Annotated in this window: 55 protein-coding genes (2 of these 55 running past the window's edge); 30 read left to right on the plus strand and 25 right to left on the minus strand. The window is 72.5% G+C overall.

The genetic code is table 11. The annotated features are described in order from the left end of the window. From QDS12_RS01700 to QDS12_RS01720, 5 genes are all read right to left on the minus strand, one after another. Positions 1–272: the 5' portion of a hypothetical protein gene (locus QDS12_RS01700; RefSeq protein ID WP_279876472.1), read on the minus strand. 88 nt of this gene lie to the left of the window's left edge; the window shows 272 of its 360 coding nt (coding positions 1–272); it begins with the start codon at positions 270–272; the stop codon falls past the left edge of the window. A 117-nt stretch (positions 273–389) separates the two neighbouring features. Then, the gene (locus QDS12_RS01705; protein WP_279876473.1) at positions 390–512 is read right to left on the minus strand and encodes a hypothetical protein; all 123 of its coding nucleotides are present in this window, start codon (positions 510–512) and stop codon (positions 390–392) included. Next, on the minus strand, positions 509–1,861 hold the full coding sequence (locus QDS12_RS01710) for an MFS transporter (protein WP_279876474.1): 1,353 nt from the start codon (positions 1,859–1,861) through the stop codon (positions 509–511). Before QDS12_RS01710 ends, QDS12_RS01705 begins: the two co-directional genes overlap by 4 nt. A 380-nt stretch (positions 1,862–2,241) precedes the next feature. Next, positions 2,242–2,844 carry a TetR/AcrR family transcriptional regulator gene (locus tag QDS12_RS01715; protein ID WP_279876475.1) on the minus strand — a complete coding sequence of 201 codons (603 nt, stop codon included), beginning with the start codon at positions 2,842–2,844 and terminating at the stop codon, positions 2,242–2,244. 89 nt (positions 2,845–2,933) lie between these two features. Further along, positions 2,934–3,809 carry a S41 family peptidase gene (locus tag QDS12_RS01720; RefSeq protein WP_279876476.1) on the minus strand — a complete coding sequence of 292 codons (876 nt, stop codon included), beginning with the start codon at positions 3,807–3,809 and terminating at the stop codon, positions 2,934–2,936. Positions 3,810–3,829: 20 nt separating this feature from the next. Between QDS12_RS01720 and QDS12_RS01725 the strand changes: the two genes are divergently transcribed. After that, the gene (locus QDS12_RS01725; protein ID WP_279876477.1) at positions 3,830–4,306 is read left to right on the plus strand and encodes a helix-turn-helix domain-containing protein; all 477 of its coding nucleotides are present in this window, start codon (positions 3,830–3,832) and stop codon (positions 4,304–4,306) included. Between the two features lie 12 nt (positions 4,307–4,318). Here the strand turns inward: QDS12_RS01725 and QDS12_RS01730 are convergent, their stop codons facing one another. After that, positions 4,319–4,888: a hypothetical protein gene (locus QDS12_RS01730; RefSeq protein WP_279876478.1), complete on the minus strand. Its 570-nt coding sequence runs from the start codon at positions 4,886–4,888 to the stop codon at positions 4,319–4,321. A 238-nt stretch (positions 4,889–5,126) separates the two neighbouring features. On the opposite strand from QDS12_RS01730, the gene QDS12_RS01735 reads away from it, so the two are divergent. Beyond that, positions 5,127–5,522, plus strand: a complete 396-nt coding sequence (locus QDS12_RS01735) for a PLDc N-terminal domain-containing protein (protein WP_279876479.1) — start codon at positions 5,127–5,129, stop codon at positions 5,520–5,522. Between the two features lie 18 nt (positions 5,523–5,540). Here QDS12_RS01735 and QDS12_RS01740 read toward each other — a convergent pair whose 3' ends face one another. Then, complete coding sequence (locus QDS12_RS01740; protein ID WP_279876480.1) at positions 5,541–7,220, minus strand: MFS transporter; 1,680 nt, start codon at positions 7,218–7,220, stop codon at positions 5,541–5,543. A gap of 220 nt (positions 7,221–7,440) precedes the next feature. Between QDS12_RS01740 and QDS12_RS01745 the strand changes: the two genes are divergently transcribed. Continuing rightward, entirely contained in the window at positions 7,441–7,791 is a 351-nt protein-coding gene (locus QDS12_RS01745) for an STAS domain-containing protein (protein WP_279876481.1), read from the plus strand. A 19-nt stretch (positions 7,792–7,810) separates the two neighbouring features. On the opposite strand, the gene QDS12_RS01750 is transcribed toward QDS12_RS01745, so the two are convergent. After that, the gene (locus QDS12_RS01750) at positions 7,811–10,369 is read right to left on the minus strand and encodes a SpoIIE family protein phosphatase (protein ID WP_279876482.1); all 2,559 of its coding nucleotides are present in this window, start codon (positions 10,367–10,369) and stop codon (positions 7,811–7,813) included. A 272-nt stretch (positions 10,370–10,641) separates the two neighbouring features. On the opposite strand from QDS12_RS01750, the gene QDS12_RS01755 reads away from it, so the two are divergent. The 11 genes from QDS12_RS01755 to araA all read left to right on the plus strand — a co-directional run bounded on the left by QDS12_RS01755 (position 10,642) and on the right by araA (position 25,014). Continuing rightward, complete coding sequence (locus QDS12_RS01755; protein WP_279876483.1) at positions 10,642–11,913, plus strand: MFS transporter; 1,272 nt, start codon at positions 10,642–10,644, stop codon at positions 11,911–11,913. Positions 11,914–11,970: 57 nt separating this feature from the next. Next, positions 11,971–13,983 (plus strand): hypothetical protein, encoded by a 2,013-nt coding sequence (locus QDS12_RS01760; RefSeq protein WP_279876484.1) that lies wholly within the window; start codon positions 11,971–11,973, stop codon positions 13,981–13,983. A gap of 69 nt (positions 13,984–14,052) precedes the next feature. Then, entirely contained in the window at positions 14,053–15,081 is a 1,029-nt protein-coding gene (locus QDS12_RS01765; protein WP_279876485.1) for a LacI family DNA-binding transcriptional regulator, read from the plus strand. A 175-nt stretch (positions 15,082–15,256) separates the two neighbouring features. Then, positions 15,257–16,249 carry an ABC transporter substrate-binding protein gene (locus QDS12_RS01770; protein ID WP_279876486.1) on the plus strand — a complete coding sequence of 331 codons (993 nt, stop codon included), beginning with the start codon at positions 15,257–15,259 and terminating at the stop codon, positions 16,247–16,249. 210 nt (positions 16,250–16,459) lie between these two features. After that, a complete protein-coding gene (locus tag QDS12_RS01775; protein ID WP_279876487.1) occupies positions 16,460–18,055 on the plus strand; it encodes a sugar ABC transporter ATP-binding protein in 1,596 nt (531 codons plus the stop codon). Further along, positions 18,048–19,085, plus strand: a complete 1,038-nt coding sequence (locus QDS12_RS01780) for an ABC transporter permease (RefSeq protein WP_279876488.1) — start codon at positions 18,048–18,050, stop codon at positions 19,083–19,085. The genes QDS12_RS01775 and QDS12_RS01780 overlap by 8 nt, the downstream gene beginning before the upstream one ends. Further along, positions 19,082–20,089 (plus strand): galactofuranose ABC transporter, permease protein YjfF, encoded by a 1,008-nt coding sequence (gene yjfF, locus QDS12_RS01785; protein ID WP_279876489.1) that lies wholly within the window; start codon positions 19,082–19,084, stop codon positions 20,087–20,089. The genes QDS12_RS01780 and yjfF overlap by 4 nt, the downstream gene beginning before the upstream one ends. Continuing rightward, positions 20,086–21,129, plus strand: coding sequence for a LacI family DNA-binding transcriptional regulator (locus tag QDS12_RS01790; RefSeq protein ID WP_279876490.1), 1,044 nt, complete (start codon positions 20,086–20,088; stop codon positions 21,127–21,129). The genes yjfF and QDS12_RS01790 overlap by 4 nt, the downstream gene beginning before the upstream one ends. Next, positions 21,126–22,805, plus strand: coding sequence for a ribulokinase (araB, locus tag QDS12_RS01795; protein WP_279876491.1), 1,680 nt, complete (start codon positions 21,126–21,128; stop codon positions 22,803–22,805). The genes QDS12_RS01790 and araB overlap by 4 nt, the downstream gene beginning before the upstream one ends. After that, on the plus strand, positions 22,802–23,479 hold the full coding sequence (locus QDS12_RS01800) for an L-ribulose-5-phosphate 4-epimerase (RefSeq protein ID WP_279876492.1): 678 nt from the start codon (positions 22,802–22,804) through the stop codon (positions 23,477–23,479). The genes araB and QDS12_RS01800 overlap by 4 nt, the downstream gene beginning before the upstream one ends. A 26-nt stretch (positions 23,480–23,505) precedes the next feature. Next, positions 23,506–25,014, plus strand: a complete 1,509-nt coding sequence (araA, locus tag QDS12_RS01805) for an L-arabinose isomerase (protein ID WP_279876493.1) — start codon at positions 23,506–23,508, stop codon at positions 25,012–25,014. 92 nt (positions 25,015–25,106) lie between these two features. Here the strand turns inward: araA and pip are convergent, their stop codons facing one another. Then, entirely contained in the window at positions 25,107–26,060 is a 954-nt protein-coding gene (gene pip, locus QDS12_RS01810) for a prolyl aminopeptidase (protein WP_279876494.1), read from the minus strand. 266 nt (positions 26,061–26,326) lie between these two features. Here pip and helR point away from each other — a divergent pair, with 266 nt between their 5' ends. Beyond that, positions 26,327–28,513: an RNA polymerase recycling motor ATPase HelR gene (helR, locus tag QDS12_RS01815; RefSeq protein ID WP_279876495.1), complete on the plus strand. Its 2,187-nt coding sequence runs from the start codon at positions 26,327–26,329 to the stop codon at positions 28,511–28,513. Beyond that, complete coding sequence (locus QDS12_RS01820; protein WP_279876496.1) at positions 28,500–29,291, plus strand: inositol monophosphatase family protein; 792 nt, start codon at positions 28,500–28,502, stop codon at positions 29,289–29,291. The genes helR and QDS12_RS01820 overlap by 14 nt, the downstream gene beginning before the upstream one ends. Here QDS12_RS01820 and QDS12_RS01825 read toward each other — a convergent pair. Next, the gene (locus tag QDS12_RS01825; protein ID WP_279876497.1) at positions 29,288–30,190 is read right to left on the minus strand and encodes a LysR family transcriptional regulator; all 903 of its coding nucleotides are present in this window, start codon (positions 30,188–30,190) and stop codon (positions 29,288–29,290) included. The two genes, QDS12_RS01820 and QDS12_RS01825, sit on opposite strands and share 4 nt — an antisense overlap. Positions 30,191–30,261: 71 nt before the next feature. Here QDS12_RS01825 and QDS12_RS01830 point away from each other — a divergent pair, with 71 nt between their 5' ends. Then, the gene (locus QDS12_RS01830) at positions 30,262–31,188 is read left to right on the plus strand and encodes an EamA family transporter (protein WP_279876498.1); all 927 of its coding nucleotides are present in this window, start codon (positions 30,262–30,264) and stop codon (positions 31,186–31,188) included. On the opposite strand, the gene QDS12_RS01835 is transcribed toward QDS12_RS01830, so the two are convergent. The 3 genes from QDS12_RS01835 to QDS12_RS01845 all read right to left on the minus strand — a co-directional run bounded on the left by QDS12_RS01835 (position 31,132) and on the right by QDS12_RS01845 (position 32,665). Next, positions 31,132–31,344 (minus strand): hypothetical protein, encoded by a 213-nt coding sequence (locus QDS12_RS01835; protein WP_279876499.1) that lies wholly within the window; start codon positions 31,342–31,344, stop codon positions 31,132–31,134. The genes QDS12_RS01830 and QDS12_RS01835 overlap by 57 nt on opposite strands. A 188-nt stretch (positions 31,345–31,532) precedes the next feature. Then, positions 31,533–31,829: a hypothetical protein gene (locus tag QDS12_RS01840; protein WP_279876500.1), complete on the minus strand. Its 297-nt coding sequence runs from the start codon at positions 31,827–31,829 to the stop codon at positions 31,533–31,535. 29 nt (positions 31,830–31,858) lie between these two features. After that, positions 31,859–32,665, minus strand: coding sequence for a MerR family transcriptional regulator (locus QDS12_RS01845; RefSeq protein ID WP_279876501.1), 807 nt, complete (start codon positions 32,663–32,665; stop codon positions 31,859–31,861). A 91-nt stretch (positions 32,666–32,756) separates the two neighbouring features. Here QDS12_RS01845 and QDS12_RS01850 point away from each other — a divergent pair, with 91 nt between their 5' ends. Then, positions 32,757–34,178, plus strand: coding sequence for an MFS transporter (locus tag QDS12_RS01850; protein WP_279876502.1), 1,422 nt, complete (start codon positions 32,757–32,759; stop codon positions 34,176–34,178). Here QDS12_RS01850 and QDS12_RS01855 read toward each other — a convergent pair. From QDS12_RS01855 to QDS12_RS01870, 4 genes are read right to left on the minus strand one after another with little or no spacing between them, the layout of a single operon-like run. Continuing rightward, positions 34,164–34,778, minus strand: coding sequence for a GNAT family protein (locus QDS12_RS01855; RefSeq protein WP_279876503.1), 615 nt, complete (start codon positions 34,776–34,778; stop codon positions 34,164–34,166). The genes QDS12_RS01850 and QDS12_RS01855 overlap by 15 nt on opposite strands. Before the next feature lie 42 nt (positions 34,779–34,820). Next, complete coding sequence (locus QDS12_RS01860) at positions 34,821–35,444, minus strand: DUF4396 domain-containing protein (protein ID WP_279876504.1); 624 nt, start codon at positions 35,442–35,444, stop codon at positions 34,821–34,823. After that, the gene (locus QDS12_RS01865; RefSeq protein ID WP_279876505.1) at positions 35,441–36,046 is read right to left on the minus strand and encodes an NUDIX domain-containing protein; all 606 of its coding nucleotides are present in this window, start codon (positions 36,044–36,046) and stop codon (positions 35,441–35,443) included. The genes QDS12_RS01860 and QDS12_RS01865 overlap by 4 nt, the downstream gene beginning before the upstream one ends. Then, entirely contained in the window at positions 36,043–36,555 is a 513-nt protein-coding gene (locus tag QDS12_RS01870) for a GNAT family N-acetyltransferase (RefSeq protein ID WP_279876506.1), read from the minus strand. The genes QDS12_RS01865 and QDS12_RS01870 overlap by 4 nt, the downstream gene beginning before the upstream one ends. A gap of 97 nt (positions 36,556–36,652) precedes the next feature. Between QDS12_RS01870 and QDS12_RS01875 the strand changes: the two genes are divergently transcribed. Then, the gene (locus QDS12_RS01875) at positions 36,653–37,297 is read left to right on the plus strand and encodes an ATP-dependent Clp protease proteolytic subunit (RefSeq protein WP_279876507.1); all 645 of its coding nucleotides are present in this window, start codon (positions 36,653–36,655) and stop codon (positions 37,295–37,297) included. After that, entirely contained in the window at positions 37,294–37,896 is a 603-nt protein-coding gene (locus tag QDS12_RS01880) for an ATP-dependent Clp protease proteolytic subunit (protein ID WP_279876508.1), read from the plus strand. Before QDS12_RS01875 ends, QDS12_RS01880 begins: the two co-directional genes overlap by 4 nt. 40 nt (positions 37,897–37,936) lie before the next feature. Here QDS12_RS01880 and QDS12_RS01885 read toward each other — a convergent pair whose 3' ends face one another. Both QDS12_RS01885 and QDS12_RS01890 read right to left on the minus strand, forming a co-directional pair. Continuing rightward, complete coding sequence (locus tag QDS12_RS01885) at positions 37,937–38,266, minus strand: helix-turn-helix transcriptional regulator (RefSeq protein WP_279876509.1); 330 nt, start codon at positions 38,264–38,266, stop codon at positions 37,937–37,939. Positions 38,267–38,334: 68 nt separating this feature from the next. Next, positions 38,335–38,910, minus strand: a complete 576-nt coding sequence (locus QDS12_RS01890) for a helix-turn-helix domain containing protein (RefSeq protein ID WP_279876510.1) — start codon at positions 38,908–38,910, stop codon at positions 38,335–38,337. A 106-nt stretch (positions 38,911–39,016) separates the two neighbouring features. On the opposite strand from QDS12_RS01890, the gene QDS12_RS01895 reads away from it, so the two are divergent. Together QDS12_RS01895 and QDS12_RS01900 are read left to right on the plus strand one after the other, a co-directional pair. Beyond that, entirely contained in the window at positions 39,017–40,255 is a 1,239-nt protein-coding gene (locus QDS12_RS01895; protein WP_279876511.1) for an MFS transporter, read from the plus strand. A gap of 21 nt (positions 40,256–40,276) precedes the next feature. Next, positions 40,277–41,164, plus strand: coding sequence for an LLM class flavin-dependent oxidoreductase (locus QDS12_RS01900; protein ID WP_279876512.1), 888 nt, complete (start codon positions 40,277–40,279; stop codon positions 41,162–41,164). On the opposite strand, the gene QDS12_RS01905 is transcribed toward QDS12_RS01900, so the two are convergent. Continuing rightward, on the minus strand, positions 41,133–42,074 hold the full coding sequence (locus QDS12_RS01905) for a DMT family transporter (RefSeq protein WP_279876513.1): 942 nt from the start codon (positions 42,072–42,074) through the stop codon (positions 41,133–41,135). The genes QDS12_RS01900 and QDS12_RS01905 overlap by 32 nt on opposite strands. A 41-nt stretch (positions 42,075–42,115) precedes the next feature. On the opposite strand from QDS12_RS01905, the gene QDS12_RS01910 reads away from it, so the two are divergent. Continuing rightward, on the plus strand, positions 42,116–42,604 hold the full coding sequence (locus tag QDS12_RS01910) for a MarR family transcriptional regulator (RefSeq protein WP_279876514.1): 489 nt from the start codon (positions 42,116–42,118) through the stop codon (positions 42,602–42,604). Position 42,605: 1 nt separating this feature from the next. On the opposite strand, the gene QDS12_RS01915 is transcribed toward QDS12_RS01910, so the two are convergent. Then, positions 42,606–43,142: a helix-turn-helix domain-containing protein gene (locus tag QDS12_RS01915; protein WP_279876515.1), complete on the minus strand. Its 537-nt coding sequence runs from the start codon at positions 43,140–43,142 to the stop codon at positions 42,606–42,608. A gap of 50 nt (positions 43,143–43,192) precedes the next feature. Between QDS12_RS01915 and QDS12_RS01920 the strand changes: the two genes are divergently transcribed. Further along, positions 43,193–44,344 (plus strand): benzoate/H(+) symporter BenE family transporter, encoded by a 1,152-nt coding sequence (locus QDS12_RS01920; protein ID WP_279876516.1) that lies wholly within the window; start codon positions 43,193–43,195, stop codon positions 44,342–44,344. A 40-nt stretch (positions 44,345–44,384) separates the two neighbouring features. Next, positions 44,385–45,401 (plus strand): adenosine deaminase, encoded by a 1,017-nt coding sequence (locus QDS12_RS01925; RefSeq protein ID WP_279876517.1) that lies wholly within the window; start codon positions 44,385–44,387, stop codon positions 45,399–45,401. A gap of 167 nt (positions 45,402–45,568) precedes the next feature. On the opposite strand, the gene QDS12_RS01930 is transcribed toward QDS12_RS01925, so the two are convergent. Next, entirely contained in the window at positions 45,569–46,909 is a 1,341-nt protein-coding gene (locus tag QDS12_RS01930; protein WP_279876518.1) for an FAD-dependent oxidoreductase, read from the minus strand. Positions 46,910–47,048: 139 nt separating this feature from the next. Here QDS12_RS01930 and QDS12_RS01935 point away from each other — a divergent pair, with 139 nt between their 5' ends. Both QDS12_RS01935 and QDS12_RS01940 read left to right on the plus strand, forming a co-directional pair. Then, positions 47,049–48,107, plus strand: a complete 1,059-nt coding sequence (locus tag QDS12_RS01935; protein ID WP_279876519.1) for a biotin/lipoate A/B protein ligase family protein — start codon at positions 47,049–47,051, stop codon at positions 48,105–48,107. Between the two features lie 42 nt (positions 48,108–48,149). Continuing rightward, a complete protein-coding gene (locus tag QDS12_RS01940; RefSeq protein WP_279876520.1) occupies positions 48,150–50,093 on the plus strand; it encodes an acetoacetate--CoA ligase in 1,944 nt (647 codons plus the stop codon). 291 nt (positions 50,094–50,384) lie between these two features. Here the strand turns inward: QDS12_RS01940 and QDS12_RS01945 are convergent, their stop codons facing one another. After that, on the minus strand, positions 50,385–50,930 hold the full coding sequence (locus tag QDS12_RS01945) for a helix-turn-helix domain containing protein (protein ID WP_279876521.1): 546 nt from the start codon (positions 50,928–50,930) through the stop codon (positions 50,385–50,387). An 88-nt stretch (positions 50,931–51,018) separates the two neighbouring features. Here QDS12_RS01945 and QDS12_RS01950 point away from each other — a divergent pair, with 88 nt between their 5' ends. Next, positions 51,019–52,059: a DUF3533 domain-containing protein gene (locus QDS12_RS01950; RefSeq protein ID WP_279876523.1), complete on the plus strand. Its 1,041-nt coding sequence runs from the start codon at positions 51,019–51,021 to the stop codon at positions 52,057–52,059. On the opposite strand, the gene QDS12_RS01955 is transcribed toward QDS12_RS01950, so the two are convergent. Then, entirely contained in the window at positions 52,030–53,079 is a 1,050-nt protein-coding gene (locus tag QDS12_RS01955; protein ID WP_279876524.1) for a saccharopine dehydrogenase NADP-binding domain-containing protein, read from the minus strand. The two genes, QDS12_RS01950 and QDS12_RS01955, sit on opposite strands and share 30 nt — an antisense overlap. Positions 53,080–53,149: 70 nt before the next feature. Between QDS12_RS01955 and QDS12_RS01960 the strand changes: the two genes are divergently transcribed. Together QDS12_RS01960 and lhgO are read left to right on the plus strand one after the other, a co-directional pair. Then, on the plus strand, positions 53,150–54,103 hold the full coding sequence (locus QDS12_RS01960; RefSeq protein ID WP_279876525.1) for a helix-turn-helix domain-containing protein: 954 nt from the start codon (positions 53,150–53,152) through the stop codon (positions 54,101–54,103). Positions 54,104–54,173: 70 nt separating this feature from the next. Further along, entirely contained in the window at positions 54,174–55,385 is a 1,212-nt protein-coding gene (gene lhgO / locus QDS12_RS01965; protein ID WP_279876526.1) for an L-2-hydroxyglutarate oxidase, read from the plus strand. On the opposite strand, the gene QDS12_RS01970 is transcribed toward lhgO, so the two are convergent. Then, positions 55,372–55,990, minus strand: the 3' portion of a protein-coding gene (locus QDS12_RS01970) for a hypothetical protein (protein WP_279876527.1). 134 nt of this gene lie beyond the right edge of the window; 619 of the gene's 753 nt are visible here — the last part of the coding sequence; its start codon lies off the right edge, out of view — the gene reads right to left on this strand; its stop codon occupies positions 55,372–55,374. The two genes, lhgO and QDS12_RS01970, sit on opposite strands and share 14 nt — an antisense overlap.

The raw sequence follows: 55,990 nt of genomic DNA on the forward strand, positions 1-55,990 counted from the left end.
TGCATGTCCTTGGACAGGCTGGGGGCTCGGTCGGGGCCGACGGCCCACATGAGGAGCGGCACCGTGTAGAGCGTGGCGAGTCCGGCGGCCCAGGGCCGAAGCTTGCGCAGGCCGGGGTCGCGCCAGGTCGTCACGGTCGCGATGGCGACCGGGACGATCGCCATCATGGCGAACTCTCCGGCGATGAGCGTGGGCACGGCGGCGCCGGCGAGGACGGTGCGGCGGAACGGGTGCCGGACGCGGCGCTTGGTGGGGCTGGTCGTGATCTCCATGGTCTTCTCCTTGGTCTGGGTGAGGTAGGCGGCCAGGTCCTCGGCGCCAGCGCAGTGGTGCGCTGGCGCCGAGGCGGGCAGATGGGTGGGTGGGTCGGGGCCGGGTAGGTGCTGGGGTTAGTGGGTGGGTGCGACGGCCTCCACGCGGTCGCTGCGGCGTACGGCGGTGAGGGTGACCGCTGCGGCGAGGAGCGCGATCCCGGCGGTGCCGAGGAAGGCGGTGGTGTAGCCGTCGGTCATGGCGGTGAGGACGCCGTGCCCGGTCGCCAGCGAGGAGCCGGTGCGGTTGTTGGCGAGGGCAGCCAGGGCGGCCAGGCCGATCGCGCCGCCGATCTGCTGGCTGGTGTTGACCAGGCCGCCGGCGACGCCGTTGTCGGTGGCGGGGACGCCGGCGACGGCGAGCGAGGTGACCGGCACGAAAGCCGCCCCAGTCCGATGCCGACGAGCAGGGAGGGGCCGAGGATGTCGATCAGGAAGGTGCCGTCGGGACCGGCCAGGGAGAACCAGCCCAGGCCGGCGGCGAACACGACCAGGGCACCGGCCAGCACCGTGCGGGTTCCGAACCGCTCCATCAGCGGTGCGGCGAGGCCGGCGGCGGCGATGAGGGCGAGGGCGAGCGGGAGCTGGGAGAGACCGGCGGTGACGGCGCCGTAGCCGAGGACGAGCTGCTCGTAGAGGGAGAGGAAGTAGAACAGGCCGAGCATGGCGGCACCGACCAGCATCATGACGGTGTTGCCGGCGCTGACGGTGCGCAGGGCGAAGAGGCGCATCGGGACGAGGGCGTGGGTGCTGCGACGCTCGATGGCGAGGAAGGCGGTGAGGAGGACGGCGCTGGCGGCGAACAGGCCGATGACCGAGGCCGAGGTCCAACCCCAGGAGTCACCCTGGGAGAGCGCCGTCACGAGGGTGGCGAGGCCGCCGGTCACGGTGATGGCGCCGGGCAGGTCGAAGCGGGCCAGGGTGAGGCGGCCCGCAGGGCGGGCGACCTCGTCGACGTAGCGGCGGATCAGCGCGAGGACCGTGATGCCGACCGGGATGTTGATGAGGAACACCGAGCGCCAGCCGAAGCCACCGGTGAGCAGGCCGCCGAGGAGTACGCCGGCGGCGCCACCTCCTGCGGCCACGGCTCCCCAGATCGCGAGTGCCTTGGTCCGCTCGGCGCCCTCGGCGAACAGGCTGGTGACCAAGGAGAGCGCGGCCGGGGCGAGCAGGGCCGCGCCGACGCCCTGCACGGCGCGGGTGCCGATCAGGAGGGCGCCGGTGGGGGCGAGTCCAGCGGCCAGGGAGGCGACGGTGAACAGGCCGACGCCGCTGATGAAGAGCCGGCGGCAGCCGAGCAGGTCCGCCAGCCGCCCGCCGAGCGGCAGGAGGCCGCCGAAGGCGATGACGTAGGCGGTGATGACCCAGGCCAGGCCGCTGGCGGTGAGGGAGAGGTCGCGGCCCATGTCGGGCAGGGCGATGTTCACGATGGAGGCGTCGAGCACGACCATGAACTGGGCGGCGGCGAGCAGGCCGAGGCCGGTCCAGGCGCGCCGGTCGGCACGGGCGGGGGCGGCGATCGCTCCCGGGGCGTTGGCGGTGAGGGACATGTCAGGTTCCTTTGCAGTGTCAGCAGGTCAGTGAGTTCGCGAGTCAGCGGTCGTGAGGGCAGGGAGGGCAGTCGGTGGGCCGGGTGCTCAGTCCCAAAGGGAGGCCATGAGGAAGATGAGGATCGAGAGCGACCAGACGCTGATGCGCCACAAGGTGAGCTCGGTCGTGGCGGACATGGGATTCTCCTGATGTATGTAAACGGTCACTTACTTGACGGGGTCGAAGAGAGGGCCACCATGCGGGTGGCCCGAGTTGTGGCCCGACGGTCGAGGGTGGGCGGCTTCGGTGCTGGGGGGTGCTCGTCAGTTCCAGGCGCTGAAGAGGGTGACGGCCAGGACGAGCAGGGCGGCAACGGCGCCCCAGCGCAGTCGGCGGTGGGTCATGACTTCACCTCCTCCCCGGCCTTGGTGGTCAGCGGCTCGAGGTGGCGGATGCCTTGGGTCAGCGTGCGCGCCCAGGGCCGGTCGATCTGGTCGAGCTCGGCGGTGACGATGAGGTGGCACAGCTGGCCGTAGGCGATGAACCGCTGCACCTGTTCGGGTGCGGCGTGGGAGCGGTCGCTGACCAGTTGGGTGACGCGGGCCATCCCCCGTCGAATGGCGTCACGGACCTCCGCGATGTCGGCGGCGCTCTGCGCGTGCACCTGCAGCATCAGCAGGTCCCGGTCCGCGATGAGCTCGACGTAGGCGTCACTCATCGCATCGAGCACCTCCTGCGGCTCGCCACCTCGCACGTGCTCGGAGCCGGCGTCCAACGCCTCGGCGATCCGCTCGAAGCAGGCGTCCACGACGGCCACGAACAGCTCGAGCTTGGTCCCGAACAGTCGGATGACGTAGCCCTGCGAGATGCCTGCCGCCGTCGCTACGTCACTGACCGGAGTGGCGTGGTAGCCGGTCTTGGCGAAGACCCGCAACGCCTGCGGCAGGACGCCCGTACGGCGCTCGTCGGCGGTGGACCGGAGCCGGGTCGATGAGGTGTTCACGTATGTAAGTGAACAGTCACTTCCTTAGGTTGTCAAGCCCGACTCCTGCGCGGGCCTCCTTCCACCTGGGCCTCACGGTCGGTGCGAGCTCACAGCGCGAGCGCGACCTCGAGCGCCCGCTCGGCGGGACAGGAGTGGTCGGGAACGACGCCGACGCCCTCCCAGTTGGTGCCGGTGACGGCGTGCACCGATCGCGCGACCGGGACGTGGAGCTGCAGCCGGGCGGTCAGGTCGAAGGCCTCGCGGGGGTGGGCGCCGCCCGCGGTCGCCTCCCCGACGACGACGGCGCGGCCCAAGGCCTGCAGGTCGTAGGCGAGCTCCTCGCCGCCGCTGAAGGTGCGGCTGCTGGTGAGGACGACGACGGGCACGTCGGGCAGTCGCGGCGCGACAGCAGGGGTGGTCGACGACCGCTCGACCGAGCCGTCGCGGTGGATGAGATCCACCAGGTGCACCGGCGCGTCGCCGAGGAGGTGGCTGACCAGCAGGGCCACGGACTCGGGTACGCCGCCCACGCAGTCGCGCAGGTCGATGACGAGCCGGCGTACGCCGTCCAGCAGCGTGAACGCGGCAGCAGCGGCCGGGCGAACGAACTCGGGCGGCAGGATGACCGGGCCGATCTTCAGCAGGCCGACGTTGCCGTCGAGGCGGCGTACCTCCGTGATGGCAGGCCCGTCGTGCCGGGCCCGCTCGGCGAAGTGTGCGCGCACGTCGTCCTCGTCCTGCTCCGGGGGTACGCCGTCCGGGTAGTGCCGGACCCGCAGGTGCCGGTCGCCGTTGACCGACTGCAGGGCGGTCGTGAGCTCCTGGGCGAGCTCGGGCTCGTCGAGGCCGGCGACGGCGAGGTCGTCGAGCGACTCGGCGATGGCGACCGCCACGTCGGGGAAGACGTAGTGGGTGCGGACGAGGTCCTGGATCCGGGTGATCAGCATGCGGGTAGTCGACCGTGGCGCTTGACGAAGCGTCAAACCCTCTTGACGCTTGATCCATGGACGAGGCGATCACGCGCACCACTCCCGCCCAGCGGCGGGCGCTGGGCCACCCCACTCGGCACCTCATCTGGCGCGCGACCGACAGCGACGGTGCGACGGTCAGCCAGCTCACCTCCCGCCTGCGCATCAACAAGGGCAACGTGGCGCACCACGTCAAGGTGCTCGTCGACGTCGGGCTGCTGCGGCCGGACCGCACCCGGACCGTCCGCGGCGGGACGGAGCAGTACTACGTGAAGACCGCTCGCCGGCTCAGCGTCGACGGTGACCAGGACGCGACCCGGGCGATGTTCGCCTCGATCGCCGACGAGGTCGTCGGCGCCGTGGACCCGTTGCTCAACCACCGCACGATCCGGCTCACCCGCCGCCAGGCCCAGGCGGTGGCCGAGCATCTCGACCGCGTGGTCAACGAGCTGGTCCCCGCCGGACCGGCCGAGCCGACGTACGGCGTCCTCGTCGGTGTCTATCGGCGCTAGCCGTCGTGCCGGTCAGCCGGTGGGCAGTCCCGCCCGCGTGCGCTCGCCCTCGGCACGACCGAGCGCGCGGGCCCTGGCGAGCAGGGCGACCACCTCGCCCGGCGTACGTCCGGGGCTGTCGTTCCAGCGGACGAGATCCATCACGTGGCCGGCCCGCTCGGTCGACGAGGGGCACCACCGGACTCGTTCCCGGGCGCCGCGGAACGTGGCGTGCCAGGTCAGGTCGATCGACCGCTGGACGAGCTGGCTGCTGGCCTCCGACGGGCCGCCGGCAGCGTGCACGATCGCGCCGACCAGGCACGTCGCCGTGACCTGCTCCGGCGACAGCCGGCGCGCGATCCGCGGCGAGCAGCCGGTGACGAGCACCCGCACACCCCCGTCGTCGACGTAGGTGAACCACCCGTTCTGCAGCCACCCGCGCTCGACCACGTGGGCGGCGTCGGTGAGCAGCGCGTCGATGCGGAACAGCTCGGCCAGCTTGGCGCTGGCCCGGTCGCGCTCGCGGAGCGCACGCCGCTGTCTCCGCCGCTCACGGCGGCTCGGACGACCCGTCAGGACGACAGGACCCTCAACCAGTGACATCGCGGCTCCCCCTACGCCGAGCCAGCCCCAGGGCGGCTGCCGAGCCGTCGCCCGTTCGCCCTGAGACTTGTGAATCTACGCTTCGAGACGGACCCGGTCGAGGGTTGCGGCAGCCTTGCCCGGCGGACGGATCACCCTCGGTGTCCCTCAGTTCACCCGGATCGGGGGAACGAGGCCGACGGCCGCCGCTGGGAACGTGTTGCCCACCGCCCGGTGGCCGTCGAGAGGACCTGCCGACATGGACAACATCACGAACGACTTCTGGGACGTCCTGCTGTGGAGCTTCTGGTTCTTCATCTGGATCACCGCTCTCTTCATCTGGTTCCGCTGCCTGTTCGACCTGTTCGGCGACCGCACGCTCAGCGGGTGGGCGAAGGCCGGCTGGGTGGTCCTGCTGATCCTCATCCCGTGGCTGGGCGCGCTGATCTACCTCATCGCCCGTGGACGGAGCATGACCCAGCGGCAGATCACGGCCGCCGCGGACATGAAGGCCGAGCAGGACAAGTACATCCAGAACGTCGCGCGCACGGCGAAGTCCCCCGCCGAGGAGATCGCGGAGGCCAAGCGGCTGCTCGACAGCGGGATCATCTCGGAGAACGAGTTCGCCTCGCTCAAGGCGAAGGCCGTGGCCTGACGCCCCGTCCTGCGGCGGTCACTCGAGGGCTTCCTCGTCGGCCGTCGCAGGAGGACCGCCGGGTCCCGACTCGCGCGTGATGTCGTCGGCCGACAGCTCGTCCGGCACGTACCGCGGCAGCCTCGACGCCGGGAAGATCGACAGCAGCGAGATCCCCGCGACGATGAGGAACGATGCCTGGACGGCGCGGCGCATGGCGTCCTCGTTGACCGCCACCGCCTCCTCCACCTGCGCCGGCGTCGCACCGGTCGCGGCGAGGACGGTCCTGAAGTCGTGGCCGGTGACGAAGTCGACGTCGCCGAGGCGGGCTTGGGGAGTGAGCTCGCGCGGGAGATCGGTCCGGCTGAAGCCCATGGTGAGGAACACGCCCAGCAGCCCCACGGCCACGACGCTCGAGAACGCCGCGCCCAGCGCGTTCGAGACGTTGTTGGCCACGCCGCGCAGCGCGCCCACGTCGCCGGCGAGCCGCTTGGGGGACGCCGAGACGAGGACGTTGAACAACAGCGTGAGCAGGGTGCCCTCGCCGACCCCGACCAGGAGCAGGCCCAGGATGACGGCGACGGTGCTGTCGCTGCCGACCGTGTAGGCGGCCACGGTCAGGCCGACGGCGATCAGCACGAACGCGGCGATCCCGAGCCTTCGGGGAGAGACCAGGCCGTAGAGGCGCACCGACAGGACGCCGGCCGCGGCGATCGCGACGGCGTACGGGAGGATCGCCACCGCCGACGCCAGCGGCGTACGGCCCTGGACGATCTGGACGTAGAGCGGGATCAGGAAGCCCACCGCGAGGCCGAGGCTGCCGGCGACGAGGAACGCGACGACGGCGCTGCGCTCCTCCTTGCTGTCGAGCACCTCCATCGCGAGCAGCGGCTGCCTCCCGGCGCCCACCCGCCGGTGGGACCACGCGAAGAACGCCTGCCCGAGCACGATGCCCACGAGGATGAACATCGGCGCGGGCGACAGCCGCAGCACCGAGAACGGCGCCCCGCTCCTGGCCACGAGCGGACCCCAGGTCTGGATGTTGTTGAAGCCGACCAGGATGAGCGCGATCGCGCCGGCGGAGAGGACGACGCCGAAGCGATCGATCGTGATGCCGGGCTGACGCGGGACGGGGCTCAGCCGGAAGCTCAGGAGGAGGACGACGACCGCCAGCGCGACGATCAGCCAGAACGAGTAGCGCCAGCTGAACGCAGTGGCGAGGAACCCGGCCAGGACGAACGTGACGGCGCTGGCGACCGCGGGGATGCCGGCCAGCACTCCGAGCGCCGTCGCCTGCTGCCGGCCGTGGTAGTTCGCGGCGATGAGCACCACCAGGGTGGGGACGAGGGCAGCGGCCGTGACCCCGGCGATCGCCTGGGCGATGTTCATCGTGACGGCGCTGGTGCTGGTCGCCATCAGCGCCATCGAGACGCCGTGCGCGACGACGCCCACCTGCAGCACGCGACGCTCGCCGAGGAGCTTGCCGATCTTCGCCCCCGGCATGACGAAGGCGGCGACGAACAGCGAGTAGAGGAGGAGCGCCGTCGCCGTCGCCGTCACAGGTGCGTCCAGGTCCTCTGAGATCGGCCCCAGCGAGACCGGCAGGACGCTGATGTTCATCGCCATCTGGAGCTGGGCGAGGACGATGACGACCAGCGGTAGCCAACCCGCGCGGGTCGTGGGCGTGTCGTCGACGGAGGACGGGGCGCGTGTCGTCATGGAATCCACTCCTGAGGCGTGGAGCGCGTGCTGGGCGGGCTCTCCCGGGTCCTGCTCCAGCCTAGGGGTCGGCACCGGGGTGATGCCTCGCCCGCCCGGCCGGGAGTAAAGGCGATGCCGCGCGGGAACCGAGGGGCGTGACCGGGCCCGAACCGGCGATCGGCGATGCCGCCGATCCGGACGCGATGGAACTTCGTTCTCGAACCTGGGAGTGAACGGCGTGACCTCTGAGCGAGCGCTGTCGGTGGATGTCGAGCAGGACGGAGACCTCACCGTCGTACGGCTCACCGGCGAGCTGGACGTGTCGACGACGGGCGGCGTACGCACCGTGCTGGACGACCTGCTCATCGACGGCGCCCCCCGACTCGTCGTCGACCTGACCGCCCTGGACTTCATGGACTCCGCCGGACTCGGTCTGCTCGTCAGGACCCACCGACAGGCGAGGACCTTCCGCGGGGCGTTCGCCGTCGTCTGCCACGAGGGCATCGTCACCCACCTGCTCAGCATGACGGGCCTGGCCCACGTGATCCGCGTCTTCAGCTCGGTCCAGGACGCCGCTGCCGCGATGTAGGGGTCCGCTCGGCGAGCGGTCAGTCCTCCTCGTGCAGACGAACCGCGACCAGTGCGACGTCGTCGTCGGGCTTGTCGGGCAGCATGCGGCGCAGGAGCTCGTCGCAGAGCTCCTCGAGGGGAAGGCCGGCGGCGATGAGCTCGGTGAGGACTGCGGACAGCCGCTCGATCCCGCGGTCGATGAGCTCGCCCCGACGCTCGACCAGACCGTCCGTGTAGAAGAGCAGGGTGCTCCCGCGCCGCAGCGTCACGACGTTCTCGTCGCGTTCGACGCTCGGTTCCAGGCCGAGCAGCAGGTTCGGCGCGGACCCCCACAGGACCTCGGCCAGCGGTCCGCCACCGTCCGCGGTCGGGCAGACGACCACGGGAGGCGGGTGTCCGGCGTTCGCCCAGCGCAGCCGGGTGAGCCCCTCCTGACGCTCCTCCGGCGTCTGCTCGAGCCGGGCGACCACGACGGTGGCGGTGATCTCGATGAGCAGCTCCGACATCGCCGTGTCGACCTGGCGAAGCAGCTCGGCCGGCGACGAGTGCGTGGCCACCGCGACGCCACGCAGGATGTTGCGGAGCTGGCCCATGGCGGCGGCCGCGGCGGTGTCGTGACCGATGACGTCGCCGATGACCACCACCGTGGCATCGCCCTGGACGAAGGCGTCGTACCAGTCGCCGCCGACCTGGGCGACCTCCGCGGCGGGCTCGTAGCGCACCGCGACGTGGAGGTGGTCGGGCTCGGGCGGAGCGGTCATCATGCTGCGCTGCAGCTGCTCGGCCAGGTCGCGCTGCTCGGCGTAGAGCCGCGCGTTGTCGAGCGCGAGGCCGGCACGGTCGCCCACCTCCCGCGCGACGGCGACGTCCTCGGCGGAGAACGACGGCTGCGAGCGACCGCGGAACACGGAGAGCACGCCGAGGGTCCGTCCGCGCGCCCGCATCGGGATGCAGAGGACGGCGCCGGGGTCGAGCCGCAGAAGCAGGTCGCGCGCCTCGCCGTCCCGGAGGACCGACGCCACGGCGTCGGCGGCGTTCTGGGCCACCACGACGGGGGCCGAGTCGTGGAGCGCCCGCGCGAAGAAGGAGTCGTCGGTGAGCGCGCCCAGGCGCTTCTCGCTGTAGCGCCGCACCAGCGGGCTGGCCGCCGGGTCGGCGTGCCACCAGCCGACATCGCGGAGCCCGCGGCGCCAGTCGACCGGGGAGATCTCCCCGCGGTCGGTCAGGGTCACGATGCACCACTGCCCCAGCTCGGGGACGAGCAGCTGCGCGAGCCGGGCGACGGCCGCATCGGCGTCCCAGGTCTCGGCCAGAGCGGCGGCGACCTCCGCCGACAGCCGGGACCGGCGGCTGGCCCGGGCGAGGGTCTCCTGCGCTTGGTGATGGGCCGTGACGTCGAGGAAGTAGACCGACAGCCCGTCGGGCGTCGGCCAGCCACGCACCTCGTAGTAGGCGTCCAGCGGCGGGGGGTAGTAGGCCTCGAAGGTGACGGGTTCGTTGGTCTCCATCGCGTGCCGGTACTGCCGCTCGAACTCGCTGCCCACCGCGGCCGGGAAGAGCTGCCAGATGTCACCGCCGACGATGTCGGCGCCGATGCCGCCCAGCAGCCGCTTCGCCTCGCCGTTGGCGTAGGTGAAGTGCCACGAACGGTCGAGGCTGAAGAACGCCGACGGCATCGACTCCAGGACGCGGGCGACCCGTGTCTCCTCGGCACGGACGGCCGTCGTGTCGGAGGCCGCCCCCAGGAGCCGGACCGCACGACCATCGGGGCCGGCGACCGCTCGACCGCGGGCCGCGATCCAGCGCAGCTCTCCGTCGGGAAGGAGGACGCGGTACTCGGCGGCGTAGGCGCCGACGTTCTTGACCGCCTCGGTCAGCGCCTCCGTCACCCGGTCCCGGTCCTCCGGGTGGACCGACTCCTTGAACGCCTCGATGGTGCCACCGAACGTCGCGTGATCGAGTCCGAAGAGCTCCAGGAGCCGCTCGTCCCAGCGCAGCTCTCCCGTGACGAGGTCCCAGTCGAAGGCGCCGACCTCACCGGCGTCGACGGCGAGCTGCCACAGGGTGCGCTCGTCCTGCTCCACGGCCGCCAGCTCGAGCTCGATCGCGGCGGAGTGGGCCAGCGACGTCAGGAGCATCACGTCGTCGTCGGTCCAGTGTCGCGGCACCGGCTCGTAGACGCACAGCACGCCGAGGACGACCCCGGCGGTGTCGAGCGGGACTCCGAGGTAGGAACGGACGGCCTGCCGGGCGGCCGGGGGGAGGTGGTCCAGCCGATCGTCGGCGACCGCGTCCTCGATCCGCACCAGCTGCCCTGTGGCCGCGACCAGCGAGCACAGCGACTCGGCCGCCGCCTGCGGACCCTCCAGACCCGCGGAGCCGATGACCGTGGAGACGTCGCCGGCCGGCGACACCCGTGCCGAGGCCACGCCGATGACACGTGTCGCCAGTGCGGCGAGGCCGTCCAGCGCGGGGATCCGGGCGTGACGGCTCAGCCGCGTCGCGCCGCTCGCGGCGGGCCGCTCCGTCCGGCCGTTCGACGTGAACACGCCCGTGCTCCCGTCGTCGCGACCTCGTCCATGCTCCTCCGGCGTCATCGGATACCTCCTTCGACGCCAGCCACTTCTCCAGCCCCGCTGCTGAGGCCAGCTCCGACCGAAGGCGGAAGCCTGCAACGATCCTGTCACACCGATCGACGCGGCGCCCGAAGGTGGTTGCATCGCGCCGACCGCGACGGGCGCGCCCGGCGCGGCGGTCGGCGAATAGGCGGCCGGACGGGCCGCCTTTTACGATAGGAGCAGTAGAGGGTTTCACGCGTCTTGGAGGTGGGTTCGGCGCGTCGCTCAGACGCACCCGAAAGGCCACCCCCGTGTCACCCCTCGCCACCTATCGACGGCTCTTCGCGCTGACCGGGACGACGTACGTCCTGGTCGCATTCCTCGCCCGGCTGCCCCTGGCGATGAGCCAGCTCGGCACCCTGCTCCTCGTCTCCGAGTCGACCGGCAGCTATGGCCTGGGCGGGCTGTCCGCCGGCGCGCTGGCCGTCGCGAACGCCCTCGGTGCACCGATCGCCGGCTCGCTCGCCGACCGGCTCGGTCAGCGCCACGTCGTGCTCGTCCAGTCCCTGGCAGGCGCGGTCGCGATCACGGCGCTCGTCGCGCTCGTCCACGCCGGTGCCGCCAACGCAGCGGTCGTCGGGGTCGCCGCCCTGGCCGGTCTGGCGATGCCGCAGGTCGGCCCGCTCGCGCGGGTGCGCTGGCGCCCGATCACCGCACACACCGGGTCCCAGCAGCGCCGTCTCGTCGACATCGCCTTCTCCTACGAGGGTGCCGCCGACGAGGCCTCCTTCGCGATCGGGCCGGCCCTGATCGGGTTCGGCGTGGTGGTGATCTCGCCCGGCGGGGCCCTGCTGACGGCGGCCGGTCTGCTGGCCGTGTTCGGGACGGCGTTCGCGCTGCACCGCACCGCGCGAACCGAGCGCGATGGCGCCGCCTCCGCACACGTCGGGCGGCTGGTCACGCCGGTGCTCGTCGTGCTGGCGGTCGCGCAGCTGCTCATCGGCTCGCTCTTCGGCGCGACGCAGACCGGCACCACCGTGCTGGCCACCGACGCCGGCCAGCCCGGCATCGCGGGCTTCGTACACGCCACGCTCGGGGTCGGCAGTGCGCTGGCGGGCGTCGCCACCGCGTTCATCCCCGACCGGATCAGCCTGGAGCGCCGCATCCTCGTCGCCGCGACCGCGCTGCTGCTGCTGTCGACGCCGCTGCTGCTCGTCGACGGGCTGACGACGCTGGTCCCGGTGGTCGCCGTCCTCGGCTGCGCGGTCGCTCCGTTCATGATCGGCGTCTTCACGATCGCGGAGCGGGTCGTGGCCCCGGCCCGGGTGGCCACGGCGATGACCGTGCTGGCCAGCGCGACCGGCCTCGGCTACGCCGTCGGATCCTCGGTCGCCGGCCGGCTGGCCGACCACCACGGCTACACCGCGGCGTTCGCCGTGACAGTGACGGCGATGGCCCTGGCGCTCGGGCTGGTCGCGGCCTCGCAGCGACGGCTCCGCGCCGCGCTCGCGGCGTCCACCTCGATCGCTGACGCGGGGGTTGATCCGGTCGCCGAGGTGCCGACCGAGTCGGTCGTCGCCTGACCGTACGTCGCTCCCGATCGGTTGCGCGTCCTGCGCGGCTGACGACACCCTGGGCTCGTGCTCCGGCTCGCGCGGATCGCCGCGCTGTGCATCGGAACCCTTCTGCTGCTCGTCGGAGCCGTGGCCGGGGTCCTCAACCACGAGGTGCTCGACGCTGACCGCTTCGCCGGCCACGTCGACGCCGTCCGGACCGACCCCGACGTCGCCCGCCAGCTCGGTGGGCTGCTCACCGACCGCCTCCTCGACGAGCAGCCCGACCTGGTCGCGCTGCGCCCGCTGCTCGAGACCACGGCGACCGGCGTGGTCTCGAGCCGCAGCCTGAGCCCCCTCGTCCGCCGCAGCCTCTCCCCGTTGTACGACGCCCTCGTGCTCGGCGAGGACGACCCGGTCGTCCTCCGGCTGGCCGATGTCGGCGCGGTCGTCGTCGCCGCGGTGACGACGCTCGCTCCGCAGGTGGCGGTGTCGTTGCCAGCCGACCTGGACGTCCGGCTCTCCGACATCGGGGCCGGAAGCCTCGGGTCGAGCGCCATCGGTCCGATCCACCTGGTCCGCCTGCTGTCCTGGCTGGCGCCGCTCCTGGGTCTGGTGGTGCTGGTCGCGGCGGCGTTCCTGACGCCCGGATCGGACCGCCTGCGCAGGGCGGCGGTCGACGTCGGGCGCGGTGCGGCGGCCGCCGCCGGGCTGCTGGCTGCCCTGCTGGTCGTCGCCGGCGCGCTGGTACGGCGCAGCGATCCGGAGACGCTCGACGGTGCCGTCCACCGGGCGGTGTGGGACCAGCTGTCCGGGCCGTTCTGGATCGTGGCGGCCGTGGTCGCCGCCGCCGGGCTGGCGCTCGTGCTGGTCGCCGGTCCGCCCTCCGATCGGTCGCGCGCCCTGCTGCGCTCCGGCCTGATCGCCATGGTCGGCCTCGCGCTGGTCATCGACCCCGCACGGGTCGCGACCGCGCTGCTGTGGGTCGTGGGTGCGGGGCTGCTCGTCACCGGGGTGGTCACCGCGGTGGTGACGCTGACGCGCGCTCGGATGGTCCGAGCGTGGGCGTTCGCCGCGGCCGCGGTCCTGCTGGTCGCCGTGGTGATCGGCGCCTGGCCGGGAGACCACCACCTCGCAGCGTCACAGGCGGCGGACGACGGGGCCTGCAACGGGCACGTCGAGCTCTGCGACCGGCGCTACGACGCGGTCGCCTTCCCGGCGACGCACAACTCGATGGCGGCCGCCAGCGAGCCGGGCTGGTTCTTCGCCGAGCAGCCCGACGGCATCGTCGCCCAGCTCGACGCCGGCATCAGGACGCTGCTGATCGACAGCTGGTACGGGCGGGCGACCGACCGGCCGCGCATCGTCACGACCGTCGGAGAGGCGCGCGACCGTGCGATCGCCGAGGCCGACGGGTCGTTCGGCAGGGCCGCCGTCGACAGCGCGCTGCGGCTGCAGAACGCGATCGGTCTCGCCCCGCGCGGCCCGGAGGAGGCCTACCTCTGCCACGGGCTGTGCGAGGTCGGCTCGACGTCGTGGCGCGCGAGCCTGGACGGGCTGAGGTCCTGGCTCGACGCCCACCCCCGCGAGGTCGTCACGCTGATCGTCCAGGACGAGGTCAGCCCCGCGGACACGGCCGCCCTCGTCGAGCAGGCGGGGCTGCTGTCCGACGTCTACACGCCGACGGCCGGCGGGACATGGCCCACGCTGGGCGAGATGGTGGAGTCGGGCAAGCGCCTGGTCGTCATGATGGAGAACCACGGCGGCGGCACCGCCTTCCCGTGGCTGCTGCAGGGCTTCGACTGGGTCCAGGACACGCCCTACCTCTTCCGGACCCCCGCCGCCCTCATCGACGGCCCCGACACGTGTCGGCGCAACCGGGGTAGGCCGGACGCGCCGCTGCTCCTCGTCAACCACTGGGTCACCGACAAGACCGCCGAGGTGACTAACGCGGCGCGCGTCAACGCCCGCGCGGTCCTGGGCGCTCGCGTCGCCGAGTGTCGACGCGAGCGCGACATGCTGCCCAACTTCGTCGCGGTCGACTTCTACGACCGCGGCGACCTCTTCGGGGTCGTCGACCAGCTGAACGGCCTCGACTGAACGGGGGCGCTGGACGCCGAACGCGGAGCCGCCCGGCGTACGGTCCCGCCTCCTCCCTACGATGCCGTCATGCCCCCGACACCGCCCGCCAAAGAGGGGGGACGCGGCCCGAACATGGCCGACGTCGCCGCGGCGGCGGGCGTCTCGCACCAGACGGTCTCCCGCGTGCTCAACGGCTCACCGCTGGTCAAGGACGCGACCCGTGCTCGAGTGCTCGCGGCGATCGAGCAGCTCGGCTACCGGCGTAACTACGCCGCGCGGGTGCTCGCCACCAACAGGACGCACCGGGTCGGCATGATCGCCGCGCACCTGCAGCTGCACGGGCCCAGCATGATCGCGGTCTCCGTGCAGGCCGCCGGTCACGAGGCGGGGTACGACGTCTCCCTCGTCGGCGTCCAGGACTTCTCGGCCAGCACGCTGCGCGCGGCCGTCGATCGGCTGCTCGACGAGGCCGTCGAGGCGATCGTCGTCGCCGTCGCCCACCGGGAGGCCATGGACCAGGCGCTGTCGCTCGACCTGCCGGTGCCGATGATCGTCGTGCAGGGCGTGAGCTCAGGTCAGGCGATGGCGGTGGGCATCGACCAGTACGAGGGCGCGCGGCTCGCGGTCGACCACCTGCTCGACCTGGGACACCGGCACGTCGCCCACGTGACGGGGCCGCCGGAGTGGGTCGAGGCGGGCCAGCGGCGGGCCGGCTGGCACGAGGCGCACGAGCGGCGCCGCCTCCTCCCGGGGCCGGAGCTCGCCGGCGACTGGTCGGCCCGCAGCGGCTACGAGGCAGGCCTGCGGATCGCCGAGGACCCCGACGTGACGGCCGTCTTCGCCGCCAACGACAGCATGGCGCTGGGTGTGCTGCACGCCCTCCACGAGCACGGCCGGGACGTGCCCGGCGACGTCAGCGTCGTGGGCTTCGACAACGGTCCGGCGTCGGCTTTCTACTGGCCCGCGCTGACGACCGTCAACCAGGAGTTCTCCCTCCTCGGCCGCCGGGCGCTGGACCTCGCGCTGCAGGCCATCGAGGGCGCACCGAGCCCGACCAGCGACCTGATCCGGCCCACCCTGGTCGTCCGCGCGTCCACCGCGCCGCCCCGCGCCTAGCTGCCCGCGGGGCCGTTGGATCGTTCAACGGCGTACGTCGCAAGGTGAACGCTCACATTTCTCTGGATCCGACTGAGAAATGGGTCTTGACGCCACGCAATGTTAGCGCTCACACTCACTGCCAGTGACGCTGGTCACAGGGCGGACAGCCCGATGATCTGGAGGAAGAACAGTGGTGAAGAAGACCCTGATCGCGACAACCGCGATCTCCGTGGGCGCACTCATGCTGAGCGCCTGCGGCTCGTCCGACGGTGGCTCGGCCAGCGGCAAGGACGACGGCAAGATCACGATGGGCTTCGCCCAGGTCGGTGCTGAGTCCGGGTGGCGCACCGCCAACACGAAGTCGATCCAGGACAGCGCCAAGGAGGCCGGGATCACGCTCAAGTTCTCCGACGCCCAGCAGAAGCAGGAGAACCAGATCAAGGCGATCCGGTCCTACATCCAGCAGAAGGTCGACGTCATCGCGTTCAGCCCCGTCGTCGAGACCGGGTGGGACACCGTCCTGCTCGAGGCCAAGCGCGCCCACATCCCGGTCATCCTCACCGACCGCGCGGTCGACTCGAAGGACACCTCGCTCTACAAGACGTTCCTCGGGTCGGACTTCGTGGTCGAGGGCAAGAAGGCCGGTCAGTGGGTCGTCGACAACGCCAAGGACGCCGACACCAACGGCGACGGCAAGATCGACGTCGTCCAGCTCGAGGGCACCACGGGTGCTGCGCCGGCCATCGACCGAGGCGAGGGCTTCGCTGACGCCACCAAGGCCAACCCGGCCATCAAGGTCGTGGCCTCCCAGACCGGCGACTTCACCCGGGACGGCGGCAAGAAGGTCATGGAGACCTTCCTCAAGACCCAGAAGCACATCGACGTCCTCTTCGCCCAGAACGACGACATGGGCCTGGGTGCGCTCGAGGCGATCGAGGCCGCCGGTCTCAAGCCCGGTCAGGACATCAAGATCATCACGGTCGACGCCGTGCACGACGGCATGCAGGCCCTGGCCGACGGCAAGTTCAACTTCATCGTCGAGTGCAGCCCGCTGCTCGGGCCCCAGCTGATGGACCTGGCCAAGAAGGTCGTCGCCGGCCAGGAGGTCGAGCCGCGGATCCTCACCGAGGAGACGACGTTCGACCAGGCGCAGGCGAAGGAAGCGCTGCCGACCCGGAAGTACTGAGCGGCCACTCCGCACCTCAGGTGTGGTCGGGGGCTCCGGTGATCGGTCGCGCGACCGAGCCACGGATTCGCCTCCACGTCACTCGGGTCACTCCGACGACCGAGCACCGAGCAGCTGTTGGGCCCGTCCGCCCTCTCACGGACGGGCCCGACGGCACCCCCGACCGCACCACCGACCGATGAGCCCAGCGAGCAGGACCAGGAGAGGACGATGACGCAGATGGACGTCCAGGCACCCGACGAAGGTGCCCCCCGCGAACAACCGGACGCGGTGATCACGATGGAGGACATCTCCATCGCGTTCGGCGGCGTCCAGGCGCTCGACGGCGTCAGCCTGCGACTGTTCCCCGGCGAGGTCCACGCGCTCATGGGCGAGAACGGCGCCGGCAAGTCGACGCTCATCAAGGCGCTGACCGGCGTCTACTCCATCGACTCCGGCCGGATCGTCGTCGGCGGCGAGGAGCACCTGTTCTCCACGCCGGCGGAGTCGCTGGCCGCGGGCATCAGCACGGTCTACCAGGAGGTCAACCTGGTGCCGAACCTCACCGTCGCGGAGAACATGTTCCTCGGCCGGGAGCCGCGCCGCCTCGGAGGCATCGACAGCCGAGCGATGAACCGCCAGGCCCGCGCCACCCTCCAGCGACTCGGGATCGACGTCGACCCGGCGTCGGTGCTGGGCGAGCACCCGATCGCCGTACAGCAGCTCGTCGCCATCGCCCGGGCGGTCGACGTCGAGTGCCGCGTCCTCATCCTGGACGAGCCGACCTCCAGTCTCGACGCCGGCGAGGCCGAGAAGCTCTTCGACGTCATGCGTCGGCTGCGCGAGCAAGGCGTGGCGATCCTGTTCGTCTCCCACTTCCTCGAGCAGGTCTACGAGGTCGCCGACCGGATGACGATCCTGCGCAACGGCCGGCTCGTCGAGGAGCGGCTCGTCAAGGACACCCCCAGGCTCCAGCTGGTCAAGCTCATGATCGGCCGCGAGCTCGAGACCCTCGAGCGTCTCGAGAAGGAGACCGCGACCAGCACCGACCGGGCCGAGCGTCCGGTCCTCACCGCGGTGGGGATCAGCCGCCGCGGGTCGCTCGAGGCCACCGACCTCGAGCTCTACGAGGGCGAGGTCATCGGTATCGCCGGTCTCCTGGGCTCCGGGCGGACCGAGCTCGCCCGGCTGCTCTTCGGCGCCGACACCGCCGACCACGGCGAGCTGCGCGTGCGCTCGACCAAGCGCCGCTTCCGCAGCCCGCGGCACGCGATCGACCGCAAGATCGCGTTCACCAGCGAGAACCGTCGCGCCGAGGGCGTCGTCGAGGACCTCACCGTCGCCGACAACATGCTGCTCGCGCTCCAGGCCTCCCGCGGCTGGCTGCGCCCGATCCCGCAAGGCACGCGAGCCCGACTGGTCAAGGAGTACATGGAGGCGCTCGACATCCGCCCCGCCGACCCCAACGCCCTGATGCGCAACCTCTCGGGAGGCAACCAGCAGAAGGTCCTGCTGGCCCGCTGGCTGATGACCCAGCCGGAGGTGCTGATCCTCGACGAGCCGACGCGCGGAATCGACATCGGCGCCAAGGCGCAGATCCAGCAGCTCGTCTCGGACCTGTCCGACCGCGGCCTCTCCGTCATCTTCATCTCCGCCGAGCTGGAGGAGGTGCTCCGGCTGGCCGACCGGCTCGTCGTCATGCGCGACCGCCGCAAGATCGACGAGCGCCACAACGCCGGCGTCACCGTCAGCGACGTCATGGAGATCATCGCGGGCGAGGCCACCGCCGAGGCCGCCGTCGCCGAGCAGGAGGAGTCCCGTGCGTAAGGTCCTCAGCCACCCGCTGGCCTGGCCGGCGATCGCGCTCCTGGTGCTGCTGGTCGTCAACGTCATCGCTCAGCCGGAGTTCTTCCACCTGCGCATGCAGGACGGGCACCTCTACGGCAGCCTCATCGACATCCTGCGCAACGGCGCCCCGGTCCTGCTCGTCGCGCTCGGTATGACGCTGGTCATCGCCACCCGCGGTATCGACCTGTCCGTCGGCGCGATCGCGGCGATCGCCGGCGCGGTCGCCTGCGTCCGGATCGCGGGCAGCGCCGACGAGTCGGCGACGTCGACCGCGATCGCTGCCTGCGCCCTCGCCCTCGCCGTCTGCGTCGTGCTCGGGCTGTGGAACGGGTTCCTCGTCGCCGTCCTCGGCATCCAGCCGATCATCGCGACGCTGGTCCTGATGACAGCCGGGCGCGGGCTCGCGATGCTCATCACCGACGGGCAGATCACGACCGTCCACAACTCGTTCTTCGACAAGATCAGCGCCGGCTACGTGCTCACCATCCCGCTCGCGATCATCGTGGCGCTCGCGGTCCTCGGCCTCACGGCGGTCCTCACCCGGCGTACGGCGCTCGGCATGCTCGTCGAGGCGGTCGGCATCAACCCCGAGGCCAGTCGGCTCGCCGGCGTGCGGAGCCGGACGATCATCTGGACCGTCTACGTGTTCAGCGCGTTCTGCGCCGGCGTCGCCGGCCTGATGATCGCCTCGAACACCAACGCGGCCGACGCCAACAACGCCGGCCTCTGGATCGAGCTCGACGCGATCCTCGCCGTCGTGATCGGCGGCACCTCGCTCGCCGGTGGCCGCTTCTCCCTGACCGGCACGCTCCTCGGCGCGATGTTCATCGCGACGCTCGCGGTGACGATCCCCAACATCGGGATCCCGTCGGAGACCAACTACCTCTTCAAGGCCGTCGTCGTCATCCTCGTCTGCCTCCTGCAGTCGCCCAAGGCACGAGCCGCGCTCCGCATCCGACGTCGCGTCACCCCGACCCCCGTCAGCGCTCCTGAGAAGGCCGCAGCATGACCACCACCACCGCCACCCCCACCGGCTCGACCTGGGGGCGGATCCGCAGCTACGCGCCGACCTCCCGCTACCTGCCGGTGCTGACCACCCTGGCGCTGCTCATCGGGATGTTCGGCGTCGGCGGGATCCGCTACGACGGCTTCGCCGACCCCCAGGTCGTGCTCAACCTCTTCGTCGACAACGCGTTCCTCATCATGCTGGCCGTCGGCATGACGTTCGTGATCCTCACCGGCGGCATCGACCTGTCCGTCGGGTCGGTCGTCGCGCTCTCGACCGTCATCGCCGCGTGGACGCTCGAGCACGGCTGGCCGCCGGTCGCCGCCGCCCTGGCCGTGCTGGTCGTCGGCACCCTGCTCGGCACGGTGACCGGGCTGGTCATCCACTACTTCGACATCCAGCCGTTCATCGCGACGCTCGCCGGCATGTTCCTCGCCCGCGGGCTGTGCTTCCTCATCAGCGTCGAGTCGATCCCGATCCACGACAAGACGTTCTTCGACATCGCGGCCAACCAGATCACCCTGCCGGGTGGCTACACGATCACCCCGACGGTCATCGTCGCCGTGGTCGCGGTCGCGATCGCGGCCTGGGTGCTGGCCCGGACCCGCTTCGGACGCACCGTCTACGCCATCGGCGGCAACGAGGCCTCCGCGATGCTCATGGGCCTGCCGGTGGCACGGACGAAGGTCGCCGTCTACGCGATCAGCGGGTTCTGCGCCTCCGTCGGCGGGCTGCTCTTCTCGCTCTACATGCTCTCCGGCTACAGCCTGCACGCCGTCGGCATGGAGCTGGACGCGATCGCCGCCGTCGTCATCGGCGGGACGCTGCTCACCGGCGGTCGCGGGTACGTCGTCGGGTCGATGCTCGGCGTCCTCGTGCTCGGGACGATCCAGACCTTCATCTCCTTCGACGGAACCCTCAGCTCCTGGTGGACCAAGATCGCGATCGGGTCCCTCCTGCTCGTCTTCGTCGTCATCCAGCGCGTGATGACCCGGCGGCAACCATGACCCAAGGAGCCGCCGCGGCGCGCAACGAGCGGACACCGGTCATGGCCGACGTCGCCCGCCTCGCCGGCGTGTCGCACCAGACCGTCTCCCGCGTGGTCAACGGCCAGGACAACCTGCGTCCCGAGACCCGCGAGCGGGTGCTCGACGCGATCAAGAAGCTCGGCTACCGGCCCAACACGGCCGCCCGGGCACTCGCCAGCCGTCGCTCCGGAACCATCGGCGTCATCGGGTCGAAGACCGGCTTCTGGGGACCCAGCAGCATCCACCGCACCGTGCAGGCGGCCGGCCGCGAGGCCGGCTACTTCGTCAGCGCCGTCAACCTGCAGAGCCTGACCCGCGCGGAGTTCGTCGACGCGATCGAGCACCTGCGCTCGCAGCACGTCGAGGGCATCGTCCTCATCGCGGCGACCGACGAGGCCATCGAGGTGGCCCGCGCCCAGGAGGACGTCCCGGTCGTCGTCGTCGAGGGCGACCCGGGCAAGACCCGGTGGACCGTGGGCGTCGACCAGACCGCCGGCGCGGAGCTGGCGACCCGTCACCTCATCGAGCTCGGCCACTCCGAGATCGTCCACGTCGGCGGCCCGCAGGCGTGGGCCGAGGCCCGCGCCCGGCTGCAGGGTTGGCAGAACGCCATGTACGCCGCCGGGCTGCGGCCCTCCCGCCAGGTCGAGGGTGACTGGTCGGCCCGCAGCGGCTACGAGCTCGGGCTCGAGATCGCCGAGCGGCGGGAGGTGACGGCGGTGTTCTGCGCCAACGACCAGATGGCCCTCGGTCTGCTCCGGGCGATGGGGGAGACCGGTCGCTCGGTCCCCGGCGACGTGAGCGTGGTCGGGTTCGACGACATCCCCGAGGCGGCGTACCTGCTGCCGCCGTTGACCACCGTGCAGCAGGACTTCGCCGCCGTGGGCCACCGCGCGATCGGCACGCTGCGCGCCGCCCTCGAGGGCGAGGCGGCGCCCGAGCCGCTGATCAGCCCGGCGCTGGTCGTCCGCGCGAGCAGCGCCTCCCCCGGAACCGCACGACAGAGGAGCCGCGCATGAGCGCCGAGGAGCAGTACACCGTCGGAGTCGACTTCGGGACGCTGTCCGGGCGCGCCGTCGTCGTCCGCGTCTCGGACGGCGCCGAGCTGGGCGCGGCGGTGCACCCCTTCGCCCACGGTGTCGTCGACGACCGGCTGCCGGCGACGGGCGCCCGGCTGGCGCCGGAGTGGGCGCTGCAGGTGCCCGAGGACTACCGGGAGGTGCTCCGCACGGCCGTGCCGGCCGCGGTCGCGGCGGCCGGCATCGACCCCGCGCGCGTGATCGGCATCGCCACCGACTTCACCGCCTGCACGATGGTCCCGACGCTCGCCGACGGGACGCCGCTCTGTGAGCTCGAGGAGTACGCCGACCGGCCGCACGCCTACGTGAAGCTCTGGAAGCACCACGCGGCCCAACGCCAGGCCGACCGGATCAACCGGCTCGCCCGGGAGCGGGCCGAGACCTGGCTCCCCCGCTACGGAGGGCTGATCTCCTCGGAGTGGGAGTTCGCCAAGGGGCTGCAGCTCTTCGAGGAGGACCGCCAGCTCTACGACCGCATGGACCACTGGGTCGAGGCCGCCGACTGGATCGTGTGGCAGCTGTGCGGCCGCTACGTCCGCAACGCCTGCACGGCCGGCTACAAGGGCATCCTCCAGGACGGCCGCTACCCGTCGCGCGAGTTCCTCGAGAAGCTGGCTCCCGGCTTCGGTCGGTTCGTGACCGACAAGCTCGGGCACGAGATCGGCCAGCTCGGGCAGGCCGCGGGTCGGCTCACCGCCGAGGCGGCCGCCTGGACCGGACTGCCCGAGGGCATCGCGGTCGCGGTGGGCAACGTCGACGCGCACGTGACCGCACCCGCCGCCCAAGCCGTCGAGGCGGGCCAGATGGTCGCGATCATGGGCACCTCCACCTGCCACGTCATGAACGGCGACGTGCTGCGCGAGGTGCCGGGCATGTGCGGCGTCGTCGACGGCGGCATCGTCGCCGGTAAGTGGGGCTACGAGGCGGGGCAGAGCGGCGTCGGCGACATCTTCGGGTGGTTCGTCGACACCTCGCTCCCGCCGGCCTACCACCAGGCGGCGGCCGCCGCCGGCGAGTCGCTGCACGAGCACCTCACCCGGCTGGCCGGGCAGCAGCCGGTGGGCGAGCACGGGCTGGTCGCCCTCGACTGGCACAGCGGCAACCGCTCGGTCCTCGTCGACCACGAGCTGTCCGGACTCGTCGTCGGGCAGACGCTGGCCACCCGCCCCGAGGACACCTACCGCGCGCTGCTCGAGGCCACTGCGTTCGGCACGCGGGTCATCGTCGAGACGTTCGCCGACAGCGGCGTCCCGGTGCGGGAGCTCGTCATCGCCGGGGGCCTGGCGAAGAACGCGCTGCTCATGCAGATCTACGCCGACGTCACGCGGCTGCCGTTGTCGATCATCGACTCCGAGCAGGGGCCCGCGCTCGGGTCGGCCATCCACGCCGCCGTGGCAGCGGGCGCCTACCCGGACGTGCCGACCGCCGCGAAGAGCATGGGCAAGGTCCGCCGGCACGTCTTCCTCCCCGACGAGCAGCGCGCGCAGACCTACGACGCGCTGTTCGACGTCTACCTCGAGCTGCACGACCACCTCGGTCGGCGTACGCGGGTGATGCGCCGGCTCAAGGCGATCCGGCGCGAGGCGCTGGCCGACCGTTCCGAGGGGGCGCGATGACCGTCGTGGCCGACGTCCGGGAGACGGTCGAGGCGCTCCGGCGCGAGGTGTGCGCGCTGCACGCCCACCTGCCGGCGTACGGCCTGGTGGTGTGGACGGCGGGCAACGTCTCGGCGCGCGTGCCCGGGCATGACCTGCTGGTGATCAAGCCGAGCGGCGTGGCCTACGACGAGCTGACGCCTGCGAACATGGTCGTCTGCGACCTCGATGGGCGCGTGGTCGAGGGCGAGCACGCGCCGTCGTCGGACACCGAGGCGCAGGCCTACGTCTACCGCCACCTGCCGCGCGTGGGCGGCGTCGTGCACACCCACTCGCCGTACGCCGTGGCGTGGGCGGCCCGCGCCGAGCCGATCCCGTGCGTGACGACGATGTGCGCCGACGAGTTCGGCGGGGACATCCCGCTGGGTCCGTTCGCGATCATCGGCGACGACTCGATCGGCCGCGGCATCGTGGAGACGCTGAGCGGGTCGCGGTCCTCGGCCGTGCTGATGCAGAACCACGGCGTGTTCACCATCGGCCCGACCGCCAAGGCGGCGGTCAAGGCGGCGGTGTTGTGCGAAGAGGTCGCCCGCACGGTTCACCTCGCCCGCCAGCTCGGCGAGCCGGTGCGGATCGCGAAGCGCGACGTCGACTCCCTCTTCGACCGCTACCAGAACGTCTACGGCCAGCGCTGACCGCGCCCCGACCTCGAAAGGACACCATGTCTGCCACCTCCGCCACTCACGAGGTCTGGTTCCTCACCGGCAGCCAGGCCCTCTACGGACCCGACACGCTCGCGCAGGTCGCCGAGCAGTCGCAGGCAGTGGTCAAGCGGTTGGCCGACACGGGACTGCCGGCAGAGGTCGTGTGGAAGCCGGTCCTGCTCGACGCCGGCGCCATCCACCGGCAGATGCTCGAGGCCAACGCGGACCCGGCCTGCGTGGGGGTGATCGCGTGGATGCACACGTTCTCCCCGGCGAAGATGTGGATCGCCGGGCTCGATGCGCTGCGCAAGCCGCTGCTGCACCTGCACACCCAGGCCAACGTCGCGCTGCCGTGGTCGACCATCGACATGGACTTCATGAACCTCAACCAGGCCGCCCACGGTGACCGGGAGTTCGGCTACATCCAGTCCCGCCTGCAGGTGCCGCGCAAGACGGTCGCCGGCCACGTGGAGTCCGCCGACGTGCAGCGACGCGTCGCGCACTGGGCGCGGGCGGCCCTCGGCGTGGCCGAGCTCCGCACGCTCAAGCTGGCCCGCTTCGGCGACAACATGCGCGACGTCGCCGTGACCGAGGGCGACAAGGTCGCCGCCCAGCTCCGGTTCGGCGTCTCCGTCAACACCTACGGGGTGAACGACCTCGTCGCCGCCGTCGAGGCGGTCGCCGACGCCGACGTGGATCCGCTCGTCGAGGAGTACGCCGACACCTACGCCGTCGCCCCGGAGCTGCTGCCCGGCGGCGACCGGCACGACTCCCTGCGCGACGGCGCCCGGATCGAGCTGGGCCTGCGGGCCTTCCTCGAGGCCGGAGGGTTCCGGGCGTTCACCACGAACTTCGAGGACCTCGGTGGGCTGCGTCAGCTCCCCGGCCTGGCCGTGCAGCGACTGATGGCTGAGGGCTACGGCTTCGGCGGCGAGGGCGACTGGAAGACCTCGGTCCTGCTGCGCGCGAGCAAGGCGATGGCCGCCGGGCTGCCAGGCGGCACGTCGTTCATGGAGGACTACACCTACCACCTGGTGGCCGGCGAGGAACGGATCCTCGGCGCCCACATGCTCGAGGTCTGCCCCTCGCTGACCACCGCCCGGCCCTCGCTCGAGATCCACCCGCTCTCGATCGGCGACCGCGACGACCCGGTCCGGCTGCGGTTCGTGGCCGACCCCGGCCCCGGCGTCACGATCGGCCTTGCCGACCTCGGCGACCGGTTCCGGCTGACGGCCAACGTCATCGAGGTCGTCGAGCCGGCCGAGGCGCTGCCGAAGCTGCCGGTCGCCTGCGCGGTCTGGAGGCCCGAGCCGTCGCTGGCCACCTCGGCGGAGTCGTGGCTGGTGGCCGGCGCGCCCCACCACACCGTGCTCACCACCGCCCTCGACCGCGAGGTCTACGAGGACTTCGCCGACATGGTGGCCACCGAGCTGGTCGTCATCGATGCCTCGACCACGGTGCGCGGCTTCCAGCGCGAGCTGCGCTGGAACGACGCCTACCACCGCCTCACGGGCGGGGCGCGCTGACGGCGTCTGTCCGACGGACAACAGACGCGTCGGAGGCGCTCCGGCGGCGAAGCAGTCCGTCGTCCTCCTCGGGATGGTCGGCTGACGGCGGTTCAGCGCCGATCGGCGTAGGAGTCCAGCACGGCGACCAGGCGCTCCGCCGTGTCGTCCCCCGCGCCGTGGGCGTCGGCCTCGACGATGTCGAGTGTCGCGTGGGGGACCCGCTCCGCGACCTCGTACGCCGACCGGAGCGGCGAGGCGATGTCGAGCCGGCCGCGCAGCAGGTGGGTGGGGATGCCCGCGAGGCGGTCGAGCCGCCCGACGATGGCGTCGTCGGCCAGGAAGGCGTGGTTGCCGAAGTAGTGGGTCACCAGCCGGGCGAAGCCGAGCCGCAGCCGCGGGTCCAACGAGCGCGGGTGGGGCCGCACCGGGCCGGTGAGCGTCCCGAGCCGGTCCTCCCACGCGCACCAGGCGCGGGCCGCGCGGTCGCACACCTCGGGGTCGTCCGACATGAGCTGGGCATGGAGGGCGGCGGGGATGTTGCCGTCCCTCTCGTCGGGGTCGAGCACCGACCGCAGCTCGTCGAACTCCTGGGGATAGACCTCGCCCATGACGTGGGTGAGCCAGTGGACGTCCCGTGCCCGGGTGGTGGCGACCGCCCACAGGACCAGCTCGCTCACCCGCTCGGGGTGCGCGACGGCGTAGGCCAGGCCGAGGGTCGACCCCCACGACGCCCCGAAGACCAGCCAGCGGTCGACCCCCAGCTGCGTGCGCAGCCGCTCGAGATCGGCGATCAGGTGGGCGGTCGTGTTGTCCTCCAGCGCGCGCCGGTCGTCACAGGCGTTGGGACGGCTCCGGCCGCAGCCGCGCTGGTCGAGCAGGACGACCCGGTAGCGCTCGGGGTCGAAGAACCCACGCCACCACGGCGTAGCGCCTGACCCCGGCCCGCCGTGGAGGACCGCCGCCGGCTTGCCCTGCGGGTTGCCACAGACCTCCCAGTAGACGTGGTGCCCGTCGCCGGTGTCGAGGAGACCGGCGTCATGGGGCTCGGTGAGGGGGTAGGCCACCGCCCGACCGTAGCGATTCCCGGTGCCGTCAGGGGTCTCGCTGGCGTCTGTTCGTCGAGGTATGCAGACGAACCATCACTTCCCCGGCGGAACTCCGCGTGGGAGGTGCGCACTCGGCGGCATACCTCGATGAACATACCGAGGCCCGGCACCCCTGGCAGGTGTCCGAGAACAAGAGCGGAGGGGCCGCGCCCCTCCACTCTCAACGTATAGCGGCCCCTGGGTCTTGCCGCAAGACCCTGGTCGAGGGGAAGAATCCAGCGATCGTGAGCACTCCTCGACCCGCCGGCGCCTTCCGTCTCGACGCCCATCCGCAGAAGGCCGACCCGGCCCTCATCGCCGACGACGAGCGCCACTTCGCGGCCATCACCGAGAGCCTGCAGCAGACGGTCGGCCATCTCGAGAGGCGCCTGGACGAGGAGCGGCGCAAGGGCGGCGGTCGCATCGGGCAGGCGGCGATGGACCGCGACCTGGAGATCCACCGGCTGACGCAACGGCTGCGCACGTTGCGGCGCTTCAGTCTCGAGCTGTGCCTCGGCCGGATCGTGGTGGCCGGCGATCCCGAGCCCGTCTACATCGGACGGCTCGGGCTCACCGACCCACGCGACCCCGAGGGACGGCTGCTCGTCGACTGGCGCTCGCCGGCGGCCGAGCCGTTCTTCGCGGCGACCCACGCGAACCCGATGGGGCTGCTCAGCCGCCGCCGCTACCGGTGGGTGGGCGGCCGGATCACCGACTACTGGGACGAGGTCTTCGATCCCGAGGGACTCGAGGGGTACGCCGCCCTCGACGACCAGTCGGCGTTCATCGCCAGCCTCGGCACCAGCCGGTCACCGCGCATGCGGGACGTTCTCGGCACGATCCAGGCGGACCAGGACGCGATCATCCGCGCCGGCTCGCGCGGTGCGCTCGTCGTCGACGGCGGGCCCGGCACCGGCAAGACGGTCGTCGCCCTGCACCGCACCGCCTATCTCCTGTACGCCGACCCGCGACTCGGCCACCGGCGCGGCGGCGTGCTCTTCGTCGGACCGCACCAGCCCTACCTCGCCTACGTGTCCGACGTGCTCCCCAGCCTCGGCGAGGAGGGCGTCCAGACCTGCACGCTGCGCGACCTGGTGCCCGAGGGGGTGGCGGCCGGGCCCGAGACCGACGCCGACGTCGCCCGGCTCAAGGCAGACGCGCGGATGGTCGACGCGATCGAGCCCGCCGTACGGCTCTACGAGGAGCTGCCCACCCAGGGCTCGGAGGTCGAGACCCCGTGGGGCGATGTGTGGCTCAGCTCCACCGACTGGGCCGAGGCCTTCGACGCCGCCGACCCCGCCGCGCCGCACAACGAGGTGCGCGACGACATCTGGGAGGCGCTGGTCACGATCCTGGCCGACAAGCTCGAGGACGACCTACCGCTCGAGCAGGTGCGCCGGGCACTGGCGGGCAACGCCGGGCTCCGGAGCGCGCTCGACAAGGCGTGGACGATCATCGACCCGGCCGACCTGGTCGGCGACCTGTGGACGGTGCCGGCGTTCCTCCGCCACTGCGCGCCCTGGCTCGAGCCCGACGAGGTGAGGCTGCTCCAACGCCCCGACGGTCAGGGCTGGACCGAGGCGGACCTGCCGGTGCTCGACGCGGCCCGGCTGCGGCTCGGCGACCCCGACGCGTCCCGCCGCCGGCAGCGGCGCGAGGCCGTCCTCGCCGCCGAGCGGGAGGAGCGGGCCAAGGTGGTCGACCACCTGATCGAGACCGACGACTCCGAGATGCACCTGATGTCGATGCTGCGCGGCGCCGACCTCCAGGGCGCGCTGGACGACAGCGCCGCCGTGCCGGCCGCCGACCCCGACCTGCTGGCCGGCCCGTTCGCGCACATCGTCGTCGACGAGGCGCAGGAGCTGACCGACGCTCAGTGGCGGATGCTGCTCCGGCGCTGCCCGTCGCGCAGTCTCACGATCGTGGGCGATCGCGCCCAGGCCCGGCACGGCTTCACCGAGTCGTGGCAGGAGCGGCTGGGCCGGGTCGACCTCGACCACGTCACGATGGCCTCGCTCACCATCAACTACCGGACGCCGGAGGAGGTCATGGCCGAGGCCGAGCCGGTCATCAGGGCCGCGCTGCCGGACGCCAACGTCCCCACCTCGGTGCGCAGCACCGGCGTCCCGGTGCGGCACGGAAGTCCGGCGGAGCTGGACGGGATCCTCGGGAGCTGGCTCGACGCGCACGCCGAGGGCATCGCCTGCGTCATCGCCGCCGGGCCGCTCGACCCCTCTGCGGACGCCCGCGTCCGCCGGCTCACCCCCGAGCTCGCGAAAGGGCTCGAGTTCGACCTCGTCGTCCTGGTCGAGCCGGAGACGTTCGGCACCGGGATCGAGGGTGCCGTCGACCGCTACGTCGCGATGACGCGCGCCACCCAGGAGCTCGTCATCCTCACGGCTCCGGTAGAACAACGCCATGGAGACGACTGACGTCGACGTCGCGCTCGCCGCGGCCGCGGCCGGCGCCGAGGTGGTGCGACGGATGTACGGCGCCGACCTGGCCCACCTGGAGAAGTCGCCGACCGACTTCGCGACCGAGGCGGACCTCGCCTCGGAGCGGGCGATCCGCGACGTGATCGTCGCGGCCCGCCCGGGCGACACGTTCGAGGGCGAGGAGACGGGAGAGACCACCGGCGTCACCGACCGGCGCTGGCTGGTCGACCCGCTCTGCGGGACCCTCAACTTCGCCGCTCGTACGCCGCTCGCGGCGGTCAACGTCGCGCTCGTGACGCCGGACGGGGTGGCCGCGGCCGCGTCCGTCGACCCGATCGCCGACGAGCAGTTCTGGACCGACGGCAGCGGCGCCTGGGTCCGCCACGCGGGCGCCGACCGCGCGCTCGTCCCCTCGGCCAGGTCGCTGGTCGTCGACGTCAACTGCGACGGCAAGCGGGACACCGAGTTCCTGGGTGCGCAGCTGATCGCCGATCCGGCTTTCCGCGAGGTCTTCGCACCACGCGTCCTCTCGACGACGCTGGCGGTCGCCTGGGTTGCCGACGGTCGCCGGGCGGCGTACGTCACCGACGGCCGGCTCGACGGCAGCGTCCACTTCACGCCGGGGATCGCGCTGTGCCAGGCCGCCGGCTGCGTCGTCACCGACCTCGCCGGCGACCCCGTCCACACGGGCCGCGGCCTCATCGCGGCCGCCGACGAGGCGACCCACGCGCGTCTGCTCGCGCTCGTGGCTCCCCACCTCGAGCGGCTCGGCTAGGCGGCAGCCGTCAGGGCGGCGCCGATCGCGGCGAGCTCGTCGACGACGGTGCGCACGGCCAGCCGCGCATGGCGGTCCGGGCGGCACAGCGCGGAGATCGCCCGCTCGGAGCGCACCCCGTCCAGCGGCCGGGTGGTCAGCCCCTTCCCGACCGGCGTGGTGAACCGGGGCAGGAGCGCCAGTCCAGCGCCCTGCCGGACCAGCTCGGCCACCAGCTGGTTGTCGCGGAGCCGCACCCACCGGGCCAGCCGCTCGCCGATGCTGCGCTCGACCGACAGCAGGATGGTGTCGAACGGATAGCCCTCCGGCACGCCGACCCACGTCGTGCCGCGCAGGTGCTCCGGGCGCAGCCGCTCGTGTCGGCACAGCGGAGAACGGGACGGGAGCGCGACGTCGATCGGCTCGCGGGTGAGCACCCGGCGGGCCAGGCCGTCGCTGCCGAGCGGGAAGTCGCCGGTCAGGCTGTGCGCGATGACGATGTCGACGTCGAGCGTGCGCGCGGCGTACCCGCTCTCCGCGAGGTCGAAGTCGTCGAGGTCCAGATCGATCTCCGTGCCACGGAGCCGCCGGACGAGCGGGGGGAGGAGCGCGGCCCCGGCCGACGGAAGGGTGCCGATCCGGACGGTCCCCTTCGGCTGCCCGATCGCCGCGTCCAGCCGAGCCCGTACGCCGGCCAGCACGGCGCCGACCTCGTCGGCGCTGTCGGCGAGCAGCTGCCCCTCGGCGGTCAGCCGTAGGCCGCGACCCACCGGCTCGACCAGCCGGACCCCCAGCTCACGCTCCGCGGTCCGCAGCTGCTGGGAGAGCGCCGAGGGTGTGCGGTGCGTCGCCGCCGCGACCGCGGCCAGGCTGCCGCGCATCGCGAGCTCGCGCAGCAGCGTGAGGTGCGCCGGGTTCATGTAGGCAGCCTAATCAATCCATGCAGAAGGTTTCGCTGGACTGTCGAATGGCACGCCGTCACGCTGGACGCATGCCCACCCGACACGTGCTGCTCGCCGTCGTGGTCTCCGTCGTCTGGGGACTGAACTTCGTGGCGATCCACGAGTCGTTGGACTACTTCCCGCCGCTGTTCCTCGTCGGCCTGCGCTTCCTCGTGATCGCGGTGCCGACCGTCCTGCTGGTGCCGCGCCCGCAGGTGCCGGTGCGGTGGCTGGTCGGCTACGGCCTCGGGTTCGGTACCGTCCAGTTCATCGGCCTCTACCTCGGCATGGCCGCCGGCTTCCCTGCCGGTCTCGCGTCGCTGGTGCTGCAGTCGTCAGCACCGTTCACCGTCGTCCTGGGCGCCGTCCTGCTGCGCGAGCGCCTCACCCCTCGGCACGTGGCCGGCGTCTCGGTCGCCGTGCTCGGGCTGGCGCTGGTCGGCCTGGCCCGCGCCTCGGCGACGAGCTGGGGCCCCTTCCTGCTCGTCGTGATGGGCGGCCTCGGGTGGGCGTTCGGCAACCTGGCCAGCCGCCGGGCGGCGCCGCCCAACCCGCTGCACCTCACCCTCTGGATGTCGGTCGTCCCGCCGCTGCCGATGTTCGCCCTCTCCTTGGTCGCGGAGGGGCCCGGGCGCATCGGCGACGCGATCACCGGCTCGCTGACGGCGGCGGCCGGCCCCGCCTGGGTCGGCCTGGCCTACACCGTCCTGCTCGGCACGATCCTCGGCTCCGGCCTGTGGGTCTGGCTGATGGCCCGCCACCCCGCGGGCCTGGTCGCGCCGTTCTCGATGCTGGTGCCGGTGACCGGCATCGCCGCGGGCTGGGCGTTCCTCGGCGAGGCTCCGACCTGGCTCGAGGTCCTCGGCGGTGTCCTGGTGATCGCCGGCGTCCTCGGGGCGACCGTGCGCACCATCCGGCCGCTAGCGCGGCCGCGGGATCCGCACGTGGCGCGCACGGAGGAACGCGCCCACGTCTGACCAGGTCGCGCCCTGCGAGATCGCGTGCTGGATCGCGGCCAGCGCTCGTGCCTTGTGCACGCCCACGAGGCGCAGCTCGGAGATCGCCTGGTCGAGGCTGTCCTCCCAGGCGGCCGGCTGCTTGGCCACACGAGGGTGTGGCGAGGAGAGCGCCACGTCTTCGATTTTGCGCTCGGAAGCGGCCGATGTCGAACGGGAATCTCGGCGCTGACGTGCGGATCCGCTCGTGTGCGGGGCGAAGGGCCCGGAACGGGTGGGGTCGCGAGGTGGGTGCAGCCGGGCTCAGTGGCGGCTCGAGCCCACGCCCGCAGCGTGCCACGCCCGCAGCGTGCCGAGCGTGTCGCTCAGAGCGGGGTCACCGGGAAGAGCTCGGTGCGCGCGACCACCCGGTCGCGCTCGTCCGCGAGCGCCAGTCGACGCGGGTCGCCGAGATAGGCCTGGAGGGCGCCCTGGTCGTCGAACCGGAACAGCTGGACCTCGTTCGGACGCCCGTCGGCGCCGTCAGAACGGGCCCGTTGGACCACCGCGCCGCGGTGCTCGGCCACGAAGGCGAGCACGCGGTCCTCGTAGCGCTCCAGCGCGGCCTCCTCGCCGGGCGCCGCCCAGAGGAAGCAGCACAGGAACAGCTCGGCGTCGGTCATGGTCGCAGGCTAGCGACGCCCAGCCACGCTCAGCCGACCGGCCAGCAGACCTCGGTGACGTGGGCGAACAGGTCGTCCTCGGCGCCGGTCGGGAGATACCGCTCGCGCACCGGCCCGTCGGAGGAGCGGGCCTGCTCCCACACCCAGGCGCCGACGGCGCTGTAGGCCTGGTCCAGGTCGACCAGCGGGCCGTCGTACGACGTCACCGCGACGCGCGCGCCGGGTACCTGGATCACCTGCACCCGCCCGCCGACCGCCGGCGCAGCCTCGCCCGGGATCGGGACGAAGGCCACCAGCTCGCCGCGCTCGTCGGTGAACGCCTCGGTGGGGAAGAGCGCGCCGTCGGGGCCGGTCCGCGTCAGCCCGCTCGCCCGCAGCTCGGCGTGCAGCTCGGTGAACGCGGCGATCCACCACGGGATCCACTCCGAGGCGTCCACCGTCTCGACGATGCCGAGCGCCGTCACGGGTGTCTCGTCGCGGTAGGTCACGGTCAGCTGGGTCGGTGCGGTCAGCAGTCGCTGCAGCGACTCCACGGTGGCCTGGGTCTCGCGCAGCTGGGCGCTCATCCGCTCGAGGTGGCCGACGATGACGCGGTTGCGCGACGCCTCGTCGGGCGCCGACAGCACCGTCCGCACCTCCTCGACCGGGAGGTCGAGCGATCGGAACCGCCGGATCAGCTGTGCCGTCGTGACCTGGTCGAGGCGGTAGTAGCGGTAGCCGCTGTGGTCGTCGACGTACGCCGGCTCGAGGAGCCCGACGTCGTGGTAGTGCCGGAGCGTCTTGACGGACAGGAACGTCATGCGGGAGAAGTCGCCGATGCTCAGGAGGCCGTTCATGGCGGTCAGTCTGCAGTCTCCCCTCGGGGGAGGGTCAACGAGGATTCGGGAGCGTTGACTCTCCCGTTAGGGGAGGGCGGAGAACGGTGGCATGACCACTCTCCAGACTCCTCCTCGCGCCGCGGCACCGTCCGCGGCCTCGGGCTGGCTCCCGCTGGCCGTCCTGCTGAGCGGCACCTTCCTGGTGGTGCTCGACTTCTTCATCGTCAACGTCGCGCTCCCGTCCATCCAGCGCGACCTCGGCGCCGGCGACTCGGCCGTCGAGTGGCTGGTGGCCGGCTACGGCCTCACCTTCGGGGGCCTGCTGATGGCCGCCGGGCCGCTCAGCCAGCGCTGGGGGCGGCGCCGTACCTATGTCGCCGGCGTCCTCGTCTTCGTCGTCGCCTCGGCCGTGTGCGGGCTCGCGCCCGGCGCCGGGACGCTCATCGGCGCCCGGCTGGCCCAGGGCGTCGGCGCCGCGATGCTCGCGCCGATGGTGCTGGCGCTGATCGGCGACCTGTACGACGGCCCGCAGCGGCTCCGCGCGATGAGCGGCTACGCCACCGTGATGGGGGTGGCCGCCGCGTCCGGCCAGCTCATCGGCGGCCTGCTCATCCGGGCCGACGTCGCGGGCCTCGGCTGGCGGACGGTCTTCCTCGTCAACATCCCCGTCGGTCTCGCCATCGTGCTGGCGGCGCCGCGGCTGCTTCCGGGGACCGAGTCGCGCGAGCGGGCGCGGGTCGACGTGACGGGCCTGGTGCTGGTCGTCGCCGCGACCACCGCCTTCCTGCTGCCGCTGCTCGAGGGTCGTCGGCTCGGCTGGCCGGCCTGGACCTGGGCCAGCATGGCGGTCGGCGTCGCGCTCGGCGGCTGGCTGGTCCGGCGTACTCAGGTGCTCGCCGCGCGTGGCGGCAACCCGCTCGTCGACCCCACGGCGTTCCGCAGCCCCGCCGTCCGCGGCGGGCTGATCGCGCAGGCGCTGCTGTTCTGCGGGATGGCGTCCTACTTCCTGGTCCTGGCCGTCTACCTCCAGGTCGGCCACGGCCTCGGGCCGCTGACGTCGGGGCTGGTCTTCACGGTGATGGCGGTGGCCTACATGGTCGGCACCCGCCGAGCCGGCGGGCTCGTGGCACGGTTCGGCCGCTGGGTCGTCCCCGTCGCGGCGCTCGTCTTCGCCGCCGGTCACGTCCTGGTCCTGCTCGCGGTCGAGGCCATCGGTGTGACCGGATCCGTCCTCTGGCTGACGCCCGGGCTCGCGGTGTCGGGCCTCGGGATGGGCGTGTGCCTGAGCGCCCTCGTCGCCACGGTGATGGCCGGCGTCGAGCCGCGCTACGCCGTCGCGGTGAGCGGGACGCTCTCGACCGTCCAGCAGCTCGGCAACGCGCTCGGCGTCGCCCTCATCGGACTGGTGTTCTTCGGGGGGACGGGCCACATCGACGTCGCGTTCGCCCGCAGCCTGCTCTGCCTTGCCGGCGGGACCGTCGCGCTCGCGGCCGTCACCGCGGTGACGGGCCGGTCGTCAGGAGCCCGCTAGGCGCTGGACGAGCCGCTCACGGACCGTCGGCCACTCCTCGGCGAGGACCGAGAAGACCGCCGAGTCCCGCAGGCGGCCGTCCTCGCCCGGCGCCCAGGACCGCGCCGAGCGGCGCAGGACTCCCTCGAACGTCGCCCCCACGGCCGCGATGGCCGCCCGCGAGCGCTGGTTGCGGGCATCGGTCTTCAGGTCGAGGCGGGCGACGCCGAGGACGTCGAAGGCGTGGCCGAAGAGCAGCAGCTTGGCCTCGGTGTTGATGCCGGTGCCCTGGGCGGAGGCGGCGAGCCAGGTGAACCCGACCTCGACCGCGGCGATCCCGGTGCCGTCGGGCCAGGGCCGCGGGTCGCAGAAGGACGTGTGGCCGACCGCGCGGCCGGAGGCCGTGGACACGACGGCGTACGGCGCCTGAACGCCCTCCGCCGCGCGAGCGAGCTGCGTGGCGACGTAGTCCTCCACCTCGGTCGCGGTCGGCACCCAGGTGTAGGTGTAGGAGCCGCGGTCCTCCTCGCAGGCGACGGCCAGGTCGGCCGCGTGCCGGTGGCCGAGCGGCTCGAGGCGGACGAGGCGGCCCTCGAGGGTCGGCGCTGGCAGGGCGAACACGCGGCCGGACGCTAGCACCCGCCTCGTCGTACCGACCGCTTCTCAGCCCAGGGCGTCGGCGATCGAGACGACGAGTCCGCCGAGCAGGAACGCCACGATGACGGCGGCCAGCGAGACGGCGGAGAAGGACGGGATGAACCGGCGGGCGCCGGTCGGGGCGGGCGCATCGTGATAGCCGTGGGTCAGGGCATGACCCGTGCCGCGTTGGAGCTGGAACCGGTTGACCGGGTAGGCCGCAGCGAACGCCACGATCAGCGAGATCATCAGGCTGACCCAGAACACGACGTTGACCAGGCCCGCGTCCATGGCACCGGGGATGACGGCGACGACGAGGTTGTCGACGACCTCCATCGTGGCGATCGAGAGGGTGTCCGCCGCGATGACGATCCGGAGGGCGGCGCCGAACGACAGGCCGGCCCTGAGCAGCGGCAGGGTCGAGAGCGAGAAGCCGAAGACGAAGGCCAGCGCGATCGAGATGACGATGGTCCAGCCGTTGGCGAGGCCCGCCGCGGTGCCGATCAGCATGCCGACGATCTCGCCGATCGCGCAGCCGGTCAGGCAGTGCAGGGTCGCTGAGACGGCCATCGCCGAGACGTTGCCGCCTCCGTGGTCGTGAACGTGACCGTGCCCGCCGTGGGCGTCGGTGTGGTGGCCGGCCTCGGTCATCGGTCCCGGTACCCCGCTGCGACGGGGACCGTCGACTCCTCGACCTCGCCGCCGTCGAGCGGCGGCCGCGACGCGTCGCCGGCCTCGCCCTGCTGCCGGCGTACGTCGGCCTCCGCCCAGAGGTCCGTGAGAACCGCCGGCCAGATGTCCTCGTCGGTGCCGGCGAGCTCCGGGCGGCTCCACCAGTGGTGGGCGGTCATGGTGGTCCGCTCCTCCTCGGTGTGGCCGGCGTCGGAGACCTCGAAGGCCGGCACCCAGCACGCGTAGAAGGCATCCTCCTGGTCGATGACCACGTCGGTGTAGCCGTGCCAGACGCGGCGGACGAGGAGCGGTCCGAGCAGCTGGTCGGCGGAGACGCGGAGGCCGGACTCCTCCTCGAGCTCGCGGACGGCGGTCTCCAGGTCGGTCTCCCCGGGGTCGACGCCCCCGCCCGGCGTGATCCACCAGCGCGAGCCGGGGATGCCGGGGTCGGAGTCGCGGAAGAGCAGCAGCCGGTCGCGGTCGTCGACGAGGAGGACCCGCACGGTGCGGCGGGTGCGGAACGGTCGCTCCGCGGGCGGGACGGGGACGAGGGTGCGGGCGGACCCGGAGTCGGTGCTCACCCGGCCATTGTGCCGACGAGGCCGCTGCGGCGCTCGAGGAGGACGACGTCGCGCCACCGGCCGGCGTACGGACCGGCGGACATCCGGCCGACGCGCTCACGGGTGCCGACGACCCGGAAGCCGGCCGCCTCGTGCAGCGCCAGGCTGGCGACGTTCTCGGGGAAGACGCCCGACTGGATCGTCCAGATCCCGGCCGCCTCCGTCGACGCGACCAGTGCCGCCAGGAGGGCACGCCCGACGCCGCGCCCCTGCGCGCCCGGGTCGACGTACACGGAGTGCTCGACGACGCCGGCGTAGACGCACCGGTCCGACACGCTCGACACGGCCACCCAGCCGAGCACGCGGCCACCGTCGAGCGCGACCCACCGGTGCCCGGGAAGCTTCCCGGCGTCGAACGCCTCCCAGGTCGGTGGCGTGGTCTCGAAGGTGGCGTCGCCGGTGGCGATCCCGGCGGCGTAGATGCGCTCGACCTCGGGCCAGTGGGCGGGCTCCAGGGGCACGATCCTCATGGCTCCATCATGGCCGCTCCGGCGGATCTGCTCACGGCAGATCCGCCCGCAGGCGAATCGCTTGGGTCGACGACCTCGCCGCGGCGAGGCTCGAGGCATGACCCAGAACCCCGACCAGGCCGCCGGCCCGCTGGACGACCAGCTCACGGTCCGGCTGCAGCACCAGCGCATCATCGTCCTCGGCCAGGAGGTCGACGACCCGATCGCGAACCGGATCTGCGCCCAGCTCCTCCTGCTGAGCGCCGAGGACCCGCACCGCGACATCAGCCTCTACATCAACTCCCCGGGCGGTTCCGTGACGGCCGGCATGGCCATCTACGACACCATGCAGCTCATCCCCAACGACGTCTCGACGCTGGCCATGGGGCTGGCCGCGAGCATGGGGCAGTTCCTGCTCACGGCGGGTACGCCGGGCAAGCGGTTCGTCCTGCCCAACGCCGAGGTGCTCCTCCACCAGGGGTCGGCGGGCTTCGGCGGCTCGGCGAGCGACATCGAGATCCAGGCCGCGAGGCTGGCGCGGATGAACGAGCGGATGCTTCGGATCACCTCCGAGCGCACAGGGCAGACCGTCGAACGGGTCAGCCACGACTCGCTGCGCGACAAGTGGTTCACCGCGACCGAGGCGTGCGACTACGGGCTGGCGGACTCCGTGCTGACCGACCCGCACGCCGTGACACCGGCCCCGCGCGGCATGTTCGGGCTCTCGGACGGACTCCCGGGCGACGCGGTGGTCGCCCGATGAGCAGCTACACGATCCCGTCGGTGGTCGAGAAGACGCGCCACGGCGAGCGCGCGGTCGACATCTACAGCCGGCTGCTCAGCGATCGGATCGTCTACGTCGGGACCCCGATCGACGACGGCGTCGCCAACGTCGTCATCGCCCAGCTGCTGCACCTCGAGTCGGACAGCCCGGACGCCGAGATCAACCTCTACCTCAACAGCCCCGGCGGCGAGCCCACCGCGATGCTGGCGATCTACGACACGATCCAGTTCATCCGGGCCCCCGTCGCGACGACGTGCGTCGGGCAGGCGGCCAGCACCGCGGCGGTGCTGCTCGCCGCTGGCGAGCCCGGCCGGCGTACGGTCCTGCCGCACGCGCGGATCGTCCTCGACCAGCCCTCGGCCGGCACCCGCGGGGCGCTGCCCGACCTGCAGGTCGAGGCCAAGGAGGTGGCCCGGTTGCGGACCGAGCTCGTCGAGCTGCTCGCCCGGCACACGGGCCGGTCGGTCGAGCAGGTGCGCACCGACACCGAGCGCGACCTGGTGCTCGGGGCGTCGGACGCGGTTGCGTACGGCGTCGTGGACGTCGTGCTGGAGAGCCGGAAGCTCGCTCCGGTGTGAGCGGGTGTGAGCCGGTAGCGGCCGGGCCGGATCAGACGGGTCAGGCAGCGAGCGCCAGCGGGCCGCGCGGAGCCTGTCGGGTGGCGACGAGGCGCCGGGTGACCCGCGCCGTGAGGTCCACGAGCGTGAGGCCGAGCGCGCCGCCCACGGCCTCGATCACCTCGGAGCTCGGCTCCTTGCGACCGCGCTCCACCTCGGAGAGGTACTGCGTCGAGACGCCCGCGTCGCTCGCCACGTCGGCGAGCGTGCGCTCCTGGCCGCGCCGCTCGTCCCGGAGCTCGCGGCCGACCGCCTCGCGCCACAGCGGTGCCGGCTCGACCTCCCGGGTCGGCCGGTTCGTGGGCTGCGGGAAGCGGATCACGTCACCCATGAGGTCAACCTAGGCCCGGGCCGGCGGTTCTGCGAGGTTCGTTCGCCGCGGGCGAACGAGTGGGCGGACTACGCCGCCGACCGCGGCGCCGTCTCGAGCACCAGCCGGGCCAGCTCCTTGGCGACCGCCACGGCGGCGGGCTGCGCGTCGAGCCGCGCGCCCGAGGCCGCGCCGTCGTAGATCACGCGGAGTCGGTCGGCCACGCCGGAGGGGTCGTCGTACGCCGCCTCGGTGGCCAGCCGGAGGAGCAGGTCGCCGAACCACCCGCGGTAGGTGCGCAGGGCGACCGCCTCGACGCTGCCCGGGGCGGCCTCGGCGCTGGCGTTGGCGAACGCGCAGCCGTTGTAGCCGGGCTCACCGACCGCTTCCTGCAGCGCGTCGAAGACCGCGAGGAGCTTGTCGACCGGGTCGGTCAGCCCCTCGGTGTGGCGTGCGATGCGGGCGCGGCGGCGCTCGTCGCGACCGGCGAGGTAGGACGCGACGAGGTCGTCCTTGCCGGCGAAGTTGTAGAACAGCGACCCCTTGGCGACGCCCGCCTCCTCGATGATCCGGTCGATCCCGACCGTGTGCACGCCCTCGGCATAGAAGAGTCGGTCGGCTGCCTGGAGCAGCCGATCGCGGGCGGACGGTCGCGTCGCTGTCATCTTTCCGAGGATATCAGACAGATCTGTCCAAAATGGCCTTGCCACGATTGAACCGATCTGTCTAACATCGAGGCTCACCTAGACAGAACTGTCTAAAGGAGCCTTGATGTCCCGCACGCTCTCGCCGACCGCCGCCTTCGCGGGGGTCGCCGCCGTCTTCGCCGCCTTCTTCCTCGCCGCCGGCGCACCGACGCCGCTGCTCGCGCTCCGCCAGCAGGAGTGGGGCTTCTCGGCCGGGACGCTGACCCTCGCGTTCGCCGTCTACGCCCTCGCCCTGCTCGTCGCGGTGCTGGTCGGCGGCTCGTTGTCCGACCATGTGGGTCGGCGTCCGGTGCTGCTCGGCGCGCTGGCCGGCGAGCTCCTCGCGATGGCCGTCTTCCTCGTGGCCACGGACATCACCTGGGTGATCGTGGCCCGGGTCGTCCAGGGACTCGCGACCGGCTTCGGTACCAGCGCCTTCAGCGCCGCGATCGTCGAGCACGCGCCGGACCACCTCAAGCGGCTCGGTGTGAGCTTTGCGGGCACGGCGGCTGCCGGCGGGCTCGGGGTCGGCGCCCTCCTCACCGGGGCGGCCGTCCAGTTCACTCCGGACGCCAACGCGCTCGTCTTCGGCGTCCTCGCCGTCGTGATGGTCGTCGGCTTCGGGGTCGTCGCCCTCACGGCCGAGACGGCCACCGCCCGTCCGGGCGCGCTGCGGTCGCTCGACCCGCGGATCACCGTCCCGGCGCCCGCTCGACGCGAGCTGCTCGGCGGCATCCCGGTCCACCTGCCTGGCTGGATGCTCGGCGCGTTCTTCATGGGCCTCTCGCCGGCGGTGCTGCGCGTGCAGTTCGGGCTCGACGGCGGCCTCGTCGCCGGGTTCACCGCGTTTCTGGCGCCGTTCTCTGGCGCCGTCGCCACGCTGGCCTTCGGTCGCCTCACCGCGCGCCGTACGACGGTCAGCGGCGTCGGCCTGGTCCTCATCGGGACCGCCGTCGTCATGGTCGGCGTCGACGCCGAGTGGCTGCCGCTCGTCTGGCTCGGCGGGATCGTCGGCGGTGCCGGCTTCGGCGCCTCGTTCGCCGGGCACCTTCGTCTGATCGGCCCCCACGTCGAGCCCCACCAGCGCGCCGGCGTCTTCGCCGGCGTCTACACGACGGCGTACCTCTCGTTCGGCATCCCCGCCATCATCGCCGGCCAGCTCGCCACCCACCTCGGCCTGCTCCCCACGGTCGAGGGGTACGGCGCCGTGGTGCTCGTCGTCGCCGTCGTCGGCCTGCTCGTCCAGCTCACCCTGGCCCGGGCGGACTCCGCCGCTGCCGAGGCCGACGTCGCCCCCGACCCGGTGCTGCGCGAGGCGGCGTGAGCGCGGGATAGCGTCGGCGACGTGAAGTTCTCCCTCTGGCCCAACGCGGCCCGTCCCGCCGGCGAGATCCTCACGGCCGCGCGGGAAGCGGACGCGGCGGGGTGGTTCGGCGTGTGGGTGGCCGACCACTACATGCCCAACACGGGCGACACGTCGTTCGCTCCCGGCGACACCCACGAGGCGTGGGGGCTCCTGCCGGCGATCGCGGCGACGACCGAACGGGTGCGGGTCGGGACGCTCGTCTCGCCGACGTCGGTCCACCACCCGGCCCTGCTGGCCAACCGCGCGGCGACGATCGACCACGTGTCCGAGGGCCGGATGGTGCTCGGCCTGGGCGCGGGGTGGCAGATCAACGAGCACGCGGCCTACGGCATCGACCTCGAGGCGCCCGGCCGCCGGGTCACGCGCTTCGAGGAGTCGATCCAGATCGTGCGCTCGCTGCTCAGCGAGCAGGCGACGACCTTCCACGGCGAGGTCTTCACGATCACCGACGCCCCCTGCGACCCGAAGCCGGTGCAGGAGCGGCTGCCGATCCTGGTCGGGACGGGCAGTCCGCGGATGCTCCGCATCACCGCCCGGTACGCCGACGAGTGGAACACCTGGGGTACGCCGGAGTCCGCCGGTGCGGTCCGGGTGCGGCTGCTCGAGGCGTGCGACAGGGTCGGTCGCGACCCGGCCACCGTGTGGTGCTCGGTCAACGCCATGGTCGACCTCGACGGCGAGACACCTGCTCCGGGCCGGCCCCACATCGCGGGGTCGGCGGAGCAGCTCGTCGACCTGATGGGGGCCTACGCGGAGGCGGGCTTCGACGAGTTCAACCTGCCCGACGGCAACCTCGGCGCGGCGCTCACGGAGCGCAGCGACCGGGTGGCGCGGTTCAAGTCCGAGGTGATCGACCGACTGGGCTGAGGCTCTGGTCGAGGAACGTCGGCCGGTCGGCCCGCGGGTCGGGCACGCCGCGACGTCGGCGTACCGCCTCGATGACGGCCGGCTGCCCCAGCAGCGCGCCGCCGAGCACGAGCACGATGCCGACCGCCCGGACGATGCCGAACGACTCGCCCGCCAGTGCGACGCCGACGACCGTGCCGGTCACGGGGTTGAGCAGGCCGACGAGCGAGACCGCCGCGGCCGGGAGGCGTCGCAGGCCCGCGAACCAGGCGGCGTACGCCGCGACCGTGCCGAGCAGCCCGAGGAACCCGAACCCCGCGGCCGCGCGGCCGTCCAACGCAGGCGGTGCGCCCTCGACGGCGAGTGCGACCGGTGTGAGGAGCAGTCCTCCGAAGACCAGCTGCCAGGCCGTGAAGGTCGCGAGCTCGACCGGCGGACGCCAGGTCTTGACCAGGATGAACCCCAGGGACGAGACCGCGACGGCGGCGAGCGAGGCGAGCACGCCCCACGGATCGGCGGAGACGCCGCCGCGCAGGACGAGCAGCGCGACGCCACCCACCCCGACGATGGCCGCGGCCAGCGAGGCGCGGTGAGGTCGCTCGCCGGCGAGCGCCCAGGCGAACAGCATGACGGCGATCGGCGACGTCGCGGTGATGGTGGAGGCGAGGCCGCCCGGGAGGCGGTAGGCGGCGACGAAGATCAGGACGAAGAACGCCGAGAAGTTGAGGGCGCCGAGCAGTGCGGTCCGCCACCACCAGGAGCCGGACAGCCAGCCCGGACGCAGCGCGAGGAGCAGCAGCCCGAACGGCAGCGCGCGGACGGCGGCACCGAAGAGCGGCCGGTCCGGCGGAAGGTAGTTCTCGGTGACGTAGTAGCCCGCGCCCCAGGTCACGGGTGCGATCGCGGCGACGCCCAACCATTTCGCTTCCATGGAAGACACAATATCTTCCATGTCAGATATATTCCGCTGTCATGACTGACCACGTCGCACGGGTGATGGAGCAGTGGCGACGCGAACGGCCCGATCTCGACCCGTCCCCCCAGGGAGTCATCGCCCGGCTGCACCGCGTCGGGCTGCGGCTGACCGAGGAGCTCGTCGCCGTCTACGCCGAGCACGGTCTCGGCGAGGGGGAGTTCGACGTCCTGGCGACGCTGCGCCGGCAGGGGCCGCCGTACGCCCTCACGCCGGGGGACCTCGCCGCGCAGACCATGGTCACCACCGGCGCCGTCACCAAGCGCGTCGACCGCTGCATCGCCCAGGGCTGGGTGACCCGGGCGGTCAGCGCCGACGACGCCCGCGGTCGCGTCATCGCGCTGACCGACGCCGGCCGCGAGCTGATCGACGGGGCCTTCACCGCGCACATGGCCAACGAGCACCGCCTGCTGGAGGTCTTCACGGCCGCGGAGCTCGAGCAGCTGGCCGGCCTGCTGCAGCGGTGGGCTGAGGACCTCGGCGCTTAGGTCACTCGCCCCGGTCGCCGGGTGAGGTGATGACGAGGACCGCCGTGGCGGGACCGTCGACGGCGGCGTATCCGTGCTCCACGTCGCTGACCCAGGTGACCGCCTGGCCCGGACCGAGGTCGACCTCTCCGCCGACCCGGCCGACGCGGGCGCGTCCGCTCGTGAGCAGCAGGTGCTCGCGGACACCGGGGCCGTGCGACGGCGAGCGGTGCGCTGACGACGGGTCGAGAGACAAGAGGTACACCTCCACGACGGTGCCGTCCGGGTGCTCCGCCGCGTCGAGCAGGCGGGCGTCGATGCCCGGGGATGCGACGGTGCTCCCGGCGCGCTCGGCGAGCAGCGTCGCCAGCGGGACGCCGAGGGCGCCCGCCAGGGCGTAGAGCGTGGCGAGCGTCGGGTTGCGGGTGCCGTTCTCGAGCTCGGAGAGCGAGCCCTTGCCGATGCCCGCGGCGGCGGCGAGGGCGCCGAGGGAGAGCCCGCGCTCGTGTCGGACGGTCCGCACGCGCGCGCCGACGGCGATGGCGAGCTCGGTGTCCACGACTCGATCCTAGTCGCCAGGGTTCTGTCTACAGAACTAGTGTTCTGTCTATGGAACGCACCGTGGCTGCCGGCATCATGACGGCGCTCGTCGGCTTCACCAGCTCCTTCGCCGTCGTCCTCGCGGGACTGCGAGCCGTCGGAGCGTCACCCACGCAGGCCGCGTCGGGTCTGGTGGCCGTCTGCGTGGCCCAGGGACTCGGGATGCTCTGGCTCACGCGGCGCTACCGCCTGCCGCTGACCCTCGCCTGGTCGACCCCCGGAGCAGCCCTGCTCGCGTCGACCGGCGCCGTCACCGGCGGCTGGCCGGCCGCGGTCGGTGCCTTCCTCGTCACCGGGGGCCTCATCGTGCTCACCGGCCTCTGGCCGCGGCTCGGCGCGCTGATCGCGGCGATCCCCACCGCGATCGCGCAGGCGATGCTGGCGGGTGTGCTGCTCGCCCTGTGCGTGGAACCGGTCCACGGTCTCCTCGAGGATCCGTGGCTGGTGGCGCCGGTCGTGCTCACCTGGCTGGTGCTGCTGCGCCTCGCCCCGCGCTGGGCGGTCCCTCTCGCCTTCGTCGTCGCGTTCGCGGGGATCAGCGTCGACCTCGCACGCCACGGCGGGCTGGTCGGGCCGCTGGTGCCTCGACTCGACCTGACTGCTCCGACCCTGACCTGGTCGGCCCTGCTCTCCCTCGCGGTGCCCCTGTACGTCGTCACGATGGCCTCGCAGAACGTGCCGGGGGTCGCCGTGATGTCGTCCTTCGGGTACACCGTGCCGTGGCGCGCGGCGATGACGGTCACCGGCCTCGGCACGGTCGCCGGGGCGGCGGCTGGCGGTCACGCCGTGAACCTCGCCGCGATCACCGCCGCGCTCGCTGCCGGTCCCGAGGCGCACCCCGATCGCGAGCAGCGCTGGCGGGCCGCCCACACCGCGGGCTGGGCCTACCTCGTGCTCGGCGGGCTCGCGACGGCCCTCGCGAGCGTCGCCGTCGCTGCGCCCGCCGGGGTGGTCGGCGCGGTCGCGGGTCTGGCGCTGCTCGGCACGCTCGGGTCCGCCCTGGCGGGTGCCACCTCGGCAGTCGACGGGCGCGCGGCAGCGATGGTGACGTTCGTGGTCGCGGCCAGCGGGGTGACGCTGGCCGGGATCGGCGCCGCGTTCTGGGCGCTGGTCGCCGGGCTCGTCGTCAGGGCCGTCACCCGGGAGCGGATGCCCGGGTGAGGATGCGCGCCGGGGTGGCCGTCGGTGGCACGATCCGGTTGTGCGTGACTTCATCCAGGGCCTGCCCAAGGCCGAGCTCCACGTCCACCACATCGGCTCCGTCTCGCCGCGCATCGTCTCCGAGCTGGCCGGTCGACACCCCGGGGTCGTGCCGACGGACCTCGAGGAGCTGCGCAGCTACTTCGCGTTCCGCGACTTCGGCCACTTCATCGACGTCTACCTCTCCGTCGTCGACCTCGTGCGGACCCCTGAGGACCTGCGCTACCTGACCTACGAGATCGCCCGCGACATGGCCGAGGCGCAGTCGCTGCGGTACGCCGAGCTCACCTGCACCCCGCACACCTCGGTGATCCGCGGCATCCCGATCGAGGCCTACACCGAGGCGATCGAGGACGCCCGCGTGGCCGCCGAGCGCGACTTCGGACTCGTCCTGCGCTGGGTCTACGACATCCCGGGCGAGCTGGGTGTCCCAGCCGCCGACGCGACGCTGGGCTATGCGCTCGACCACGCCCCGGAGGCGCTGGTCGGGTTCGGGCTCGGCGGCCCCGAGGTGGGGGTGCCGCGGCCGCAGTTCCAGCAGCACTTCGAGGCCGCGGTCGCGGCCGGGCTCCACTCCGTCCCGCACAGCGGCGAGACCACCGGCGCCGACACGGTCTGGGACGCCGTACGGCTGCTCAAGGCGGAGCGGATCGGACACGGCACCTCGGCGGCGCAGGACTTCACGCTGCTCGAGCACCTGGCCGGCGAGGGCATCGCGCTCGAGGTCTGCCCGTCCTCCAACGTCGCGACCCGTGCGGTCGCCTCGATCGAGGAGCACCCGCTGCGCACGTTCGTCGACGCGGGCGTACCCGTGTCGATCGCCTCCGACGACCCGCCGATGTTCAACACGACGCTCAACCGCGAGTACGAGATCGCCGCCGAGCTGCTCGACCTCGACCGCGACGGCATCGCCGACCTGGCCCGCTCGTCGGTGCAGGTCTCCTTCGCGCCTGAGGACGTCAAGACGCGGATCCTCGGCGAGATCGACGCGTACGTCGTTTCTCCGGTGGTCGAGTAGCCGACGAGCGCCGGCGAGGCTGCGTCGCGAGACCACGCGCGTGGGGTCTCGCTACGCCCTCGCCCAGCGGCTCGGGCTACTCAACGGCGAAGGGCTGACGGCTCGGGCTACCCGAACGAGGAACGGCCCCTCCCGGGTGGGAGGGGCCGTTCGTCCGCTGGTTCGGGTCAGGCGCGGGAGACGCGGACCATCTCGTCGCGGGGGACGACCTTGATCCGCTCCCGACCGGCGGCCTCGCCGAGCGAGAGCTCGTGGGCGTCGAGGAGCGCCCAGCCGGCCTCGGTCGTGAACTCCACGCCGCGGGACTCGAGGTGCTCGACGATGGCCTCGGGACCGGCGACCTCGGGAGCGGCCAGCCCATCGACGTCGGAGAGGAGCCGCTCGATGGTCTCCTTGGCGTCCGACTTGGTGTGGCCGATGAGGCCCACCGGGCCGCGCTTGATCCAGCCGGTGACGTAGACGCCGGAGAACGGCTCGCCGTCGTCGAGGACGCGGCCGCCGTCGTTGGGGATGACGCCGTCGCTGTCGTCGAACGGCACGTCGGGCAGCGCGGTCGAGAGGTAGCCGACCGCGCGGTAGACGGCCTGGACCGGCGTCTCGACGAACTCGCCGGTGCCGCGGACGGTGCCGTCGCCGTTGTACTCGGTGCGCTCGCTGCGGATCGCCACCACGTTGCCGTTCTCGCCGATGATCTCGACGGGGTTCTGCATCATGTGGATGTGGATCTGGTGCGGAGCACCGGTGGGCTCGGCCTCGAGGTACTTGAGGAGCGTGTCGACGACGAGCTTGGTGCCCTTGCTCGAGGAGATCGCCGCCTGGCCCGCGTCGTCGATCTCGAAGCCCTCCTCGGTGACGAACACGTCGACCGACGGGGAGTGCGAGAGCTCGCGCAGCTCCATCGGCGAGAACTTGATGTGTGCCGGGCCGCGGCGCGCGAAGACGTGGACCTGCTTGGCCTTGTTGGCCTTGAGGCCCTGGTAGACGTTCTCCGCGATCTCGGTCGTCAGCTGCTCGTCAGCCGGCTTGGCCAGCATCCGGGCGACGTCGAGGGCGACGTTGCCGGCGCCGAGGACGGCGACCGACTCGGCGTCGAGCGGCCAGTCACGCTGTACGTCGGGGTGGCCGGCGTACCACGAGACGAAGTCGGCCGCGCCGTAGCTCTGCGGCAGGTCGATGCCCGGGATGTCGAGCGCCCGGTCGGCCATCGCCCCGGTCGCGAAGATGACCGCGTCGTAGTAGCGGCGCAGGTCGTCGAGCTTGAGGTCGGTGCCGTAGTCGACGTTGCCGAAGAAGCGGATGCGCTCGTTGTCGAGCACCCGGCGCAGGGCCTTGATGATCTCCTTGATGCGCGGGTGGTCGGGGGCGACGCCGTAGCGCACCAGGCCGTAGGGCGCGGGCAGGCGTTCGAGCACGTCGACCTGAGCCTGCTCGTGCTCGCGGGTCAGGATGTCGGCGGCGTAGATGCCGGCGGGTCCGGCTCCGACGACCGCCACACGGATGGGTCGCATGTATCAATCCTCCAGAGGCTGCAAAGGCAAGCCTAACTTGCACGGGGTTCCCAGCCACTGAGAGTTGTCTCACGCTCCGGACCGGGCCCGACGCGGCCCCCAGAGGGCATAGAAAGTTCGGTTCGCGCCTTCTTCCAGGGTGACGACTCAGGTGCAGGGTGAGCGGAAGGTCCCGGGCGGCAAGCTGGTCCGGGTCGCGGCGCGGGTGGAGGACGGCCGGCTGGCCGACGTCGTGTTCTCCGGTGACTTCTTCCTCGAGCCGGACGAGGCGTTGGAGCGGATCCGTTCCTCCCTCGAGGGGATCTCGGTCGACGCCCCGTTCGACACGCTGACCGCCCGGGTCGCGGAGGCGACCGAGGGTGCCGTGCTGCTCGGGTTCGAGCCGCGCGACGTCGCGCTCACGGTGCTCCGGGCGCTCGGCCGTGCGACGACCTGGGAGGACCACGACTTCGAGCTCGTCGAGACCGGCCCGCTCGAGCCAGCGGTCCAGATGGCGCTCGACGAGGTGCTCGCTCGCCAGGTGGCGGAGGGCCGGCGGACGCCGTCGCTGCGGATCTGGGACTGGGCCTCGAGCGCGGTCATCATCGGCTCCTTCCAGTCGCTGGCCAACGAGGTCGACAGCGAGGCCGCCGAGCGCCACGGCGTCAGCGTCGTACGCCGGATCTCGGGCGGAGGCGCGATGTTCGTCGAGCCGGGCAACACGATCACCTACTCGCTCTACGTCCCCGGCACGCTGGTCGCCGGGCTGAGCTTCGCGGAGTCCTACGCCTTCCTCGACGCCTGGGTGCTGCGCGGGCTGCGCGCCCTCGGCGTCGACGCCTCCTACGTCCCCCTCAACGACATCGCCTCACCGCTCGGGAAGATCGGCGGAGCCGCGCAGAAGCGGCTGGCCGCCGGCGGGGTGCTCCACCACGTGACGATGGCCTACGACATCGACGCGGAGAAGATGCTCCAGATCCTGCGGATCGGTCGCGAGAAGCTCTCCGACAAGGGCACCCGCAGCGCCGCCAAGCGGGTCGACCCGATGCGGGCGCAGACCGGCCTCGAGCGGGAGAAGGTCGTCGAGGGCCTGCTGGACGAGTTCGAGGCGTCGTACGGACTGCGGCGGGTGCCGCTCGACGCGGCGACGCTCGCCGACGCCGAGGAGCTGGCCGCCACGAAGTTCAGCGACCCGGCCTGGCTGGCCCGGGTTCCCTGACCGGCGGCGCGACCACGGCGGGGATCGGGTAGGAAAGGACCCATGACCGCCGTCACACCGCGCTGGACGCCCACCCCGGAGCAGATCGAGGCGACCACGCTGCACGCCTTCCAGGTCGAGCGGGGGTACGACGACTACGAGTCGCTGCGCCGGTGGTCGGTCGAGCGGCCGGAGGAGTTCTGGCGGGCGATCTGGGACCGCTTCGGCGTGGTCGCGGACGGTGACCCGACGACCGTGCTCGCCGACGACTCCATGCCGGGCGCCCGGTGGTTCCCGGACGTGTCGCTGTCCTACCCGGAGCACATCTTCAGGGGCAAGGACGATGGGGCGACAGCGCTGCTGCACGCGTCGGAGCTGCGCGACGTCGGCCGTGGCGCGCAGGTCTGGACCTGGGCCGATCTCCGGGAGCAGACGGCCCGCATCCGTGCCGGCCTGAAGGGGCTCGGGGTCGGCCGCGGGGACCGCGTCGCGGCCTACCTCCCCAACATCCCCGAGGCGCTCGCCGCGATGCTCGCGACCACGTCGCTGGGTGCGATCTGGTCCAGCTGCTCGCCCGACTTCGGCTCGAGCACCGTCCTCGACCGCTTCGACCAGATCGAGCCGAAGGTGCTGCTCGCCGTCGACGGCTACCGCTACGGCGGGAGGGACTTCGACCGGCGCGACACGGTCGCGGAGCTGACCGCCGGCCTGCCGACCGTCACTCGCACCGTGACGCTGGGCTACCTCGACGAGTCGGCCGGCGACTGGAACCAGGTGTTCCTGCCGACCGACGAGCCGCTGGAGTTCGAGCGAGTGCCGTTCGACCACCCGCTCTGGATCCTCTACTCGAGCGGCACCAGCGGGAAGCCGAAGGCGATCGTCCACGGCCACGGCGGGATCCTGCTCGAGAGCCTCAAGACGGCATACCTCCACCTCGACGCGCGGCCCGACGACCGGGTCTTCTGGTTCACCACGACCGGCTGGATGATGTGGAACTTCCTGGTCTCGGTGCTCCTGACCGAGGCGCAGATCGTGCTGTACGACGGCACACCCGCCGGTCCCTACCCGGCCGTGCTCTGGGACGTGGCCGAGCGGACCGGCGTCACGATCTTCGGCACCAGCGCGGCCTACCTCCACGGGCAGATGAAGCTCGGCGTCGAGCCGACCGACGGTCGGGACCTCTCCGCGATCCGGGCGGTCGGCAGCACCGGGTCGCCGCTGTCGGTCGCCGGCTTCGAGTGGGTCTACGAGCACCTGGGCAGCGACATCTGGCTCTTCTCGATCTCCGGGGGCACCGACGTGTGCTCCGCCTTCGTCGGGGGCGTCCCCACGCTGCCGGTGCACGTCGGCGAGCTGCAGGCGCGCTCGCTGGGCGTCGCGCTCGAGGCGTGGGGACCGGACGGCCGCCCGGTGGGGACGGGTGTGGTGGGCGAGCTGGTCGTCACCCGGCCGATGCCGTCGATGCCGGTCGGCTTCTGGAACGACCCGGACGGCGCCCGCTACCGCGAGGCCTACTTCGAGTTCTTCCCCGGCGTCTGGCGCCACGGTGACTGGATCGAGCTGACCGACCACGGCTCGGCGGTCATCCACGGCCGCTCGGACGCCACCATCAACCGCGGAGGCATCCGGATGGGCACCGCGGAGATCTACGCCGCCGTGCTCTCCGTCGAGGGCGTCACCGACGCGCTCGTCGTCGACATCCCCGACGCCGACCCGGCGGCCGACTCGTGGATGCCGCTCTTCGTGGTCACCGACCGCGAGCTGACCGACGACATGGTGGCGGCGATCAAGCAGCGCGTCCGGGCGGAGTGCTCGCCGCGGCACGTGCCCAACGTCGTCGTACGCGTGCCGGCCGTGCCGCGCACGCTCACCGGGAAGGTCCTCGAGGTACCGGTGAAGAAGCTGTTCCTCGGCGCTCACCCCGACCAGGTCGCAGCCCGCGACGCGCTCGCCAACCCTGACGCGTTCGACTGGTTCGTCGATTTCGTGAAGGTCCGGCGGGGCTGAGGCGGTCGGGGCTGGGCGGTGGGTGTCTCGCCGGTGGATGTTCGTCGAGGTATGCAGCCGAATGTGCACCTCCCCAGCGGAGTTCCGCGTGGGAAGTGGTGGTTCGTCTGCATACCTCGATGAACCGACGCGTGGCTCCGCCGAGCTCGCCTGCGCGAGCGCCCCGGGTGTCGCGTCGCTGAATGTCCGTCGAGGTATGCAGCCGAACGTGCACCTCCCCAGCGGAGTTCCGCGTGGGAAGTGGTGGTTCGGCTGCATACCTCGATGAACCAATCGACGCCGCCGCAGCAACTACCCCGCCGGCGCGAGCAGCCGCAGCGCCGCGTCGGTGACGGCGTCGACGGTCGCGGGGTCGATGCCGCCGGACAGCGCGGCGTGGTGCAGGAGCGACCCGACGACGACGTCGAAGGCGAGGTCGACGGCGGTGGGGTCGGCGTCCCACGCGGCGACGAGGCGGTCCTCGAAGGGCTGACGGATTCGGTGCCGCAGGGCCGTGCGCACGGACGGGTTGCCGACCGCCTCCCCGACCAGGCCGACGAGCAGTCCGTGGGCGGCGGGGTCGCTGATCCGCCCGGCCAGCCAGCCGACGGTGTCGCGCAGCTCGTCGCCATGGGTTGGGAGGGGCGGCTCGCCGAGGACCTCGACGAGGGCGTCGAGGACGAGCTCGGCCTTGGAGTCCCATCGGCGGTAGACGGTCGTCTTGGCGACCGCGGCGGCGCGTGCGATCTGGTCGAGCGTGGTACCGGCGTAGCCCTGCTCGCGGACCAGCCGCACCGTCGCCGCGCGCACCGCGGCGTCGACGTCCGCGCGTCGCGGACGACCGGGCCTGTGCTCCATCTCATGCCCCTCCGGGCTCGTGCGGGGAATCCCGAGGACGGTACCGTCGCTATAACGATACCGACAGTAGCGTAATGAGGAGTCCACCGTGCGACCGACCTTCACCCAGGAGCTGCGCGACGCGATCGCGCCGCGCACCGTCCTGCTCGTGCTCGGCGTCCTGTTCGTCCAGGTCGCCTTCATCGCGTCGTACGTCGGCGCGTTCCACCAGCCGACGCCACACGAGGTGGCCGTCGGCGTCGTCGCGCCGGCCGGCCAGGCGCCGGCCGTGGCCGAGCGCCTCAACGCCCTCGACGGGAGCCCGCTCACCGCCGCGCCGGTCGCCGACGAGAGCACTGCCCGCGACCGGCTGAAGGACGGCACCCTCGCTGCCGCGATCGTCGTCGACCCGTCCGGGACGCAGGACCACCTCCTCGTCGCCACCGCCCGCGGTGCCTCGCTGACCACCGCCGTCGAGGAGGTCGCCCAGCAGGTGAGCGCCCAGCAGGGCAGGACCATCACCACGACCGACGTCGTACCGCTGCAGGACGGCGACGCGCGCGGGCTCACCGGCTTCTACCTGAGCATCGGCTGGCTCGTCGGCGGCTACCTCGTCGCCTCGCTGCTCGGCGTCGCGAAGGGCGCGCGCCCGGCGAACCGCCGGCGGGCCGTGATCAGGCTCGGCGCGATGGTGCCGTACGCCGTCGTGTCGGGCCTGACCGGCGCCCTGGTCGTCGACCAGTGGCTGGGCGCGCTCACCGGGCACTTCTGGGCGATCGCCGGCGTCGGCATGCTCCTCGTCCTCGCGAGTGCGACAGTCACGATGGCGCTGCAGGTGCTGTTCGGCACGATCGGCATCGGGCTGACCGTGCTGCTCTTCGTGGTCCTCGGCAACCCGAGCGCCGGCGGGGCCTACCAGACCGAGCTGCTCCCGGCGCTGTGGCGCCACGTCGGTCAGGCCCTCCCCAACGGCGCCGGCACGACTGCGCTGCGCGAGATCGTCTACTTCGGCGGCCACGGCGCCGCCGCGCACGTCTGGCTGATCGCCGGCTACGCGGTCGTGGGCACGCTGGTGGCACTGGCGGCCTCGGGAATGCGGCCGGAGCCCGCGGACCACGAGCTAGGCAGGCACGTCAGCAACGCGGCCTGAGCCGTCCCGCTCGACGACCAGGCCCGCGGCGCTCCGGCGGAGCGCGGTGAGGACGTCGTCGGCGTCGAACGCCTGTGCCGGGGCGAGCGCTCCGGGGCCCGCGTACCGACCCTCGAGCATGCGGACCACGCCCTCGACCACGATCGGCGCCGACACGGCGTAGATGTCCCGGCCCGCGGCTGAGATCCGGGAGGTGTCGGATCCCCGACGGACGACCACGTCGACGACGAACCGCTGCGCCGACCGCCCGTCCTCGCCCGTCGCGCTCGGTGCCGGCGTGGCGGCGTCGCGGAGCTCCTGGAGGGGAGCGAGGTTGAGGTGGGAGCGGAGCGCGCCGACCGCGAGGTGGCGGTCGATCGTCATGACCTCGGAGAAGGGCAGCTCCACGACGGGCTGCTCGCCCAAGGGGGCAGGGTAGGACCAGCTGCGCGTCGGGGCCGGACTGGTCAGCGGAACGAGGCGTCCGTCCCTGATCACCTGGCGGACCGACGTGTTCCGGACCCCGGTCAGGCGCGTGCCCGACGTCGGCCACCAGTGGTCGAGACCGATCGCGACGTCGATCTCGTCGGCATCGGTCGCGCCCTCGAGCGACGCCGTGACCAGCAGGTCGGCAAGGCCGCCGTAGAAGGCCATCGCCGGGACGACGCCCACGCCCGCTGCGCGGGCAGGGCGGTCCAGCCGGTCGTAGAGGTCCCGCACGACCGGCTGCTCGGCGGTCACGTCGAGGTAGTGCGCGCCGACGGAGACCGCGGCCGTCGCGAGCGGCACCGCGGTGTCGAGGAAGGGACCGGCACAGTTGACGACCGCACCGACGTCGGAGACCGCCCGGGCCAGCAGCTCCGGGTCGTCGAGGCCCACCACGCGGCGTTCCAGGCCACGGTCGGGCACGACCTCCGCGAGGCGCTCGGCGTTGCGGCCGCCGAGCACGGGGGTCAGCCCGCGTCGCAGCAGCTCGTCGATGACGAAGCGCGCGGTGTGACCGGTGGCGCCGTAGACCAGGACCCGTGAGTTCGTGTTCACGGCAGGATCCTCGCCGTCCGGCGAAGGCCCGGCGAGTGTCCGAAACGACCTGGTGCGTACAGTTTCGGACATGCCCCGCGTCGCTCTCGCCCTGCACGGGTCGGTGATGCTCTACGAAACGGCCATCGCCGCGGAGATCTTCGGCGTCGACCGGTCGGAGCTCACCGCCCGCGGGGAGTGGTACGACCTCCTCGTCTGCACGCCCGACGGCGCGCCACACCGCTGGCTGCCGCAGCTGCCGACGGCGTCGTACGCCGCGATGGCCGACGCCGACCTCGTCGTCGTGCCGTCCGTCGAGGACCTCGACGCCGAGCCCGAGCCGGCGCTGCTGGCGGCGTTGCGCAGCGCCCACGACCGGGGTGCCCGGATCGCGTCGCTGTGCACGGGGGCCTTCGTCCTGGCCGCGGCCGGGCTGCTGGACAAGCGGGCGGCGGCCACGCACTGGATGCACGCCGACGACCTGGCGCGGCGGTTCCCGGCGGTGCGGGTGCGCTCCGACGTGCTCTACGTCGACGAGGGCGACGTCCTCACCTCGGCCGGCAAGACCGCCGCGCTCGACCTCTGCCTCCACCTCGTCGCCGGCGACCTCGGTGCTGCCGCGGCCAACGGCCTCGCCCGCCGGCTCGTCGTCCCCACCCACCGCAGCGGCGGGCAGGCGCAGTTCATCGTGCCGCCGAGCCAGCCACGCAGCCCGGACGGCCTCGCCCCCACGCTCGACTGGGCGCGCGGTCGCCTCGACCAGCCGCTCACCGTGCGAGACCTGGCGGAGCACGCCGGGCTCAGCACCCGGCAGCTCGCCCGCAGGATGCAGGCCGAGCTGGAGGCCGGCCCGCTCGACTGGCTCCACCGGGAGCGGATCGGCCGTGCGCGTGAGCTCCTCGAGCGCACGGACGCCAGCATCGAGCACGTCGCCGCCGGCTGCGGCATGGGGACCGCGGCCACCCTGCGCCGCCACTTCCATCGCGCGGTCGGCGTGACGCCGACCGCCTACCGGGCCAGCTTCCGGGCGGCCACCACCCGCTGACCACACCCATGTTGGTGACGTCGGTGTGCGACCACGCCGGGTGGGGACCGCCGCCGCTAGCGTCGGCGCCATGGACGAGACGGTCGGCATCGTCGGCGGCGGCATCATCGGGCTGGCCGTCGGCCGCGAGCTGGTGCGGCGCCGTCCCGGCACGCGGGTGCTCGTCCTCGAGAAGGAGGACCGCCTCGCCGCGCACCAGACCGGGCACAACTCCGGCGTCGTCCACGCCGGCATCTACTACCGTCCCGGGAGCCTGAAGGCGCAGCTGTGCACCCGTGGCCGCGGCCTCCTGGAGGAGTACGTCGCCCAGCACGCCATCCCCTACCGGCGCTGCGGCAAGCTCGTCGTCGCCGTCGACCCCGCGGAGATGCCACGCTTCGACGCGCTGGAGAAGACGGCGCGCGAGAACGGCGTACCCGGGCTGCGCCGCCTGCAGGGCGCCGAGATCACCGAGGTCGAGCCGCACGCGTTCGGCATCGCCGCGCTGCACTCACCGGCGACCGGGATCGTCGACTACCCGGCCGTCGCGGAGACGCTGGCACAGGAGATCCGGGCGGCGTACGGCGAGGTGCTGCTTGGCGCCGAGGTGACAGCCGTCGACCGCGTGGCCGGCGGGATCGCGGTGACGGCCGGGGGGTCGACCATGCGCGTCGACCGGCTCGTCGTCTGCGGCGGCCTCCAGTCCGACCGGCTCGGCGAGCTGGTCGGCGGGCCGAAGGCGCCGCGGATCGTGCCGTTCCGCGGCGAGTACATGCGGGTGTCCGAGGAGAAGCAGGAGCTGGTCCGCGGCATGGTCTACCCGGTGCCCGACCCGCGCTACCCGTTCCTGGGCGTCCACTTCACCCGCCGCGTCGACGGCACCCTGGAGGTCGGCCCCAACGCCTTCCTGGCGCTCAGCCGGGACGGCTACCGGCGGGCCTCCTTCGCCGCTCGCGACCTCGGCGACACGCTGGCGTGGCCGGGCTTCTGGCGGTTCGCCGGCGAGCACTGGCGAACCGGCCTGACCGAGCTGCGTGGCGTGCTGTCGCGGCGCGCCTACATGGACGCGGCCCGGCGCTACGTGCCCGAGATCGGTGTGGCCGACGTCGTACGGGCGGGGATGGGGCTGCGGGCGCAGGCGCTCGACGCGGACGGCTCCCTGGTCGACGACTTCGTCATCCACTCCGACGACCGGATCACCAGCGTCCGCAACGCCCCCTCGCCGGCGGCCACGTCGAGCCTGGCGATCGCGGAACTCGTCGTCGACCGGATGGAGGGCAGAGCGCCGGTCAGTGGTGCCTGACCGCGACCACCTCGAACCTCTCGCTGCCACCCACGAGGTCCTCCTCCCGCACGATGCCGACGCCCTGCGCATAGAGCTTGGCCGAGATGACGCCGGGCTCGAGCCGGGACCACTCGAACGTGCGGACGACGTGGTGGAAGGCCCGCATCGGGGTGACCACCGTCCGGGCGAAGCCGACGATCCAGGCCTGGTCCTCGGCGTGGCCACGCCACAGCTCCTGCCGGTAGGCGGCGGTCGCCCGCGGGACCCCTGGCATGACGAGGCCCGCGACGGCACCGTGGACCCCGGCCTGCCAGCTCCCCTCGCGGCTCTCGAGCCGGCCGTTCGCGCCGTAGGTGGCGGTCCGCTCGCCGAAGTACCAGACGTTGCCGTCGTTGTCCGTGGCGTACCAGTCGAAGGTCCGCTCGGCGAGGCTGCCGTCCGTACGCCGCAACACGTCCCGCACGACCCGGGCGGTGATGCCCCTCTGGACGACGCGAGTCCGGTGGGTGACGTGGACGCGCTCCCGGAACGACTGGCCCTCATCGGTCCCGCGCAGGATCGTCGTCGTGCCCGGGACCAGTGGGAACCACGGGTTGGCGACGGGCACCCCGAAGTTCACCGGG

This window comes from Nocardioides sp. CER19 (genome assembly GCF_029846275.1).
Lineage (GTDB): Bacteria > Actinomycetota > Actinomycetes > Propionibacteriales > Nocardioidaceae > Nocardioides.

Bases quoted from the DNA above. Each gene is read 5' to 3' on its own strand.
- QDS12_RS01910 (WP_279876514.1), top strand. From the start codon at position 42,116: ATGACTGACCACGTCGCACGGGTGATGGAGCAGTGGCGACGCGAACGG.
- QDS12_RS01800 (WP_279876492.1), top strand. From the start codon at position 22,802: ATGACCGTCGTGGCCGACGTCCGGGAGACGGTCGAGGCGCTCCGGCGC.
- QDS12_RS01870 (WP_279876506.1), bottom strand. From the start codon at position 36,555: ATGAGGATCGTGCCCCTGGAGCCCGCCCACTGGCCCGAGGTCGAGCGC.
- QDS12_RS01710 (WP_279876474.1), bottom strand. From the start codon at position 1,861: ATGTCCCTCACCGCCAACGCCCCGGGAGCGATCGCCGCCCCCGCCCGT.
- QDS12_RS01945 (WP_279876521.1), bottom strand. From the start codon at position 50,930: ATGGAGCACAGGCCCGGTCGTCCGCGACGCGCGGACGTCGACGCCGCG.
- araB (WP_279876491.1), top strand. From the start codon at position 21,126: ATGAGCGCCGAGGAGCAGTACACCGTCGGAGTCGACTTCGGGACGCTG.
- QDS12_RS01940 (WP_279876520.1), top strand. From the start codon at position 48,150: ATGACCGCCGTCACACCGCGCTGGACGCCCACCCCGGAGCAGATCGAG.
- QDS12_RS01905 (WP_279876513.1), bottom strand. From the start codon at position 42,074: ATGGAAGCGAAATGGTTGGGCGTCGCCGCGATCGCACCCGTGACCTGG.
- QDS12_RS01860 (WP_279876504.1), bottom strand. From the start codon at position 35,444: ATGACCGAGGCCGGCCACCACACCGACGCCCACGGCGGGCACGGTCAC.
- QDS12_RS01750 (WP_279876482.1), bottom strand. From the start codon at position 10,369: ATGACGCCGGAGGAGCATGGACGAGGTCGCGACGACGGGAGCACGGGC.
- QDS12_RS01730 (WP_279876478.1), bottom strand. From the start codon at position 4,888: ATGTCACTGGTTGAGGGTCCTGTCGTCCTGACGGGTCGTCCGAGCCGC.
- QDS12_RS01765 (WP_279876485.1), top strand. From the start codon at position 14,053: ATGCCCCCGACACCGCCCGCCAAAGAGGGGGGACGCGGCCCGAACATG.
- QDS12_RS01960 (WP_279876525.1), top strand. From the start codon at position 53,150: ATGCCCCGCGTCGCTCTCGCCCTGCACGGGTCGGTGATGCTCTACGAA.
- QDS12_RS01920 (WP_279876516.1), top strand. From the start codon at position 43,193: ATGGAACGCACCGTGGCTGCCGGCATCATGACGGCGCTCGTCGGCTTC.
- QDS12_RS01790 (WP_279876490.1), top strand. From the start codon at position 20,086: ATGACCCAAGGAGCCGCCGCGGCGCGCAACGAGCGGACACCGGTCATG.
- QDS12_RS01825 (WP_279876497.1), bottom strand. From the start codon at position 30,190: ATGAACCCGGCGCACCTCACGCTGCTGCGCGAGCTCGCGATGCGCGGC.
- lhgO (WP_279876526.1), top strand. From the start codon at position 54,174: ATGGACGAGACGGTCGGCATCGTCGGCGGCGGCATCATCGGGCTGGCC.
- QDS12_RS01930 (WP_279876518.1), bottom strand. From the start codon at position 46,909: ATGCGACCCATCCGTGTGGCGGTCGTCGGAGCCGGACCCGCCGGCATC.
- QDS12_RS01890 (WP_279876510.1), bottom strand. From the start codon at position 38,910: ATGACAGCGACGCGACCGTCCGCCCGCGATCGGCTGCTCCAGGCAGCC.
- QDS12_RS01820 (WP_279876496.1), top strand. From the start codon at position 28,500: ATGGAGACGACTGACGTCGACGTCGCGCTCGCCGCGGCCGCGGCCGGC.
- QDS12_RS01830 (WP_279876498.1), top strand. From the start codon at position 30,262: ATGCCCACCCGACACGTGCTGCTCGCCGTCGTGGTCTCCGTCGTCTGG.
- QDS12_RS01775 (WP_279876487.1), top strand. From the start codon at position 16,460: ATGACGCAGATGGACGTCCAGGCACCCGACGAAGGTGCCCCCCGCGAA.
- QDS12_RS01845 (WP_279876501.1), bottom strand. From the start codon at position 32,665: ATGAACGGCCTCCTGAGCATCGGCGACTTCTCCCGCATGACGTTCCTG.
- yjfF (WP_279876489.1), top strand. From the start codon at position 19,082: ATGACCACCACCACCGCCACCCCCACCGGCTCGACCTGGGGGCGGATC.
- QDS12_RS01740 (WP_279876480.1), bottom strand. From the start codon at position 7,220: ATGACGACACGCGCCCCGTCCTCCGTCGACGACACGCCCACGACCCGC.
- QDS12_RS01880 (WP_279876508.1), top strand. From the start codon at position 37,294: ATGAGCAGCTACACGATCCCGTCGGTGGTCGAGAAGACGCGCCACGGC.
- QDS12_RS01895 (WP_279876511.1), top strand. From the start codon at position 39,017: ATGTCCCGCACGCTCTCGCCGACCGCCGCCTTCGCGGGGGTCGCCGCC.
- araA (WP_279876493.1), top strand. From the start codon at position 23,506: ATGTCTGCCACCTCCGCCACTCACGAGGTCTGGTTCCTCACCGGCAGC.
- QDS12_RS01885 (WP_279876509.1), bottom strand. From the start codon at position 38,266: ATGGGTGACGTGATCCGCTTCCCGCAGCCCACGAACCGGCCGACCCGG.
- QDS12_RS01705 (WP_279876473.1), bottom strand. From the start codon at position 512: ATGACCGACGGCTACACCACCGCCTTCCTCGGCACCGCCGGGATCGCG.
- QDS12_RS01725 (WP_279876477.1), top strand. From the start codon at position 3,830: ATGGACGAGGCGATCACGCGCACCACTCCCGCCCAGCGGCGGGCGCTG.
- QDS12_RS01735 (WP_279876479.1), top strand. From the start codon at position 5,127: ATGGACAACATCACGAACGACTTCTGGGACGTCCTGCTGTGGAGCTTC.
- QDS12_RS01850 (WP_279876502.1), top strand. From the start codon at position 32,757: ATGACCACTCTCCAGACTCCTCCTCGCGCCGCGGCACCGTCCGCGGCC.
- QDS12_RS01840 (WP_279876500.1), bottom strand. From the start codon at position 31,829: ATGACCGACGCCGAGCTGTTCCTGTGCTGCTTCCTCTGGGCGGCGCCC.
- QDS12_RS01875 (WP_279876507.1), top strand. From the start codon at position 36,653: ATGACCCAGAACCCCGACCAGGCCGCCGGCCCGCTGGACGACCAGCTC.